Here is a 55,794-nt window from a genome sequence, read left to right as displayed (position 1 = left end):
CTTGCCCGACCCCGAAGGCCCCACCACCACCACTTTTTGGCCTGGCAACACCTGCATGTTCACGTCTTTGAGGACGTGGTGCTGGCCGTACCATTTGTTCAGGTTTTGAATCTCGATGATGGGTTCACTGCTCACGGGCACCTCTTTTCCAGCAGTCAGCTTCTGGGCACTCAGATTTTGGGCAGACAGGTCTGCTGTGCTCATCGGCGCTCACCGGCCCCCCAGCGCTTTTCGACGCGGCTCGACAGGAAACTCAGGACCATCGTCATCGCCAGGTACACCAGCGCAATCCCCAGATACATCTCGAACGGTTTGTAGCTGCGGGCGGCCACGATCTGTCCAGCACGGGTCAGCTCAACCAGAGCGATAGAGGAGAGAAGCGAGGTGTTCTTCAGGAGGTTGAGGGATTCGTTGACCAGCGGAGGCAGTACCCGGCGGAAGGCCTGCGGCAGCACGATATAGCGCATGGTGTCACGCGGCGAAAAGCCCAGCGACAGCGACGCTTCGGTCTGTCCACGCGGCACACCCTGAATCCCCGAACGCATGATCTCGGCCACATACGCCGCCGAGTTCAGCGAGAACGCCAGCACCCCAGCGGGAAAGGGATCAAGATTGATCCCCGTCACCTGCGGCAAGCCGAAGTAAATCAGGAAAATCTGCACCAGCAGTGGCGTGCCGCGAATCAGCTCGATATACGCCGTTGCCAGCCAGGACAGCGGCTTTATTGGCGACAGCCGCGCCAGCGCCAGCAGGGTGCCCAGGACAATCCCAGCCACCAGGGCGATGACCGTGACTTGGATGGTAAGAACAGCCCCCTTAAGCAAAAAAGGAAGGCTGTCTACGATCAGCTGGAAATCCATTAAAAAGAGCTTACTGCGCCTGGTCGCTGAACCACTTGGTGTGCAGTTTTTCCAGTTCGCCGTTTTGCTGCAAGGTAGCCAGGGCGGCGTTCAGCTCAGCCACCAGGTCAGTGCACTCCAGCTGGGTCGCCAGAGCCTTGCTGGCACCGTCCATTTCGCCCGCCAGCTTGATGTCGCTATGCACCTTGATGTAGTTGTTGCCCACCGGAGCGTCCACAATCATCGAGTCAATCTGGCCCGACTTGAGGGCGGCCAGCGCTTCGCTGAAGAGGTTGAAGGTGCGGACATCCGCTCCCTCAATTTCGGCAGCCATGTCGGCCTGGACAGTGCCCAGCTGGACACCTACCGTCTTGCCATTGAGGCTTTCAGGGCCATTCAGGTCGCTGTCCACACCCACCACAATCACGTTCTTGGTCTTTTCGTAGGGGTCCGTAAACGACACCGACTTGGCCCGCTCCTCAGTGATAGACAGGCCCGCCGCAATCAGGTCAGCGCGGCCTGCGACCAACGAAGGAATCAGACCCTCAAAGCCCTGGCCGGTGAACTCGGCCTTGACACCTATCTCCTCGGCCATCGCGTTGACCATATCTACGTCAAAGCCCACAATCTGGTTTTGCTCATTGGTGGATTCGTAGGGCGGGTAATCAGGGCTGGTGATCACACGCAGGCCATCTTTGCGGATGCGGTCCATGCAGGCCCCACCCGACGCAGCGTTACCCGCCGTAGCCGTGGTGGTCGTTTGCGTTTCCGAGGTCGTGGTGGTTTTGGTTTCTTGCTTGGAGGTACAAGCACTCAGGGTCAGGCCGCCCAGCAGCATCAGGGGAAAAACGGCTTTCATAGTCATAGTGATCCTCCGGGGGGGATGGTCGCCGCCTGAGCAGCCACCGATTCGCTGCGAGAATATTAAGCCCTGGCAGGATAGTTATGCAAGGCACTTCGGGCGAGACTCCAAGATAGCCCAGAGGCTTATACAGCGTCAAAATTGCCTTGAATGGACCCCAGCAAGAGAGTGACAGGCAGACAAGAGCCACGGCAGAGCGGCTGAATAGGGCGGATAACTATCCAACAGAGCCGGTGCGGCACGAGGGGAGCATTTTTGTGAGACTGAGAGCCCTACACTGCGGGCCGTGGAACTGCTGCCTCTGCCTTTTATTCTCTTCAGCGCCCTGCTGTTCGGGCTGCTGGTCGGCTCTTTTACCAATGTGCTGATTTGGCGGCTGCCACGCGGCGAAAGCATTTCCTTTCCGCCCAGCCACTGCCCCCACTGCGACCACGCCCTGGCCCCGAAAGACCTGGTGCCGGTGCTGTCGTGGCTCTCGCTGGGCGGCAAGTGCCGCTATTGCCGCGCCCCCATCAAGCGGCGCTACCCCGTGGTCGAGGTGATCTCGGGCGTGGCCTACGCCTTAATCGCCTACTTCTACCCGCCCGCCGCGTACGGCCTGGGCACGCTGGGGCTGATGCTGTTTTTCACCATCCTGCTGGCGGGCAGCGCGATTGACCTGGACACCTACACCATTCCCGACGAGCTGACCCTGCCCGGTGTGAGTCTGGGGCTGGGCTTCGCGGCACTGGCCGGCAGTGGACTAGCGAACGGCGGTCTGCCCAACTTCGCCGAAGCGTTGGCAGGCGCACTGACCGGGGCGGGCCTGCTGATGACCATTGACCTGATCGGCTCGTGGGTGCTGCGGCGTTTCCGTGAGCGGCAGTATCCCGACACGCCGATTGGGCACCAGCAGATTGCGCTGGCGCTGCTGGTCTCGGCCTGGGCTGGGCCGCTATGGGGCCTGGGCGCGGCGCTGCTCTCGGCGATGGTGAATGCCGGGGCGCGGCGCGTGGTGCGCGTGCCCGAGCTGCTCACACTGGGCGGGGCACTGCTGAGCCTGGCGCTGGGCGTGAACTTTGGGCGCGACCCGCTCGCCATGGTCAGTGGTGCCCTGCAAGGTGCGGGCGCAGCCGCCCTGATTGCTGGGCTGTACTGGTGGATTCAGTACGGCTTTGTTCAGAAGCAAGCCGGAGCCACTGAAGCCGAGGAAGACGCGCCCTTTGACCCCAGCGCGATGGGCTTCGGGGACGTGAAGCTGGCCGGGGCCATCGGTGCTTTCCTGGGGGTAAGCGGCGTGCTGGTCAGCATCGGCGCGGCGATTTTTGCTGGGGCGATTCTGGGCGTGATTCAGATGGCGATGAAGGCCGAAAACCGCCTCAAGTTCGGCCCCTATCTGGCGATTGGCGCCGTGGTCGCCATGCTGTGGGGGGACAGCGTGGTGGAGTGGTACAAAGGCCTGCTGGGGATGTAGAGAACTTTAAGGGCCAGCACGCTTACCGCTTATACCCTTAGACTTTTCAGCCATCCCGCCGCAGCGGCTCTACCAGCACGTCCACCCCAAGCGCCTCCGCCAACACCCAGAACTCGCGGTCATGGGCGGGGTTGGTCCAGGCGGGCGACTGCACCAGCATCAGTGCGGTGACTGCGTCAGGCGCGGGAAGGTCAGCCGAGCGGGTCAGCGTCACACGCTCCAGCACGGGCGCAGGCAGCAGCGGCGCGAGTTCGGTGTGGGTACGGCTGAGGTCGTAGCCTTCAGCCACGGGGAGTCCGGCGTGCCACAGCGGATAGCGGCACTCGTACCGACTTGCCAGCCCCGCCGACAGCGCCAGCCCCGCCCAGTTGCCAGGACGTAGGCGGGCCGCGTCACCGCTGAAGCTGGTCAGGTCGTGGTGGCTGTCTATGTTCAGCACCTCGGCTCCCGCATAGCGCTCCAACACGGGCCAAATATCGGCGTGCGAAAGGGTCACGAAGGCGGGAAGGCCCGCGTATTGCTGCAGGTCCTGCCAGCCGTCATACAGCGGAAAATCGGCGGCCAGCGCTGCCCAGCCGGAGCCGGGGCCGCTGCGCTTCTGTGCCCGCTCCTGCCAGGCGGCGAGGCGGTCATGCTCGCGGTCACGGGTGCCCCAAATCGGCGCATCGAACACCAGTTCACGGGTGCCCGAATAGGCGTCCCAGTCTATGGAGAGGAGCATTACACCCCACCCCACTGGCACTCCACATGCGCGGGCTGGCGCACGAAACCTAACGCGTCGTTCAGCGCGAGCATCGGGACATTGTTGCTGGCGTTGTTCGTCCAGATTTCGCGGATGCCTTCCGCTTGGGCCTGCACCATGCCTCGCAGCTTGAGCGCCAGCCCCAGGCCCCGCCGCCGATACGCCCGCCGCGTTGCCGTGAGGCCCACATTGAGTCGCTTTGGATTGGCACTGTCGCGCCACAGTTCCGAGAGCGCGACCACTTCGCCAGCGTCCGTCACAGCCAGCCACACGCCTGTGGGCGAAAACTTGGGCTGTGAGCGGTATTTGAGGAACTCCGCAAAGGTGGCTTCGCTAGGCGGCGCGGTGCGCGGGACGTCCAGCCGCGCTTCGCGGTAACAGTCAAAATACGCCTGCCAAGCGGCATCCTCACCGATTTCCGCCTTCAGGTCAGCAAAGGTCAGCGCCCGCACGCCCTCGGGGAGCTGCATTTCGGCTTGCCAGCGCTGCGGGTCAAAGTCTTGCAGCCGCAGCACACTGTCAAAAAAGCGCATGACTTGGCGAAATCCCCGGCGTTGCAGCATCGCCAGCGCCTGCATTTCGGTTTCCTTGGCGCCTGCCAGCACTTCCCGTGCGCCGCGCTCCTGCCCGTGTTGCCAGACTGCGGCAAAGAGCGCCCCACCAATGCCCCGCCCTCGGAACTCGGGCAAGACCATCAGCTCCAGGTGATAGCGGTCAGGATGAAACATCCAAGGCGCTTGCCACAGCCGCGCCGTGCCGACGATTTCTCCGTCTTCCTCCGCTACCCAGTCGTGAAGGTGTGGCTGGAGGGGACTGCCCCGCAATTGCGCCAGAAAATGCTCAGTCTCTTCCAGGGACTTGGCGTGGTGAGGATAGACCGCGTTGTAAATGGCGAGCGTGGCGGTGAGGTCGGCGGGCGTGGCAGGGCGGAGGGTGGTCATTCCTGACCGTCCAGCCGCAGCTCATAGCGCGTGCGCGTCGCTGTGCGCCTGAATCCCAGCGCCTCATTCATCCGCAGCATGGCTTTGTTGGGCGAGTCGTTGAAGGTCTTGATTTCGCCGCCGCCCGCCGCCGCCAGTGAGCGCATCGCCGCCACCTTGAGCGCCTTGGCGATGCCGCGTCCACGGTACTCGCGCAGCACCCCCGTTATGCCGATGTAGGCGTACCCGCCCGCTGGATTCCAGCCGATGGTGCTGTAGCCAATGTAGGGACCGGTGAGCGGGTCGCTCCGGCCAGGGTCAATTGCCACGAACGACAGCTCAGGCCGGAGCGTGGGGTCGTCCAGCTCTTCTCTGACCCACTGCTCGAAGGTTCGTCGGGTCAGGGTGAGACCCATCGGCACGTCCTGAAAGAGAATCCAGTCCAGTTCATAGAGCCAGCGGTTGCGCTCCGGGTCGCCAACGAGTTCGGCCAGAGATTTCAGCGCGATGCCGCCCGCCGCCACACGCTCCAGCAGGGGGCCAAAGGCGTGCAGGTCAACGTCCCGCGTGTGTAGGCTGGATTCGTAGCGCTCCCAGGCCGGCACGAAGCCCCGCGCGGTCAGGAAGCGCACGCCCGGCGCGTCGTGGGGCAGGTCGCTGAGCATGGTGCGGATTTCCCGTGCGCCCCGCGCCTGCACCCACCGCAGCAGTTCGTCATACAGCGCCGCGCCGATGCCCTGGCCCCTGAAGTCAGGATGCACGTTCAGGTGGCCCCAATAGCGCCACTCCTCATGCGAGAAGGTGTCGTGGCCGATACTGCCTGCGGCCACCACACACCCGCCCTGCTCGGCCAGCACTTCGGTGTCGAACAGATTCTGGTCGCGGTGGGTGTGGTAGTGCAGCACCTGCTCCGCCGTCACCGGCCAGCTGGGGTCGGCGGCGCTGCGAACCCTGGCAATAGCTTCGGCATCAGCCGGATAGACAGGGTCGCGCAGGGTAAAGGCAGAGGTAGGCATGGTAGGCATGCGGCCATGCTGACAGAGGGCCAGCCGCTGGAGCATGCGCCAGATGGCGTAGTGGGTGCGTCAAAAGGCCCCCACCGCAGGAGGGCAGGGGCCAGAATCGAGCAGTATGGCTGCGGGCTTCAGGCAGGCTTGGGCGCGTCTATCTCGCGGCCCTCACCGCGCTCCTCGCTCGCCACGTCGGGTTCGATGGTGGGCAGGTCTTCGCCGTTCAGGGCGCGGGTAAAGCGGTCCATGTCCAGCGCATTCTCGCTGCGGGCCACCACCGCAGTCGCCACGGCGTTGCCGATGAAATTGGTCAGCGCCCGCGCTTCGGACATGAAGCGGTCAATCCCCAGAATCAGCGCCAGGCCCTCCACAGGCACATGGCCTACTGCGCCCAGCGTGGCCGCCAGCGTGATAAAGCCGCTGCCCGTCACCCCGGCTGCGCCTTTGGAGGTCAGCAGCAACACGGCTAGCAGCCCCAGTTGCTCGGTCAGGCCCATCGGCGTGTTGGTGGCCTGCGCGATAAAGACAGCGGCCATGGTGAGGTAGATGGAAGTACCGTCTAGGTTGAACGAATACCCAGTGGGCACCACCAGGCCCACCACGCTTTTTTCAGCGCCAGCGTGTTCCATCTTCATCATCAGGCGGGGCAGAGCCGATTCACTGGATGACGTTCCCAGCACGATCAGCAGCTCTTCTTTGATGTAGCGAATCAGTTTGACCACGCTGAACCCGAAAAACCGGGCAATCAAGCCCAGCACCCCAAAAATGAAGATCAGGCAGGTGAGGTAGAAGCTGCCCATCAAGAAGCCCAGCTGTTGCAGGCTGCCCAGGCCGTACTTGCCGATGGTGAACGCCATCGCTCCAAAAGCCCCGATGGGCGCGAGCCGCATCACAAAGCCCAGGATGATGAAAATGGTCTGGTTAACCATGTCAATGCCGTGCAGAATCTGGTCGCCCAGTCGGCCCAGGCGCAGCAGTGCAAAGCCGAACAGCAGCGCCACCAGAAGCACCTGGAGCAGGTCGCCCGTGATAAAAGGGCTGAACAGGGTATCGGGAATCACATGCAGCAGGTAATCGGTCACGCTCTGCTCTCCGGCGGCCTCCTTGTACTTCTCAATGCCGGAGCTGTCGAGGTCTGCTGGATTCACATTCATTCCGCGTCCCGGTTGCAAGACGTTGACCACCACCAGGCCGATAATCAGCGCCAGGGTGCTGACCAGCTCGAAATAGATCAGGGCTTTGCCGCCCACGCGGCCTACCTTTTTGGTGTCGCGCATGTGCGCCACACCGCTGACCACTGTGGCGAAGATGATCGGCGCGATGATCATCTTGATCAGCTTGACGAAGCCGTCGCCAAGCGGCTTGAGGCTTTCGCCAAAGCTGGGAAACAGGAACCCGACCAGAATGCCGAGCACGATGGCGATGATGACCTGTATATACAGGCTATGGAAGATTTTGGGCATACAGTGTCCTTCAGTGAGGGGCAGGGTCCACTTGCGCTGAACCGGGGAAACGTAAGAGCGGCTGGCGAATTCTAGACGGGGCTCTGGTTATCAAGGCAGAGCCCTGCCAGAGGCAAAAGCTCGCGTCGGTTCTGGGAAGACAGGTCGGATGCCTGGCCGCCACCGCCAACTTTGAGGAGCACTAAGCATACGCTCCTCATTCGCAAAAGTGAATAACAATTCAGATGCAGGTGTCAAAGATACAGGGCGGCCAGAGACGGCGACACGGGCCACAGAACATAGGAGACACAGATAGGAATACGGTGCGCTCCTGCCAGGTGGCCTATGCTGAGCCGCATGACTGCCGACCCTATCCCTTCCCATAGCCCCCGCCTGAAACTGCTGCTGATCGTGCCGCATCCCGACGACGAGGTGTACGGCGCAGGCGGCACCATCATGGAGTTTGAAGACGCTGGCCACAGCTGCGGCCTGGTCACCCTGACGCGGGGCAATGCCGGACGCACCCTGGGCCTGTGTGACACCCCCGAACAGCTGGCCGAGATGCGCGAGGTGGAGCTGGCCGCCTGCTTGGACGTGCTGGGCCTGACCGTACATGAGCAGCACAGCTTTCCTGACAAGGCACTCCGCGAACATGATTTTGAGGCGCTGGTGCAGGTATCCCGTGAAGCGCTGGAGCGCTACCAGCCCGAAATCCTGCTGACTTTTCCGCCCAACGGCTCCAACGGCCACCCCGATCACCAGACCACCCACCGCGCTGTAAAAGCAGCCTGGGACAGCCTGGAAGGGCCAAAGCCGGAGCTGTGGTACTACGCTGGCACCTCGGCTCCCGAAGACGACAGCCTGCTGCCTGCTTGGCTCCCAGCCAACCTGAAGCGCGACGTGACGCCCTACATCACCCGCAAGCTGAAAGCCATCGGCTGCCACCGCACGCAGGCGCTCAGCAGCGTGGACTTTCTGCGCAAGTTCCCTGAACGCATCACCGAAGAAACCTTTTATGTGGTGGGGGCACAGGACTGACTTCTACCCCTGACAGCCTTTCACCCCTTTTTTGGTAGGCTAGGGGTATGGACCGCTATGGAGAAGCGCTGCGGCGGCGGCGCGAGCACGCCGGGTACCGCTCACAGAGCGACCTGGCCCGCGCTGTGCGGGCGCTGCACACGGCGGGCGACCTGCCAGCAGGCCTGAAACCCTTTAGCCAGCAGTGGCTGTCGCGCCTCGAAGAAGACACCGAGGGTCATATTCTGCTAAGTGCGCGGGCGCAGCAGCTGCGGGCGCTGGCCTACATGCTGGGTTGGTCCGGTACCGAGTTTGAAGCCGCAGTGGGCGTGCCGGTGGGCACTGTTCCGGGTCAGGGCGAGGCCGAACCAGGCGGAGCCGCAGCGCAGGGCTGGAAGGTGAGTGGAGAGCAGCGGCCTGTCCCCACCGCCTTGCTCGAAGCCGCCGAAGTGTTCGGGGTCCGGCCTGAATTTGCCGAGCTGCGCGAAGAACGCTGGCTGCACTTTCTAACCAGTCTGCATCACCGCCGCACCCCTCAGACGGCGGGCGAGTGGCTGGCTCTGTTTTTGGACCTGCGCGAACGCTTTGACCCACCGCCCCCCGGCGCGGAGGCCCCATGGACGCCCTGATTTCCGATTACCTGCGGTATCTGGAGCGCCGTCACCGGCAGGTCGGCTACCCCAGCGACATGGACGCGCTCGCTGGGCGCTTGGGTATTGAGGTGCTGCGCGGCGAATACAGCGTGGCCAGCCGCCAGCAGGTGCAGGTGAGCCGCGCAGGCACGGCAGCCACCCGGCGGGCCGACACAGCGCACGAACTGGTCCATGCGCTCAGCGAACAAGGCCAGTACACCGGAGCCATCCGGCGCGAACATGCCAGCGTCAGCGACCTGGACGAACACCTGGAGCTGCTGACCGAACACGGAGCCGACCTGCTGCTGATGCCCGACGCCCTGGTGGCTGACGTGCTGGCGCGGCACGGCGAAACTGCCGCTGCCGTAGCGAAGCTGGCCGAAGAGGCCGAGGTCTCGCTCCAGCAGGCGCTGCGGCGCTTTGTCTTCCTGAATCCGGCGCAGAAGCGGGTGGGGTATCTGCTCCAGGGAGACTACATCTGGTACGCTCTCGCCACCTGCTGGGCACGCGAATGGGTGGGCTCACGGCTTCAGGAGCAGCGCTTCCGCGAAGCAGGCGGCACTTTCTGCGCTTCGTCGTATGGGCGCACCGGGCAGATTGCGGTCTACTGCGAAGTTTAGACTCGGCATTCTGCTCTTGACTAAATTGGGGGTATCTACTATAGTTTTAGTAGGTAAGAACTGAGCGAGGCTTCCACAGTCCCGCAGCTTGCCCTACAGGCCCTGAAGGGAAGCGGGGCCTGCCGCGCCTCTTTTTTTCGCCAGAGTCCTCACATGCCAGCGTCCTCACACTGCGCTTTGCAGCGGCGTGTGACGTAGCCCCGCGCTGCGCCATCGCCCAGGCGGAGCACTCCTGAAGGGGGGAGATCACCCATGCCGCCAGTCCACCACCTCCAAGCCCTCTGGGCCAATCCCAGCCTGATGACCACCCTCGACCCACCGGCGCTGGCCAGTGCGCTGGCTGTGTCGCTACTGATTGCTGCCCTGTTTGGCCTCAGGGCCCGCCAGGGACTGCCCCCAGCCGCCCGGCCCCACTGGAGCGCCACCCTGACCGACGCCCTGCTGGGCGGCCTGCTCGGAGGGCTGAGCGCTTTTGCCCTGGCCAGTGCGCTGCCCGCGCTCAACGACGCTCCCGGCGTGCTGGTCAGCGCGGCGCTGGGCGGGAGCCTGGGCCTGAGCCTGGCCGAATTCCTGCGCACCCGTGGCCTGGACCTGCTGCTGGGCTGGGTGCTGCGCCGGGAACCTGAGCTGAAGGCCCCAGACTTAAATCCCCTAGACCTGAACCTTCCAAGCACGAAGCCGCCAGAGGTGAAGGGGGCAGATGAGCGCCACCCCTGAGAGTCTGCCGCCGCGTCTGCGCTCCCCAGTGACTCAGCTCTCCACCGCCCCGGTTCGGCTGCGCCGCAAAATGCCCAGCGTGTCCCGCGCCGCGTTCAAGATGGGTGTACCGGGGCCGAAGATACCCACCACACCAGCGTCATACAGCGCCTGATAGTCCTGCTGCGGAATCACGCCGCCCGCAATCACCAGAATGTCGCCTGCGCCCTCAGCCTTTAGCGCCGCGATCAGCTGCGGAATCAGCGTCTTGTGGCCCGCGGCCTGACTGCTCACGCCCACGATATGGACGTCGTTTTCTACGGCCTGCCGCGCCGCTTCTTCGGGGGTCTGGAACAGCGGCGAGACATCTACGTCAAAGCCCAGGTCGGCAAAGCCAGTGGCAATCACTTTCGCGCCCCGGTCATGCCCGTCCTGGCCCATCTTGGCGACCAAGATACGGGGGCGGCGACCTTCGGCTTCGGCAAAAGCGTCAATCTCGGCTTGCAGAGCGGCGAATTCGTCTACCCCCTCGTAGCCCTGCGCGTACACACCGCTGAGGGTCTGCACTTCGGCCTGGTGACGGCCCCAGACATCTTCCAGGGCGCTCGACACTTCACCCAGCGTGGCCCGCGCCCGCATTGCTTCTACGCTCAGGGCTAACAGGTTGCCTTCGCCCGTGCGGGCAGCTTCGCGCAGGGCGTCCAGGGTTTGCTCCACTTCAGCGCTGTCACGGCTGGCCTTGAGACTTTGCAAGCGGGCAATCTGCGACTCGCGCACGGCGGCGTTGTCGATGTCCAGGACGTCATAGGCGCTGTCGTCCTGCGCCAGCCGGTACTTGTTCACGCCCACAATCACGTCCTGCCCACGGTCAATGCGGGCCTGTTTGCGGGCCGCCGATTCCTCAATTCGCAGCTTGGGAATGCCCTGCTCAATCGCTTTCGCCATGCCGCCCAGCTCCTCTACCTCACGCATCAGCTCACGGGCTTTGTCGGCCAGATCGTGCGTCAGGCGCTCCATCAGGTAACTGCCGCCCCAGGGGTCCACCACGTCGGTCACGCCGGTCTCTTCCTGAATGATGAGCTGCGTGTTGCGGGCAATCCGGGCGCTGAAGTCGGTGGGCAGGCCAATCGCTTCATCAAAGGCGTTGGTGTGCAGGCTCTGGGTGCCGCCGAACACCGCTGCCATCGCCTCAATCGCCGTGCGGACCACATTGTTGTAGGGGTCCTGCTCGGTCAGCGACCAGCCGGAAGTCTGGCAGTGGGTGCGCAGCATCCGGCTCTGGGGGTTCCCCGGCGCAAACTGCCCCATCAGTTCGTCCCACAGCAGCCGGGCAGCCCGCAGCTTGGCGACCTCGGTATAAAAGTTCATGCCGATGGCAAAGAAAAAGCTCAGGCGCGGCGCGAAAGCGTCCACGTCCAGCCCGCTCGCCAGGGCTGCCTTGACATATTCCAGCCCGTCGCTGAGGGTGTAGGCCAGTTCCAGCGCGGCGTTGGCCCCGGCCTCTTGCAGGTGGTAGCCGCTGATAGAAATGGAGTTGAAGCGCGGCATCTCCGCAGCGGTGTAGGCGATGATGTCGGCAATGATCCGCATGGACGGCTCAGGCGGATAGATATAGGTGTTGCGCACCATGAATTCTTTGAGGATGTCGTTCTGGATGGTGCCCGAGAGCTTGGCCCTATCTACGCCCTGCTCCTCGCCCGCCACGATAAACCCGGCCAGCACCGGCAGCACCGCGCCGTTCATCGTCATGCTGACCGACATTTCATCCAGCGGAATGCCGTCGAACAGCACTTTCATGTCCTCTACCGAGTCAATCGCCACACCCGCCTTGCCCACGTCGCCCACCACGCGGGGGTGGTCCGAGTCATACCCCCGGTGGGTGGCGAGGTCAAACGCGACGCTGAGGCCCTTTTGCCCGGCAGCCAGGTTGCGGCGGTAAAAGGCGTTGGACTCCTCAGCAGTGGAAAATCCTGCATACTGCCGGATGGTCCAGGGCCGCGCTGCGTACATGGTGGCGCGGGGCCCCCGGGTAAACGGCGAAAAGCCCGGCAGCGTATCGGTTTCGATGTCCTGCACGTCGGCGGCGGTGTACAGGGGCTTGAGGGTCAGCCCCTCAGGAGTCTGCTTGTTCAGCGTCTCGGGGCCAGCGCCGCGCAGGTCTTTGGTGGCCAGCGCCGCCCAGGCCAGCAGATCGGGGCGCTCGGGTGCAGAGTCAGTCATGGTCTAGCTCCTTTGAGTGGCGCAGCGGCTGCTGCGCGGGGAAGGGCACGGATGGGTTCTTCATCATAAGCCAGCTCTCTGAAGTGGGTCACAGCTGCCACAGCGGCCCAAGTTCTTTAGCCAGCAGAAGTGTGCTCGCCCCCCTAACCCGGCAGGCAGACGAAACTCTCCGTCTCCTTTTGGATATTTTATGCTAGGCAAAGAGTAAAAATACTTGTATACTTGAAATCCACCTGCCGCCATTTCCAGGCAGATCAAAATGATCTAGGGCTTATTGCCCGTCCTGGCCGTGCTGCGCCGACCAACCGTGCGCTTTTACACTGGCCTTCGGCTGAATAGTTATACTTCCCCGGTTTCAGCTGTGCTTGCCCAGCTGGCCGCCGTCCTTACCCCATAGCCCTGACCTCAACGTTCTTTCTGGAGTTTTTACAGGAGGCCCGTATGACCCACCATTCTCCGTCCCTGTTGCCAGATCTGCCCCGGCGGACCCAGGCCCAGACACATGGCCTGTACTGCGCCCGTGAGCACGACGCCTGCGGAGTAGGACTTGTGGCCCACGTGCGCGGCCAGCAGTCACACGACATCGTGACTCAGGCGCTCAAGATTCTGGAAAACCTGGACCACCGTGGCGCGGTCGGTGCTGACCCACTCATGGGAGACGGCGCAGGCATCCTGATTCAGATTCCCGATGCGCTGTACCGCGCAGAATTGGCCGAACAGGGCATAGAGCTGCCTGCCGAGGGCGACTATGGCGTAGGCATGGTCTTTTTGCCCAAGGAGATCGCAGCCCGCCGCGCCTGCGAGCAGGAGATGGAACGTGCCATTGCCGCCGAGGGCCAGGTGCTGCTGGGCTGGCGTGACGTGCCGGTCAGCCGCGAGATGCCGATGAGTCCAGCTGTGCGCGAAAAGGAACCTGTCATCCGGCAGGTCTTTGTTGGAGCTGGGCCCGACACCCTGGTCCCTGACGCGCTGGAGCGCAAGCTGTACGTGATTCGCCGCCGTGCCAGCAACGCCATCATGAATCTGAACTTCCGGCACGGCCAGGAATACTATGTGCCTTCCATGTCGTGCCGCACAGTGATCTATAAGGGTCTGCTGCTGGCAGGGCAGGTGGGCGAGTACTACCTGGACCTTCAGCGTCCTGAACTGGTCTCGGCCCTGGCCATCGTGCACCAGCGGTTTTCGACCAATACTTTCCCTGAGTGGCGGCTGGCACACCCCTACCGCATGGTGGCCCACAACGGCGAAATCAACACGGTCAAGGGCAACTTCAACTGGATGCGTGCCCGCGAAAGCGTGCTGCACAGTCCCGTCTTTGGTGACGACCTCGCCAAGCTGTTTCCGATTTCGTTTGAGGGCGAATCCGACACCGCCACCTTCGACAACGTGCTGGAGCTGCTGACCCTCAGCGGCTATCCCATGGCTCAGGCCGCCATGATGATGATTCCCGAGGCGTGGGAGGGCGACCACACCATCAGCGATGAGCGCCGCGCCTTTTATGAGTACCACGCGGCCATGCTGGAACCCTGGGACGGCCCCGCCGCGATGGTCTTTACCAATGGCCGGCAGGTGGGAGCCATGCTGGACCGCAATGGCCTGCGCCCAGCCCGCTACCTGGAAACCACGGGCGGCCTGGTGGTGCTGGCCTCCGAAACTGGCGTGCTGCCGATTCCAGACAGCGAAATCGTACGCAAGTGGCGGTTGCAGCCGGGCCGGATGTTCCTGATTGACTTTGAACAGGGCCGCATCATCGAAGACGACGAGCTGAAATCACAGTTCGCGCTGGCCAAACCCTACCGCCAGTGGGTGGAGAACACCCGCTTCCGCCTGGATGACTCGGACGTGACCGGCGAGGTGGACGACTTCGACGAGCCGCTGATTCGCCGTCAGCAGGCTTTTGGCTACACGCAAGAAGAACTGAAGTTCCTGATGGGGCCTATGGCCGAGCGGGGCGAAGAGGGCATCGGCAGCATGGGCAACGACTCACCACTGGCCGTGCTGTCCGGGCGCGACAAGCCTCTGTACTCGTACTTCAAGCAGCTGTTCGCGCAGGTGACCAACCCGCCGATTGACCCTATCCGCGAGTCGGTGGTCATGAGCCTGCTGTCCTACGTGGGGCCGCGCCCGGGCCTGCTGGACATCAACACCGTCAATCCGCCGATGTGCCTAGAAGTCAGCCAGCCGATTCTAGACTTTGACGACATGGCGCGGCTGCGCTCTATCGAGGGCCACACACGCGGCAAATTCCGCGCCTTTGACCTGGACATCACCTACCCGGCGGCGTGGGGCTCGCGGGGGATCGAGGCCAAGCTGGCAACAGTGAATGCCTGGGCCGCCGACGCCGTGCAGAGCGGCCACAACATCATCATCCTGACCGATAAGCGGGTGGGCAAGGACCGCGCCCCGATTCCGGCGCTGCTGGCCCTGAGCAGCGTCCATAGCCACCTGGTTGCCCGTGGCCTGCGGATGAAGGTCGGCCTGGTCGTGGAAACCGGCGACGCCCGCGAGGTTCACCATTTTGCTGCGCTGGCGGGCTATGGGGCCGAGGCGATTCATCCTTATCTGGCGCTGGAGACGGTGTCGGCGCTGGCCCAGGGCCTGGAAGTGGTGCCGGGTCTGGACGGGGTCGGCGGCCTGAGCGCGCAGGCGGCCATCCAGAACTATGTCAAGGCCATTGGCAAGGGCCTGAGCAAAATCATGTCCAAGATGGGTGTCAGCACGTTCCGGTCCTACTGCGGGGCGGGACTGTTCGAGGCGCTGGGGCTCAAGCAGGAGTTCGTGGACAAGTACTTCTACGGCACAGCCAGCCGGGTGGGCGGCATTGGGCTGGAAGAAGTGGCCGAAGAAGCGCTGCGGATTCACGCCCGCGCCTTCCGCGACGAGCAGGAACTGGAGCATCTGCTGGACCCCGGCGGCGAGTACGCCTGGCGGGTGCGCGGCGAAGCGCACCTGTGGAGTCCATCGGCGGTGGCCCATTTGCAGCGCAGCGTGCGCAGCGGTGAGTACAGCAGCTACCGCGAATACGCCCAGGAAATCAACGACCAGAGCCGGCACCTGATGACGCTGCGCGGCCTGTTTGAGCTTCGCAGTGACCGTGAAGCCATCCCGCTGGAGGAGGTGGAACCGGCCAGCGAGATTGTCAGGCGCTTTGCCACCGGGGCCATGAGCCTGGGCAGCATCTCGACCGAGGCGCACGCGGCGCTGGCGGTGGCCATGAACCGCATCGGGGGCATGAGCAACACCGGCGAGGGCGGCGAAGACCCGGCCCGCTACCTGGCGGAGATGCGCGGCGAGGTGCTGGGCGAGGGCCAGACGCTGGCCAGCGTGGTGGGCGCAGCGCAGGTGGAAAGTGACTATCCCTTGCAGGCCGGAGACTCGCTGCGCTCCAAAATCAAGCAAATCGCTTCCGGGCGCTTTGGCGTCACAGCAGGCTATCTGGTCAGTGCCGACCAGATTCAGCTCAAGATGGCCCAGGGAGCCAAGCCCGGCGAGGGCGGGCAGCTGCCCGGCGGCAAGGTCAGCGAATACATCGGGTATCTGCGGCACAGCGTGCCGGGCGTGGGCCTGATTTCGCCGCCTCCGCACCACGACATTTACTCGATTGAAGACCTCGCGCAGCTGATTCACGACATGAAAAATGTCAATCCACGCGCCGACATTTCGGTCAAGCTGGTGTCTGAAGTGGGCGTGGGCACCGTGGCGGCGGGGGTCGCCAAAGCCAAGGCCGACCACATCGTGGTTTCGGGCTATGACGGCGGCACGGGAGCCTCGCCGCTGAGCAGCATCAAGCACACCGGCACCCCGTGGGAGCTGGGCCTGGCCGAAACCCAGCAGACGCTGGTGCTCAACGGCCTGCGTGACCGCGTGCGCCTGCAAACCGACGGACAGATGAAAACGGGCCGTGACGTGGTGATTGCGGCGCTGCTGGGTGCCGATGAGTACGGTTTCGCCACCGCGCCGCTGGTGGCCGAGGGCTGCATCATGATGCGCAAGTGCCACCTGAACACCTGTCCGGTGGGCGTGGCCACCCAGGACCCGGTGCTTAGAAAGCGCTTTACCGGCAAGCCCGAGCATGTGGTGAATTACTTCTTCTTCGTAGCTGAGGAAGTGCGCTCGCTGCTGGCCGAGTTGGGGTACGCCCGGCTGGACGACCTGATTGGGCGCAGTGACCTGCTGGACGTGCGGGCCGGAATAGACCACTGGAAAGCGCAGGGCCTGGATTTCAGCCGCGTGTTCTACCGCGCTGAGGGCTTGCCCGGCCAGCAAGGCCGTCACTGTGAGCAGCAGGATCACGGCCTGGGCGGCGCGCTGGACTGGGAACTGATTCGCAAGTGCGAACCAGCGATCACGCGCGGCGAGCCGGTGCGCTTCTCACAGTCGGTCCGCAACGTGAACCGCAGCGTGGGCATCATGCTTTCCGGCGAGGTGGTGCGCTGCAATCCGCACGGGCTGCCAGACGGCACCATTCATGTGCAGCTGGAAGGCACCGGCGGCCAGAGCTTTGGCGGGTTCCTGCCTGCGGGCGTGACCTTTGACCTGGTTGGCGACGCCAACGACTTCGTGGGCAAGGGCCTAAGCGGCGGGCGCATCGTCGTGCGGCCACCGCTGGGACTGCGCGGCCCTTCGGGGCAGAACATCATCGTGGGCAACACGGTGCTGTATGGAGCCACCAGTGGTGAGGCGTACTTCCGTGGCGTGGCGGGCGAGCGTTTCGCGGTGCGGCTGAGCGGCGCTTCTGCGGTGGTCGAAGGCGTGGGCGACCACGGCTGCGAGTACATGACCGGCGGCACCGTGGTGGTCTTGGGCCGCACCGGGCGCAACTTCGCAGCGGGGATGAGCGGCGGCGTGGCCTACGTCTACGACGAGGACGGCAGCTTTGCGGAGCGCTGCAATCTCAGCATGGTGTCGCTCATCCCCGTCAGCAGTGCCGAGGAGCAGCTGCGCAGCGCCCCAGCGCACACCCTGCACGCAGCCCAGCCTGACGAAACCCTGCTGCGGCGCTTGCTGGAGCAGCACCACCGCCTGACCGGCTCACCTGCGGCCATGGCCCTGCTGAGCAACTGGGCACAGGCACGCGGGCACTTTGTGCGGGTGATGCCGCATGAGTACGCCCGCGCCCTGAGCGAGCGTCCTGCGCCGACCAGCAGCGAGACTTCTGCCCGTGCGGGCACAGTGCAGAGCGCGGATACCGTCAGCATGCAAAGCGGGCCTGCCGAGCGCGGCGGCCAGGGCACATTGGTCAAATAACCCACTTGCCGCTCCATCCCACTTCAGGAGACACCCCATGAGCAAAATCACCGGATTTTTAGAGCAGGGCCGCATTTCCGAGCAGTACGCTCCGGCCCAGGAGCGCGTTGCTTATAGCGGCGAGTTCGTGCGTCCGCTGGACGCGGCGCAGGCGAAGTTGCAGGCGGTGCGCTGCATGGACTGCGGGATTCCCTTTTGCAGCGGGGGTTGCCCCGTCCACAACATCATTCCCGACTTCAATAATCTGGTGTACCAAAGCGACTGGCGCAGTGCACTGGAGAACCTGCACAGCACCAACAATTTCCCGGAGTTCACGGGCCGGGCCTGCCCCGCGCCCTGCGAGGCCGCCTGCGTGCTGGACATTTCGGACGACCCGGTGGGCATCAAATCCATCGAGCTGGCAATTATCGAGCGCGGCTGGCAAGAAGGCTGGGTGCGCCCTGAGCCACCCGCCGAGCTGAGCGGCCACTCGGTGGCGGTGGTGGGCAGCGGTCCGGCTGGTTTGGCCGCCGCGCAGCAGCTGGCCCGCGCAGGCCACCGCGTCACGGTGTTCGAGAAGAATGACCGCATCGGTGGACTGCTGCGCTACGGCATCCCCGATTTCAAGCTGGAAAAGCGTCATATTGATCGCCGCGTGGCGCAGATGGAAGCCGAGGGGGTGACTTTCCGCACCGGCACCCTGGTCGGGAAGTGGGAAGACAGTCAGGGGGTGGTGAATCTCAGTCAGGAGGTGGTCACACCTGCCGAGCTGCAGGCACAATTTGGAGCCGTGCTGCTGGCTGGCGGCGCTGAAGCGCCCAGAGAACTGGACCTGCCGGGCCGCGACCTGGCCGGCATTCACCACGCGATGGAGTTCCTGACCGCCCACAACCGCAGCGTGGCCGGCGACGCCGTGGCCGGAGCCCCCACGGCGCGGGGCAAGCAGGTGGTGGTAATTGGTGGGGGAGACACCGGCAGCGACTGTATCGGTACCAGTCACCGTCAGGGCGCAGCGGGCGTGACCCAGTTCATCCGCCGCCCAGACCTGCCCGGCTCGGACCGGCTGCTCACCTGGCCCGACATGCCGCTCACCGCCGCCTACAGCAGCAGCCATGAGGAAGGCGGCGAGCGGGCTTTTGCTACCGTTCCCAAAGAGTTCGTAGGTGAAAGAGGCCGGGTCACGGGCGTACGCACCGTTCAGGCCGACTTTCACGCCGGCCAGCTGACCGAACTGCCCGGCACCGAGCGGGTCTATCCGGCGGACCTGGTGCTGCTGGCCATCGGCTTTGAGCGGCCTGTGTTCCACCTACTGGAATCTTTCGGCGTAGAGCAAGACGGGCGCGGCCATGCCCTGGCCAGCGACAGAGACCAGGGCGGCTACGCCACCAGCATGCCGGGAGTCTTTGCCGCTGGCGACGTGCGGCGCGGCGCTTCTCTGATTGTGTGGGCCATTCGTGAGGGTCGGCAGGCAGCGCGCGCCATTGACCAGTTCCTGATGGGGCAAAGTCGGCTGCCGCGCTAACATTCTCCTGTGACCAGCACTCCCATGTCCGGCACTGCCGCCTCCCACAAGCCCGTCATTCTCTCGCCCAGTCTGCTGGCCTGCGACTTTGCGCGGCTGGGCGAGGAACTCGCCACGCTGGAAGCGGCTGGCGTGCCCTGGGCGCATGTGGATGTGATGGACGGGCAGTTCGTGCCCAACATTTCCTTTGGGCTGCCCATCCTGGCAGCGGCGCGGCGCGTCAGCGGACTGTACATGGATGTTCACCTGATGATTGAGCAGCCGGAGCGCTACCTGCACGACTTTGCCGAAGCAGGCGCGGACGGGCTGACCGTGCAGGTCGAAAGCACCCGTCACATTCACCGCGCCGTGGGCATGGTGCGCGAACTGGGCAAGCGGGCAGGCGTGACCCTCAACCCTGGCACGCCGCTGGACGCCATCCGGCCCGTGCTGGCCGACGTGGACTTGGTGCTGGTCATGAGTGTGAACCCCGGCTTTGGCGGGCAGCGGTTCATTCCGGCGAGCGTGGAGCGGGTGCGCGAGGTGCGCCGCATGCTGGACGACCTCGGCTCGGAGGCCGAGTTGCAGGTGGACGGCGGCGTGACGGCCCAGAATGCCCGCGCCCTGGTAGAAGCGGGAGCCACCAATCTGGTCGCAGGCAGCGCCATTTTCGGGGCAGACGGTGGCTCCGCAGCAGGCATTCAGGCCTTCCGGGACGCCCTCGCATGAGCCGCCGCCTCAGCGTCAGCCTCCTGCCCGGTCTGCACCCGCCGGAGCAGCGGGGCGGTACAGCGTTGGTCATTGACGTGCTGCGGGCCACCACCACAGCCACCACCTTCCTAGAGCGCGGCGCAGACGCGGTGATGTTTGCGCCCAGCATTGAGGCGGCGCATGCCCTGCGGGCCTCCCTCGGCACGGGCACACTGCTGGCCGGTGAACGCGGCGGCCTCCGAATAGACGGCTTTGACCTGGGCAACAGCCCCCTGGACGCGGCAGCGCGGGAGTGGGGAGGACACACCCTGGTCATGAACACCACCAACGGCACTGACGCCGCTCACACGGCCGTGCAGGCGGCCCAGCATGTCCTGCTGGCCTGCTTGCGGAATGCCCCCGCTGCTGCGGCCCGCGCCCAGGCACTGGCCCAGGGCGGTGACATCACTGTCGTGTGTGCGGGCACCGACGGGCAGGTCAGCCTGGATGACTGCTATACGGCGGGCGTGGTGGTCCGCGAACTGCTTGGTCCAGCAGGCGAAACGGACTTCATGCTCAACGACTCGGCCCAGATGGTGCTGGCCCTGACTGCCCGCTGGCCCGGTCCCCAGGCGGCCCTACAGGCCAGTGCACACGGTCAGCGACTGCTGGGCATGGGCGACATAGACCTGGCTTTTGCTGACCTGGCCCTGGACGTGACTTTCTGCGCCGAACTGGGTGTCAGCGACTGCGTGCCGGAACTGCGTGGCCGCGAGGCGGAGGGTCTGGTGTTCCGCTAAACGCCTGACCGGCCATCACCCTTGCGGCCTGGCCCCATTCCTAGCGGGCTCCATCTACACTAAGCTCCATGACCGAGCTGCCTGCTGATCTCCACCTGCCCGAAGTGACCGACCCGCAGACTGTCCCCTGGCAGGACATTCCCAGCCCCGCCTTCGTGCTGGATGAAACTCGTCTGCGCCGCAACCTCGCCTTGATTTCCTACGTGCAGGAGAAAAGTGGCGCACAGATTATCGTGGCGTTCAAAGGCTTTTCGATGTGGAGCACCTTTCCTATCCTGCGCGAGTACGGCATCACTGGAGCCACCGCCAGCAGCCTGAATGAAGTGATTCTGGCCGATGAGGAAATGCAGGGCGAGGTTCACGCCTACGCCCCAGCCTACTCGGATGAGGACTTTCCTGAAATCCTGCGCCGCTCGGACCACATCGTGTTCAACTCGCTGGCGCAGTGGGAGCGCTTCCGCCCCCAGGTGGAAGCTGCCCGCGCTGAAGGCCGCACCATCCACGCCGGTATCCGCGTCAACCCCGAATACGCCGAAGTCGAGACCGACCTCTACAACCCCGCTGGCCCCTTTTCGCGCCTGGGCGTGACCCGCCGCGAGTTCCCGGACACCTTGCCCCCCGGCATTGACGGCCTGCACTTCCACACGCTGTGCGAAAAGGACTCGGACACGCTGGAGCGCACGCTGGAGGTGCTCGAAGAAAAGTTTGGCGAGTTTCTGGCTTCCGACCAAATCAAATGGGTCAACTTCGGCGGTGGCCACCTGATGACCCGTGAGGGCTACGACCTTGAGCGCCTGATTCGGGTGGTCCGGGCGTTCCGCGAGAAATGGAACGTACACGTGATTCTGGAACCTGGCAGCGCCTTTGGCTGGCAGACCGGCTGGCTGGTATCCAGCGTGCTGGACGTGGTTCACAACGTCAAAGACGCGGTGCTGCTGGACGTCTCGGTGTCGGCCCATATGCCCGACGTGCTGGAAATGCCCTACCGTCCCCGCATCCTGGGCGCTGGCGACCCGCCCACCGAGGAGCACCGCGAAGCCGCTGCCGAGGCACAGGGACACCGCTACTTGATTGGCGGCACCACCTGCTTGGCCGGGGACGTGGTCGGCGAGTATGTGTTTCCCCACGCACTGAACATCGGAGACCGCGTCGTGTTCGACGACATGATTCACTACACCATGGTCAAGACGACCTTCTTCAACGGCGTCAAGCACCCGGATATCGGCATCCTGCACGCCGATGGCCGCTACGAGCGCGTGAAGGTGTTCGGCTACGAGGAGTTCAAGGCCAAGTTGAGCTGAGGGCCGAGAACGCTGAGGCTCCTCTGCTCTGAGGCTTGTGCTCTCCTGATACCCTCGTCTGACCCTCTACACTGCTCCTATGTCCGAACCCAGCTTCCGTGAACGCATCTTGGCGCTGGTGGCCCGCATCCCACCGGGCCGGGTCATGACCTACGGTCAGCTGGCGCTGCTGGCTGGACAGCCGGGTGCGGCGCGGCAGGCAGGCTATGTCATGAACAGCCTGGTGGACCGCGAACATGGCCTGCCCTGGCAGCGGGTGGTCAATGCTCAGGGCCGCATCAGCACCGGCAAAATCGGCCTGGGCGAGTTGCAACAGGCCTTACTGCAAGCCGAGGGAGTCGCGTTTGATGCCAGCGGACGGCTGGACTTGCAAGCCCTCCAGTGGTGGCCACCCGAAGCGCAGGATGCCCCACCTACCCCGCTCCTTCTGCCGGACTGAAAGGGCAAAGTGGCCCTCCCGGACCGCCGGGCATGCGCGCTATTCTGTGGCACATGACGACTCTCAAAGCACGTATGACTCAGGGCAATGTGATGCCCTGGCTCACCGGCATTCTTCTCGGCCTGGTTCTGGGGGTCGCGCTGCTGATCGTGACCAATGCAGGCGCTCCCAAAGCCAATGACCCAGTGGCCGAAGGGGTGGCCGTGACCACCGACGCCAGCGCCAACGAAGCGGCCCAGAAAGGGAACACGCCTGCCACGGCTGGAGTCAGCCAGGGCAGCCAGGGCGGCGTCTCCGACAGCTCCACGAACGGTAGCCAGGAAACAGCGGCCACTGTGGGCGACCCAGCCACCACCACTGGCGGTGAAGGTGAGCAGGAGCAGGGCGCAGTCGCCGCTGCGGCCTCGGCAAGTGCCAGCACCGCGAGCGAGGCAAGCAGCGCCGCTGCGGACAGTACCGCTGCCGCTGGTGACGCCGCTGCTGGTCAGACCCTGTTTGCCGGCACCTGTGGCGGGTGCCACGGGGCTCAGGGTCAGGGGGCACTTGGCCCAGCCATGACCGCGAACGCCAACACCTGGGACCTGGCGGGCTTTACGCAGGCGCTGCGTGAGGGCAAGACCCCCGATGGCCGCGAACTGGCCCCCACCATGCCCCGCTTCAGCGAAGGTCAGCTGAAGGAGCAGGACATCGCCAATATCCACGCCTGGGTCAAGAGCCTCTAAAGTCCTGAGCGCAGGACCTGAGACCAGCTGTTCAAGCGGCTTCTCGGCACTCCAGCCATCAGTGCAGCGCCCCTAAGTTTCCTGGGGCCTGCGCTACAATCACGGGGCAAGCCCACAATTCAGCCTGCTCAGACTTGTTCACGGAAAGGAAGTTCAACCATGCTCGTTACCGGTAAAGACATTCTGGTCCCCGCCCGCGAGGGCAAATACGGCGTCCCCGCCTTCAACACCAACAACATGGAGATCACCCAGGCGATCATCCACACCGCCGAGAAGCTTGAAGCACCCGTGATGGTGCAGATGTCCGAAGGGGCCATCAAGTACGGCGGCCAGGACCTGGCCAACATCGTGATTGACATGGCCCGCCGCGCCACCATTCCCGTCGCGCTGCACCTGGACCACGGCTCCAGCTACGAGTCGGCCCTCAAGGCCATCAGCATGGGCTTTACCAGCGTGATGATTGACGCCTCGCATCACGACTTTGAAGAAAACGTGCGCGAAACCAAGCGCGTGGTAGAAGCCGCGCACGCCATGGGCATCAGCGTGGAAGCCGAACTGGGCCGCCTGGGCGGAATTGAGGAGCACGTCGTCGTAGACGAAAAAGACGCCTTCCTGACCGACCCCGAAGAAGCCGTCAAGTTCATCGACGAAACCGGCGTGGACTACCTCGCCATCGCCATCGGCACCAGCCACGGCGCGTACAAGGGCAAAGGCCGCCCCTACATTGACCACGACCGCATCGAGAAAATCGCGGGCCTGACCACCATTCCTCTGGTGGCCCACGGCTCCAGCGGCGTGCCGCAGACCATCACCGACCGTTTCCGCGCGGCAGGCGGCGAGATTGGCGAAGCCGCTGGCATTGCCGACGAAGACCTGACCCGCGCCGTGCAGCACGGTATCGCCAAGGTCAACGTGGACACCGACCTGCGCCTGGCCGCCAGCGTGGGCGTGCGTGAAGCTTTCCAGGCCAACCCCAAAGAGTTCGACCCCCGCAAGTGGATGGGACCAGCCCGCGACGTGATGAGCGAAATCGTGGCCCACAAGCTGCAAGTGCTGGGCGCGGCAGGCAAGGCCAGCATGAAGGCGCTGAAGTAAGACCTTTTCTGCCGAATTGACGCTTTAGCGTAGGACCGTAAGCTGGCTATCAACGCAGCTTGCGGCCCTACACTTTTTTGGCCGCTGCACAATCATCACTGCATTACCATAGGGCTATGCCTGAGACACAGCCCATTACGCCGTCTCACCGCTTGCAACTGCGCTGGGCGGCGGGCATTCTGGTCATTCAGTTGTTGCTACAAAGCTATTTGCTTTGGAGCCGTCTGCAAAGCGGTTTTGCTGGGCCAAGTGACGAGGCATTCGTAGTTGCTTTGGCCGTGGGCTGGGGACTCTGCCTGGGACTCCTTATTCATGCCGTGTGGCGAGGCCCGCTGAGCCGCCTGCACACATTCGCGCTCTACGCGGTGCCTACGCTGCTGCTGGGGCTGCCTGCGGCGATGTATGTGTCCAGTCAGGGGTCTACCACCGCCGACCCGGAATACGTTGAATTTGCCACTCGCTATGTCCGCTTCGAGTCGAGAAGCTGGCTGTTTTACCCGCTGAGCTGCTCACAGGTCAAGGCCCTTGATATTCCTGACCTGAACCGGATTTTCGCCGAGCGAACCGCCGAGGAGGTCGATTGCTTCGGCCTCAACTATGACGGCGCACTGCTGGCGCAGACGGTGCCTACCTTGCTGGCCGATATGGGCGGTCAACAGGTGACCGTGAGCGACGCCGTACCGCATGGCTCCTGGCTGGTCAGCGAAGCTACCGCCGAAATGCCGCTGTACCCGAGCCGACCCAAGCCAACAGTCCCTGCGCGGTTCGTCTTCGCCGGTCTACCGCTGGTCAATCACACCGCGCCCTTTTCAGCGGCTGAAAGAGCCTTGCTAAACCAAGACATTGCCAGTGCCGTAGTGATATACGGAGACGTGCAGGCTCTACACGAGAGGCTGACACCATGAGCCGCACCCCCCCGCCCGCAGGCTTCCGCTTTCGCCCGCGCTCCCGGCCTTACCGCGCCATGCTCTGGACTTTAGGAGTGATGCAAGTGTGGGTGGTGCTCGGCCTGGGCTGGCTGTGGTGGAGCTGGCAGCAGGACTCTTTTACCAATCCGCTATTCATGCTGGTCCCCGCGTTGCTGATGCCCACGCTGCTTTCACTCAGCCTACACGCCACCTGGGGCGGCAAACCGGGCGAAGTCCCCGCACCGCTGCAACTGCGGCAGTGGCCTGAGCTACGCAACTTGCCCGAGCTGCCCCCGCTGAGGCCCGCGCAACTGCTGGCGGTCTATACTCTGCCTGCGCTGCTGCTTTTCGCCGTCTTTTACGCCAGCGGCGTGGGCAGTGCGTGGTCTTCTCTCCAGCGGCTGAACAACCCTGAACGTCTGACGGCCTTTTGGTCCAGCAGCGGCTGGGTTCAGGTGAGCTGTGCCGAAATGCCGCTGGCTGGCAAGACTGAGCAGAGCCTCTGCTACGCCAGGCTGCAAGGTTCAGGCGGGGCGCTGTTTGAGTTTCAGCTAAAGGAATGGCTGCAAGCACGGTACACGACTTTCGGTACAGAGAGAGGGGACTTTCAGCGGCAGGAACATCCGCTGCCAGACATCAACACGGTGTACGGCGGCGGCCTTCTGTCGGGCGCGGCAGAGTTGGTTGTACCAAATGAAAGTATTTTCGGCAGGAAAGATTACCCCTACCACCTCCGCTTCCTGGCGCGGGACGAGCGGGCCAGGGGCGAACCGCTCCCCCCTGGTGTGCCGCAGCCTGAAGCCGACTGGATGCAGCGTCAACCGTTTGCGGGAATCATCATGCTGACGCCGCAGCAGTGACCTAAACGCGCATCAGCCGCGCTTCCAGCATCCGTCCGAAGGCGGGCAGGCCCTCGCTGGCAGCGGGGTTGCCTTCGCCCTCCAGCACCACCAGGCCGCGTGGACCGTCCACATGCAGCGGCAGCAGCGCCAGCCGCCCGGTCTTGTAGGCTCCGAGGTCCAGATACACCTGCCCCTCCTGCTGCACGGCCACCCGTACCGGCGTGTGCCCATGCACCGAGTAAGTCACACCTGGCGGCAGCTGATAGGGGCCGTCAGCAGGCCGCAGCCAAAGCACCGCCGACATCGGATTGGGGTAGTCGCGGTGGGCTTTGGGCGGGCTGGCGTGGGTCACCATGACGCTGGGGCTGGACGGCGGCGCTGTGTGAATCTCGCCCTGCCCATCCACAAACACCATGCGGGGCAGGTCGGTCAGGTACTCGCGCAGCAACTCGGGGAACTGTTCTAGCGTCAGGCTTCCCAGTTCCCGCCGCACCGTCTCGCCCCCCGCCCGCATCCACCACTGGAGACCCTGCATGGCGAGGCGAAATTCTTCGGGGTGACCACTCTCCACAAAGCGCTGAAAATGCTGCGGGCCATCCAGGGCCATGCGCTCGTGGTTGCCCATCAACAGCGTGGCGCGGCCCTGGGCCCGCAGTTCCAGCAACCGGGTCACGCAGCGCAGCGACTGTGGCCCACGGTCAATCGCGTCCCCCAGGTTCAGCAGATGCCAGTTCGGCCAGTGCGTCTCAGCGTAGCGAATGGCCGCATCCAGCAGGTCGGCGCGGCCATGCAGGTCGGGAACCACAAACACGGTGCGGGGTTCAGACATTGCCGCAGTCTACTTCGCTTAACCTGATCGGCTTACTCTGGCTCTATGAGGGCTTTTGCATGAGACGTTCTTCCCGCCTGACCCGCCGGCAGTGGCTTCAGCGCAGTGCCCTGGGCGTGCTGGGGCTGGGCGGGCTACTCGGGGGCAGCGCTGTGGCGGGTGCCTATGGCCTGAGCGTGACCCGTCAGCGCCAGACGCTGCCTGAACTGCGTGAGCCTCTGCGGCTGGTCTTCCTGACCGACCTGCACTACGGCCTGTATATCGAAGCGGGCAGTGTGCGCCGCTGGATAGATACCGCCTTGGCCGAGCGGCCCGATCTGATTCTGTTGGGCGGCGACTTTGTGGATATCCGCCCTGGTGAGCGGCCTACGCCTCTGCTCAAGCAGCTGTCCCGCTTGCAGGCACCACTGGGAGTGTATGGCGTGTGGGGCAATCACGATTACGGCAGTTTTGGCCGCTACGACTCACGGTGGCGCGGCGAAGGGCAGCCGGGCTGGGAGGAACATAGGCACGCGCTCGCTGCGGAGCTGGGGGAAGCAGGTGTCCGCCTGCTCCGCAATCAGACCGCGCAGCCCAGGAGTGACCTTCATCTGGTCGGCACGGATGACTGGCAGTGGGGGGAACGCCCCGACCTCAGCGCCCTGCTGGCTGGAGCTGGGGCGCGGGCCACCTTGCTGCTCACCCACAATCCCGACATCCTCCCCACTTTCCCGCAGCCCATCGGCCTCACGCTGGCGGGACACACCCACGGCGGCCAGGTGCGGCTGCCGGGCGTGGGTGCCCTGGTGGTGCCCAGCGCCTACGGCACCCGCTACGCGATGGGCTGGCACCAGGGAGAATACGGCAGCCCGGCCTATGTCAGCCGGGGCCTGGGCGTTTCGGGTCTGCCAGTGCGGACCTTTTGCCCCCCAGAGGTGACAGTGATGGACCTGCTGCCGGGCCAGGCCTGAGTCAGCACTCGGCCAGAATCTTGGCGTATAGATCGCGGTAGGCCTGCGCCGAAGCGTTCCAGCTGAAATCCAGCGCCATGCCTTCGCGCACCCGGCGCTCCCAATCGGCTTTGTCGCGGCGGGCCTGTAGCGCCTCACCGCAGGCCTCCAGCAGCGCCTGCGAAGTGGCTGGCCCAAACGTAAAGCCGATGCTGGGGGGGACAGTGTCCTTGAGCCCTCCTGTCTCACGCACCACTGGCAGGGTGCCGTAGCGCAGCGCAATCATCTGCGACAGGCCACACGGCTCAAAGCGGCTGGGCATGGCAAAAGCGTCAGCCCCAGCGTAGATGCGGTGGGCCAGCGCTTCGTTGAGCCCACCCACAAAGGCCACGCGTGGGTGCAGATTCCAGCCCTGAAATGCCGCTTCCAGCAAGGGGTCACCGCCCCCCAGAATCACCACGTTCCAGCTTCTCACCAGTTCCGGCAGGGCCATCAGCAGCAAGTCCATGCCCTTCTGGTCGGCCAGGCGGCTCACTGTACCGAGCACCGGGGCTCGGTCAAAGCCAAACTCCTCGCGCAGCCTACGGCGGTTGCTGCTCTTACCGCGCAGGCCCGAATAGTTCATCACGTACCCGTCCCGCCGGGGGTTCCAGCGGTCCAGGTCCAGCCCATTCAGGATGCCGCGCAGCCGCCCTTCGGCGTCCAGACGTTGCAGCACGCCCTCTAACCCCTCGCCGTACTGGGGGGTGGTAATTTCGTGCGCGTAGGTCGGGCTGACCGTAGTGACCCGGTCTGCAAACACCAGCCCAGCTTTGAGCAGGTTCAGGTCGCCGTGAAACTCCGCGAAGTCCGGCTGAAAGGTCCAGTCGGGGAGCGCAGTCCAGCCTGCCGCTTCGTGCAGGTTCCAGCGGCCCTGGTATTGCAGATTATGGACCGTAAGCACTGTAGGCCAGTCACTCAGCTTCGCGTGTGCTACGGCCAACCCTGCTTGCCAGTCGTGGCCGTGCAGCAGCCGGGGCTGAACATTCAGCCACTGCAAGGCTGGAAGCACCGCCCGCCCAAAGGCGCTGAACCGCTGCACATCGTCCGGGTGATAAAGACCGGGCCGCGCGAATTCTTCCATCCCCAGGAACAGATACTCCACACCGCCCCGGCGCTCATGCCCCAGCCGGACCTCGCCCACACCCCCGACATGCACGGAGCCCAGGGGCTGCACCGCCCCAGCGTCAGCCAGGTCCTGGTACCAGGGGGACACCACCATCACCGCGTCCCCAGCCGCCGCCTGCGCCGCAGGAAGTGCCCCCAACACGTCGGCCAGGCCGCCAGTGCGGGAAAAGGGAAAGACCTCGGAGGCCACATGGACGGTAGGAGCAGCCGGTGCAGAGAAGGTCATGCGGCAAGTGTACTGTTCCGGCCTGGAGGTCAAGGGCCCGTGGTGGCCGCAGTGCCCCCAACATTGACTTCTGAGCGGGGCCACTGCTAAACTTCTGAAGCTTGCCAGAGGGGCCTTTAGCTCAATGGTTAGAGCAGTCGGCTCATAACCGATTGGTTACCGGTTCAAGTCCGGTAGGGCCCACCACATCCAACGGGCCACGGCGCATCAGCGCACAGATGGGCGGTTAGCTCAGCGGTAGAGCACTCGCTTCACACGCGAGGGGTCACGTGTTCAAATCACGTATCGCCCACCACAGTGCAGAACTCACAGCCTTCGCAGCAGCGAGGGCTGTCTGCTTTTGTGGGCCACTTGCTATGCTGGCCCCACTGCTTCCGGCAGCAACTGTGCCGGCCCCCAGGAGGTGTGCGCTATTTCTCAGGAAATCTGGTCGGATGTACTGGCTTATGTCCGCAACAACATTTCGGAAGTGGAGTACCACACCTGGTTTGCTCCGGTCAAAACTCTAGGCGTCCGCGAAGGCTCGCTGGTGCTGGGTGTCCGCAATTCATTCGCGCAGGAGTGGTTCCGCAAGCACTACCTGCAGCTGCTGGAAGACGCGCTGCGCAGCCTGGGTGCCGAGAATCCGCAAGTGAGCTTTGAAGTGCTGCCCGCCGTGCAGGAAGCCATGATCATGCCTGAAACGTCAGCTCCGGCCCCGGCGCCCAAAGTCGCGTCTCCACCTCGGCCAGCACGTAGCGGCCCCGACCCAGAACTGAGCAAAATCCTGAATCCCAAGTACACCTTCGAGAATTTTGTGGTGGGGCCGAACAACAACCTCGCTCACGCCGCTGCGCTGGCCGTGGCCGAGTCGCCGGGCAAGGCCTACAACCCCCTGTTTATCTACGGTGATGTGGGCCTGGGCAAAACTCACTTGATGCACGCCGTCGGGCACTACCTGGCCGAGAAGTACCCCGAGAAGCGCATCGCCTACGTGTCTACTGAGTCGTTTACGAATGAGCTGATTAACTCCATCCGTGACGACAAGACCACACAGTTCCGTGACCGCTACCGCTCTGTGGACCTGCTGCTGGTGGACGACATTCAGTTTCTGGCCCGCAAGGAGCGTACCCAAGAAGAGTTTTTTCACACCTTCAACGCGCTCTACGAGAATCACAAGCAGATTATTCTCAGCTCGGACCGGCCCCCCAAGGACATCCAGACGCTTGAAGGGCGGCTGCGCAGCCGCTTTGAGTGGGGCCTGATCACCGACATTCAGTCGCCCGAATTCGAGACGCGGGTGGCCATTCTCAAGATGAATGCTGAGCAGGCCAACATCAACATTCCGCAGGATGTTCTGGAACTGATTGCCCGGCAGGTGACCACCAACATCCGTGAGCTGGAAGGGGCCCTGATGCGTGTGGTCGCCTTTTCTAGCCTGAATAATGTGCCCTTTAGCCGGGCGGTGGCGTCCAAAGCTCTGTCCAATGTCTTCGCGCCCCAAGAACTTCAGGTAGAAATGCCCGAAGTGGTACGCGCCGCTGCCCAACTGTTTGAAGTGACCACCGAGCAGATTCGTGGTACTGGCCGGGCACGCGACGTTGTGGTCCCCCGTCAGATTGCGATGTACCTGATTCGGGAGCTGACGCCTCATTCTCTGCCTGAGATCGGCCAATATTTTGGCCGCGACCATTCCACGGTTATGCACGCGATCAATAAGGTCAGTGATAGCGTCAAGAAGGATGAAGAAATGGCAGCTCAGGTCAGCCGGTTGCGCCGCCACCTGGAAGGGTTGCATGAAACGGATGGAGAGGGTTCATCCTAACGGCTCTGAGGAGTGATGCTCAGCTTCCTCTATGGAAACACAGACAGCGTTTTATCTCTTCGAGCAACCAGTGAGGATTTTCTAGGTTTCCTTGTATACCCAAAAGGGGACTCGCTTAAAGGCGTAGTAAATGCGCTCACCCGAGTGGATCTCCTGTAGTTAGATCAGCTGAGGGGGAGCAGTCCCAGTGCGCTGAGCCGTTTCTTCGATATCCACAGCTGGGATTCAAACCGCTGCCAGGGAGAGATGCAGGACGCCCAGTGGCGCATTTTGCTGGCAGACGTGCTGGACTTCATCAAGAAGTGCTTTCAGTCTATGGGCTCGCGAATTCTTTGTGGTGCCGTCTCAGATGCTGGATAGGGATCACATCCCAGTTTAAAGAAAAATGCGCTGGGCTCCTGGAATCCTCCTTCACAGAAGGCAAGCATCTTGCGACCTGCCAGGGACTGGACTATTGCTTCTGACGGTGTTCCGGGGCTTCACGCTGGTCGTACCGCATCGCTCAGAAGAGATGATCTTGAAGCAAGCGGCACGCCTGGCCCTGCACCCTCTTCAGCCAAAAGATTCCAAAAGCCGTTCCAAAGTAATGTGAAAACTTTCCCTTCCTGTGGATAACCCTGTGGATAACCCTGTGGATAACCCAGAAATTCCTGTGGATAAATCTGTGGATAACTTGAGCATCTTTTGGCCTGTGGATAACCGGGGAAGTTATCCACAGGTTATCCACAGGCTAGTGGCACTTATCCACATTTTTGTCCACAGGCCATATGCCGTTGTAGACACTGCCGAGGCCGCTTTTCCACAGTTTCCACAGGCCCTACTACTATTACTACTAGTATTTTTACTTTAAAGAACAACAGAGATAGAGAGGGTGGGCAAAGCCTGATAGGTCAAGCCAGACTGGAAGAAAGCCTATAGGGAGAAGTGGTGGTGGAAGACCGCCCTAAGCGGGAACACTCCGGTAAACTGAAAGCAATGAAAGCCACCGTAACCAAGAAGGTCCTGAGTGAAGGTCTAGGTCTGCTCGAGAGGGTGGTTCCCAGCCGCAGCTCCAATCCGCTGTTGACTTCGCTCAAAATCGATGCTGCTGAGCAGGGTCTGCACTTGAGCGGCACCAATCTGGAAGTGGATCTGGCCAGCTTCGCCCCTGCAGAAGTCCAAGACCCACAAGCATTCGTGGTGCCTGCGCATCTGCTGTCGCAAATTGTGCGGACCTTGGGCGGCGAATTGGTTGAGCTCGAACTGAATGGCGATGAGCTGTCGGTGCGCTCGGGCGGATCGGATTTCAAGATCCAGACCGGAGACGTTAGCGCTTTTCCAGAGCTGAACTTCCCGAGTCAGGTTGACGCCACTGTTGACGCAGCTGACTTGGCCCGCGCCCTGAACAGTGTGCGGTACGCCGCCAGCAGCGAAGCCTTTCAGGCGGTGTTCCGTGGCGTGAAATTGGAAAAGCGCGAGAATGGAGCCCGCGTAGTCGCCTCTGACGGCTACCGCGTGGCGCTGCACGACTTTGCTTTGGAAGGCGAAGTGCGGGAGCTCATCATGCCCGCCCGCAGTGTGGATGAGTTGGTCCGAATGCTGCGTGACGGCGAGGCGAAACTGAGCTATGGCGAAGGCCAACTGAGCGTGACGACGGACCGAGTGAAGATGAACCTGAAGCTGCTGGACGGCGAATTCCCAGACTATGAGCGCGTGATTCCTTCCGAAACCAAACTGCAGGTGAAGCTGCCTTCAGCTGCCCTGAAGGAGTCGGTGGGCCGTGTGGCCGTCCTGGCCGACAAGAACGCCAATAACCGTGTGGAGTTTCTGGTCACTGAGGGGCAGCTGCAGCTGAACGCCGAAGGCGACTATGGCCGCGCGCACGACACGCTGAGCGTGGAACAGAGCGGTACTGAGCCTGCCATCAGCTTGGCTTTCAACGCCAAATATGTGCAGGACGCGCTGGGGCCCATTGAGGGGGAAGCGGAGATACTGTTTGCCGAGTCCACCAAGCCGGCCATCTTCCGTCCTGCCTCTGGGGGCGGCTATATGGCCGTGCTGGTAGCTCTGCGGGTCTGACCCGTGCTTGAGCCCTGCCTGGCCTGCCAGGGGCCTTGTGAAGCCAGCAAGGGCTATTGCAGGACTCAAGCTGAAGGCAGTTGAAAGCTGAAGCGCTGTATCCGGGCCTACTCCGCCAGGGCGCCCTATAGTGAGTGCAGTTTCTAGAGTGAATCTAAAGTGAATACAGTTCCGCCAAACCTGAATCCTCTTCTACCGGTCCATTCCCCCTTTTCATCCCAAGGAGCTCAAACCCATGAACATCGAAAAAGTTATTGGACGTGAAGTGCTGGACTCGCGCGGCAATCCCACCGTTGAAGCCGAAGTGCACCTGAGCTGCGGGGCCAAGGGCCGCGCCATCGTGCCCAGTGGAGCCAGCACGGGCTCGCATGAAGCGCTGGAGCTGCGTGACGGCGGTGAGCGCTACTTGGGCAAAGGGGTGCAGAATTCCGTCAAGAACGTCAATGAGGCGCTGGGCCCGGCGGTGACTGGCCTGGACGCTGACCAGCAAGCTGAGATTGACGCGGCCATGCTGGCGCTGGACGGCACCCCCAATAAGAGCAAGATGGGTGGCAACGCCATTCTCGCCGTGAGCTTGGCGACAGCCCGCGCCGCTGCTGACGCCCTGGGCGTACCGCTGTACCGCTACCTGGGTGGCTCGAATGCCAAAACTCTGCCAGTACCGATGATGAACGTGATCAACGGTGGTGCCCACGCTGACAACAGTGTGGATTTTCAGGAATTCATGGTGATGCCTGTCGGCGCTCCCAACTTCCGTGAAGCGCTGCGCTACGGTGCCGAGACATTTCACTCGCTCAAAAAGGTGCTGTCGGCCCGTGGTTACAACACCAATGTGGGTGATGAAGGCGGCTTCGCTCCTGACCTGAAGTCCAACGAAGAAGCGCTGGAAGTGCTGCTGGAAGCCATCGAGAAGGCCGGTTATGAGCCAGGAAAAGACATCAAGATTGCGCTAGACCCGGCCGTCACCGAAATCTTCAAGGACGGCCAGTATCACCTGGAAAGCGAAGGCAAGACCCTGAGCACCGCTGACATGATCGACTTCTGGGAAGACTGGATCAGCCGTTATCCCATTGTCAGCATCGAAGACGCGCTGGCTGAAGACGACTGGGAAGGCTGGGAACAGCTCACCCAGCGTATCGGCAGCCGGGTGCAGCTGGTGGGCGATGACCTGTTCGTGACCAACCCTGAGCGGTTGCAGCAAGGTATTGACCGGGGTGTCGCCAACTCGATTCTGGTGAAAGTGAACCAGATTGGCTCGCTGACCGAGAGCATGGACGCCATTGAGTTGGCCAAGCGCAACCGCTACACCACCGTGATCAGCCACCGCTCGGGTGAGTCGGAAGATGCGTTTATCGCAGACCTGGCTGTGGCAACCAACGCCGGTCAGATCAAGACCGGCTCGGCCAGCCGCTCGGACCGCATTGCCAAGTACAACCAACTGCTTCGGATTGAGCACGAACTGGGAGACCGCGCTGTGTACCTGGGCAACCAGGCATTTAACCAGAAGGGCTAACCCGCAGGAATACGGGAACCCCTTTTTTAGTCTTCCGGGACACTTGTTCAGCGTGTATTGAGGCACGCTGGGCAGGTGCCCTTTGGCCTGTGTTCCCCAAGCCGCTAAGCTGCGCCCTTTTCACCACACTGTGAGGTCCTGTGCCATCTGCGTCAGTACTCGCCGGCTTACACTGCCCTGAAGCCGGGCTGTTAGGCTAGCTGGGTGTCTGCAAAGAGCACACGAATCACAGAGGACACCAAATCACAGCAGGACGATAAACCGAGAAGATTTTTTGTAAGGAGTTGACGATGAAACACGCTTTTGGAAGAGCCACCAAGATTGTGGCGACGATGGGCCCAGCCAGCCGCAACCCGCAGACCCTGCGGCGCATGATTGACGCTGGCATGAACGTGGCCCGCATTAATTTCAGCCACGGAGACCGGGAAGATCACCGGGCGACCGTGGAGCTGATCCGGGAAATTGCCGCCGAGAAGGGCCGCGCCGTGGGTATCTTGCAGGACTTGCAGGGGCCCAAGATTCGGGTGGCCCGCTTTGAGGATGAAGCCGGCATCTTGCTGGAACCGGGCGACCTGTTCAGCATCACCATGGACGATGCCCCCGGCAACCGCGAGCGCGTAGGCACCACTTACAAGCAGCTGGCGCAGGACGTGAGCCCCGGGATGACCCTGCTGCTCGACGACGGCAACTTGGTCTTGCAGGTCCTGAATGTGACGGCCAGTGAAGTGCAGACCCGTGTGCTGGTTGGGGGGCCGCTGAAGAACAACAAGGGAATCAACGTGCCCGAGGCTGACCTGTCGGTGCCAGCTCTGAGCGAAAAAGATGTGCAGGACTTGGAATTTGGGGCCGAGCTGGGTGTGGACTGGGTGGCGCTGAGCTTTGTGCGTTCGCGTGACGATCTGCTGCTGGCCCGGCACTACCTGACGCGCGCGGGCAGCCGGGCCAAGCTGATGGCCAAGATTGAAAAGCCGCAGGCCGTGGAGCGCTTCGCCGATATCCTGGGAGAAGTGGACGGGGTGATGGTGGCCCGCGGCGACTTGGGTGTGGAAATGCGGCCTGAGCAGGTGCCAACCATCCAAAAAGACCTGATTCGGCAGTGCCGTGAGGCAGGCAAGCCGGTCATCACGGCCACCCAGATGCTGGAGAGCATGATCAACGCGCCCCGGCCCACCCGCGCCGAAGCCAGTGACGTAGCGAACGCCATCTATGACGGCACCGACGCCGTGATGCTGAGTGCTGAGTCGGCGGTGGGGCAGTACCCAGTTGAGGCAGTCGCCATGATGGACCGCATCGCCCGCGAGGTGGAGCAGAGCGAACAGTATCAGGCGCTTCAGCAGCTTTCGGCCCCGATTGCCGAGTCGCAGGACGCGATTGCCATGTCGGCCTGCTCTATCGGGGCACGGCTGGAAGCAGCGGCCATCGTCGCCTTTACGTCATCGGGTGGGTCGTCGGGCCGGATTGCTAAGTACCGCCCGCCGCTCTCTATCCTGGCGCTGACCCCTTATGAGCATGTCCGCAACCAGCAGACGCTGCTGTGGGGCGTGGTGCCGGTCCTCAGCGACGACCCCCAGGACTCGGACGACATGGTCCGCATCGCTGCCGATGTGCTGAGCCGCACTGGGCTGGCGGAGTCGGGAGACCGATTTGTGATTACAGCTGGGGTTCCCTTTGGTGTACGTGGCACCACCAACATGCTACGCGTCGAAAAACTGCACTAAGCGTTCGCCAAAAACTTATCCACAGAATCAGAGTTATCCACATTACCTATGTGGATAACTCTTTTCTTATTTGGGGTCACTCTGATCACCCTGAGTCTTTAAAATTCGCTTCAGAGATATGGACAAATTTAGACCATTTTCAAGCGTTTAAATTTATCTTTGCCTTTTTGAAGAATCAAGCCTTCTGGGCTTTGAAGTTCAGCCTGGGCTACCCAGCCCTGGGGATCGGTGTAAGCTTCGCCAGCCACCTTGAGGCCCCGGTTCTGCATCAGCTTGCGGGCGGCTCCGTTGCTGGGTTCCAGACCGGCCAGCACTATCAGCCGCGCCATGCTGACCCGACCTTCATCGTTCAGCTCACTTACCTCTACGGTCACTTCAGGGAGGTCATCGGGCACGCCGCCTTTCGCCACGCTGCGGAAGCGCTCCTCAGCAGCGTCCGGGTCGGCATCGGGGGTCAGCCAGGCCAGGACGGCGCGGGCCAGCTGGCGGTGGGCTTCGACTGGATGCCCGGCCAGCAGTTCCGTGATGCGCTCCTGCGGCAAGTCGGTGAGCAGGGTGAAGTAGTTCGCCAGCAAAGGGTCCGGCACCTTCATCAGCCCGGCAAAAATGGCGTGCGGCTCGTCGCTGAGGCCCACGTAGTTGTCCAGGCTCTTGGACATTTTCTCGGTGCCGTCCAGGCCCACCAGCAGTGGCAGGGTCATCACCACCTGCGGCTCCTGGCCGTAGTCACGCTGGAGGGCGCGGCCCACCAGATTGTTGAACAGCTGGTCGGTGCCGCCCAGCTCCACGTCCGCTTCCAGCGCCACCGAGTCGTAGCCCTGGGTGAGCGGGTACAGCAGCTCATGCATGGAAATGGGCGTGCCAGCCGCGAGGCGCTTGCTGAAATCGTCGCGCTCCAGAATGCGGGCCACGGTGTACTTGGCGGTGAGGGCAACGATGTCCTTGTAGCCGAGCTGCTCCAGCCACTCGCCGTTGGAGCGGATTTCTAGCACTTCGGGTTCCGAGCGCAGAATCAGGCGGCACTGCTCCAGGTAGCTTTGAGCATTGGCGCGGGCTTCTTCAATGGTGAGCGGCGGGCGGGTCTTGCTTTTGCCAGTGGGGTCGCCAATGGTCGCCGTGAAGTCGCCAATCAGCATGATGACTTTGTGGCCGAGGTCCTGAAATTGCCGCATTTTGCGGAGAATCACGGCGTGGCCGAGGTGCAAATCCGGGCGGGTGGGGTCGGCCCCCAGCTTGACGCGCAGCGGCTGGCCGGTGTCCAGGCTGCGCTGAAGTTTCTGGCGCAGGTCGTCTTCTGACACCAGATCGGCCACGCCGCGCTTGAGAATGGCGAGCTGTTCGTCTACCGGCATATGGGGGCGAAGTTCAGTCATGGGAGGGGTCCTTCCTTTCGGGGCTAAGGGGGCTAAAAAAGGAGCGGCGCAACCGAAGTCACGCCGCTTTGAGGGTGGAATGCCGAGGAGCGCCCCACCCTAGCGGCGGGGAGAATAGCTCTGGTTCGGCGCTGTCATGTCACGCAATTTAGCACGCCCGCTATGCTGGGCGGATGCTCACCATGTCGCAGCTCCGCGCCCACCTGCCGCGCCCAGGCCGCCTGGAGTGGATTGGCCTGCGTACGGCTCGCCGCCAGCCGGTGCTCAGTGTGGCTGAGGCCGAGATTCACCCGCTGGTGGGTGTGGTGGGCGACCACGGCAAGCTGGCCCCGCCCCGGCTGCGGGCGCTGGTGGGGGAGACGCCTGGCGGCGCGCCGGAGCCTGCGCCCTCGCCGGTGCGGGCCGAGCGCGGCAAGCGCCAAGTGACGCTGATTCAGGCCGAGCATCTGCCTGTGATTGCGGCGCTGGCCGGGCTGGCCAGCGTCAGTCCCGATCTGCTGCGGCGTAACCTGCTGGTTTCGGGCCTGCCACTGCTGGCGCTCAAAGACCGGCGCTTCTGGGTGGGCAGTGTGCTCCTGGAAGGCACCGGCGAGTGCCACCCCTGCTCACGGATGGAGGAGAATCTGGGACCGGGCGGCTACAACGCGGTGCGCGGCCACGGCGGAATCACCGCGCGGGTGATTGGCGGCGGCGTGGTGAGGGTGGGGGACGTGGTGCGGCCCTGGGAAGCGGAGGACGCGTGAGAGCATTACAGAGCACCTCCCCGTTATCATGACCTGATGCAAGCCCGTCCTCCTACGTCCTCCTCAGGGACTCCTGAGCTCACCTCTCCACGTGGTGGCAGCCGCTTCTTCGGCTTTACCCGCCTCATTGTGGAATTGGGCGTGCTGAGCTCGGCGGCGTTCAGCCTTTCGCTGTTCGTGGCTGCCATTGCACAGGCCTATACCGCCATACGGCACGCTCTAGAGCACCTGGGCGAAGAAGGAACGGCCAAGCATCTGATGATTGCGGCTGTTGAGCAGGCCGACTTGCTGCTGGTGGCCATGGCCCTGCTGATCATCAGCTTTGGGATGCAGGCCCTGTTCGTGGGACGCGTTGCCAACGTGCCTGCGTGGCTCCATATTCGTAGCTTTGACGACCTCAAGCAGAAGCTGCTGGGCATCGTCGTGGTGGCGCTGGCAGTCAACTTTTTTAGTGTGGCGCTAGAGTGGAAAGGCGGCGACGAGATTTTGGTCTATGGCCTGGCGCTGGCGGCGGTGATGGCCGCAATTGGTGGCTACAGCGTGATTCTCTCCAGGCAGGGCGTCTCAGAACACCCATGACCTTTCAGCCCCGGTTGGACGCCCGCCTGGAAATGGTGCTCTCGCTGATTCGTGCGGAGGTCCACGCCGATATTGGCACCGACCATGCAGGGTTGCCCATCCGGCTGGTGCAAACGGGACGTGTGCGGCGCTGTATCGGCGTAGAACTCAACGCCGCGCCACTGGAGCTGGCCCACCGGCAAGTGGCGCGGGCCGGATTGGGAGGCCAAATAGAACTGCGCCAGGGCGACGGCCTCGCGCCGCTGGGGCCAGGTGAGGTGGACAGTGTCAGCATGACGGGGCTAGGGGCAGGCACGATTGCGGGCGTGCTGGAGCGTGGGCGGCAGGGAGGGCAGTTGCCGGGCCGCGCCGTGGTGCAGTGCAACGATTCACCGCTGGCCCTGCGGTCTTGGGCGCGGGAAGCGGGCTACTGGCTGGAGGCCGAAACGCTGGTGGATGGCTACTGGCCTTACCCGGTCCTGGCATTCACCCGTGCCGCTGGCCCCGACCCCGCTTATGATGACCTGCCGCTGGACGCCGCTCTGCGCTTTGGTCCTCAGCTGCTGCGGGAGCATCACCCCCTGCTGCGCCGTGTGCTGGCCGATGCCTACGGGCGTTACGCTCCGGCGGCGGCTCCTGGCCGCTCTGCCCAGCGCGAGCTGGACGCAGTGCTGGAGGCGTTGGCGTATCTGGGATGGACGGTGGCTGACTTGAGCAGCGCAGAGCAATAAAAAACCCGCTCACTTGGAGCGGTTATTTCTCTACTCTAGCCCGGTATACAGTATTCGTCAAGGTGAATCAGGGGAATCCGCTGGGGCGTCACCTCTGCGGCAGTGTTCAGGACTAGGCTGTACCTATGCTCGCGCTGCTCTTTGTGGGTCTGCTTCTCCTGCCCCTGCTGCTGATGGCGGCCCTGCTGGGCCTGGCCTGGGGCGCGCTGGCGCAACGGTTCTGGCCGCGAAAGCGCTGGCCGGCGGTGCTTGTACTGCTCTTGGCCCTGATCCTGCCCGCTGGGGTGGCCCTGGACTGGTCGGCGCAGGTAAAGAGCGCCATTGCTCTGGATGCACCCCACAACTCTGCTTCTGCCGTCGCTGCGGCTCAGGTTGTGGCGGGGCAGTTCGCCTGGGCGGTGAAGTTGGCCGTTGCGGCAGGGCTGGGCCTGACGGCGGCGCTGTTGCTGGGGCGCGGGCGCTGGGGCGGACACGGGTGGGGCCGCTGGTTGGCTCCCCTGGGGCCACTGGTCATGGCCGGGCTGCTCTGGCGCACGCTGCCGCTACGAAACGGTATTCAGCTTAGCGATTTTCAGCCGGATATGGCGCAAAGCGTCGTGATAACCGGCGTGCTGTGCCTGTACGGCAGTGTGAGTCTGGGGGCCTTTGTTTACCTTACAGCGCCGCGTCCCTGGTGGCTGGAGGATGAGCTGCCCTCGCCGCCCGTAGCCGATACATCTGGGCAATAAAAAACCCGCTCACTTGGAGCGGTTATGTTCATTACTTTAGCGTGGTATGCGGTATTCGTCAACCCTATACACTCGGCCTATGACTTTTTCCCTGACCACGACTTATGGCGCGGTGCAGCCGCTGGACTGGCTGGTGCTTGCCCCGCATCCCGATGACGCCGAAATCGGCGCGGGCGGCACGCTGATTCGGGTGGGCGATGCTGGGCAGCGAACCGGCGTGCTGGAACTGACACGCGGTGAAATGGGCACGCTGGGCACGCCAGAGGGGCGCATGGCCGAATGTGCCGTTGCCGCTGCCCATCTGGGCCTGAGCTGGCGCGGCACATTGGGGCTGCCCGATGGCGCCCTGCGCGACGACTCTGCCCAAGCTGCTGCGCTGGCTGCCGCCCTGCGCCTGCTGCGCCCCCGCGTGCTGGTGATGCCCCACCCATCCGACCGCCACCCGGACCACTACGGGGCGTATGCGCTGGGCAAGCGGGCACTTCATCTGGCGGGGCTGCGCCGGGCTGAACTGGACGGCGAACCTCAACGCCCCAGCCGCGTGCTGCTGTTTCAGGGCAACGCCGACCTTCAGCCCGCGCTGCTGGTGGACGTCGCCGTCAGCCTGCCGCGCTGGGAAGCCGCCATTCGCGCCCACGAGTCACAGTTCAGCGGCGAGGCGGTCAGCGAGACAGTCACCCCCGAGGTGGTGGAGCGCCGCCTGGCCCGCCTGGGTTACTGGGGCACCCTGGCCCGCGTGCGCTACGCCGAGGCTTTTGGGGTAGAGGGGGAATTGCTGCTGGCTCCGGAGATGCTCTAGCGGGGGTCTAAGAGTCAAAAGGTCGAAGGGTCTAAGAGCTACTGCGCTGTCTCTCTTAGACCCTCAGACGCTTGGACCCTTGGATTTTTAGCTCAGTCCGAAAGTCCTTAGCTCACACTTACTTCTTAGCCTTACTTCTCGACCAGGTACGCCCGCTCAATCACGTCGGCGTCGCCGGGCATGCCGGGCTGAATGCGCTTGAGCTTGTCCAGCACGTCCAGGCCCTCCACCACTTTGCCGAATACGGTGTGGCGGCCGTCCAGGTGCGGGGTGTCGGTAAAGGTGATGAAGAACTGAGAGCCGTTGGTGCCGGGTCCGGCGTTCGCCATGCTCAGCACGCCCTTGCCGCTATGGCGGTGGGGATTGCCTGCAAATTCGTCCTCGAAGCGGTAGCCGGGGCCGCCCATGCCGGTGCCGGTGGGGTCGCCGGTCTGGGCCATAAAGCCGTCAATCACGCGGTGAAACTTGATACCGTCGTAGTAGTGGTGGCGCAGCAGGTACGCAAAGGAGTTGACCGTCATCGGCGCTTCGTCGGGGTACAGCTCCATAACGATGCGGCCTTTGCTCGTCTCGAACACAGCCTGATAAGCCTTACCGGGTTCGGTGGCAGAACCGAGTTCGGGAGCGGCGTCAAACTGGGTGACGCGCTCGCTGCTGAGTTCGGGCGACAGCTGGTAGCCACTGGGAATGTAGTTGTCCATACCCCGTATTGTGACGCATAGCGGCGAGTCCGCAAGTGGGGAAAAGCTCAGGGCAGCTTGAGGGACGTGCCCGCCACAGGAGCGCTACCCTGGGCCCTATGACCTCCCACGCTTCACCCCTGCCCGACGCTCTGCGCCAACAGCTGAGGGCCTGGCGTCGGCACCTGCACCAGCACCCCGAAATCAGCTTTCAGGAGCACCAGACGGCGGCCTTTATCCGCGCCGAGCTGGAGCGCATGCCGGGGCTGGAGGTCAGCCAGCTCACGCCCACCAGTGTGCTGGCGGCGCTGCGGGGCGAGGCAGGACCGGGGCGCACCGTGCTGCTGCGTGCCGACATAGATGCGCTGCCGATAGAAGAAGAAAACACCTTCGAGTTCCGCTCGCAAAATGCCGGGGCCATGCACGCCTGCGGCCACGACGGGCACGCGGCCATCTTGATGGGGGCTGCGCAGCTGCTGAGCGAGGCCCGCGCCGAGCTGAGCGGTGAGGTGCGGTTCATCTTCCAGCACGCCGAGGAAACCCCGCCCGGCGGCGCAGAAGAACTGGTGTTTAGCACGCCACTGATGGACGGGGTGGATATAAGTCTGGGGCTACACCTGCTCAGCTTCTATCCGGCGGGGGTGGTGGCCGTGCGTCCGGGCATGTTCATGGCCTCGCCGGACTCGTTTCAGCTGACCATTCGGGGCCGGGGCGGGCACGGCGGTATGCCTGAGCAGGCGGTGGACCCGGTGGCTATTGGGGCGCAGGTGGTGACCAACTTGCAGCATGTGGTGAGCCGCGCCATTTCGCCGTTCGAGCCGCTGGTGGTGTCGGTCACGCAGTTTCATGCGGGCACTGCCGACAACATCATTCCCGATACGGCGCGCCTGGCCGCTACCGTGCGCGTGTTCAGCCCCGAAATGCGCGAGCGTGCGCCGCAGGTGCTGGAACGTGTGATTGCGGGCATCTGCGCCGCGCATGGGGCCGAGTACGAGTTCGAGTACCTGTACGCTTACCGCCCGGTGGTGAACACCGACTGGGTGGCGGCGGAGCTGAGCGAAGTGGCCCGCGCCGTGGTGGGCGAAGACCGGGTGATTCAGGCGGGTATGTGGGCTGCAGGCGAGGATTTCAGCGCTTACCTGCAAAAATCGCCGGGCTGCTTTTTCGCGGTGGGCAGCGGATCGCCGCAGGCCAACAGCGAGTGGCCGCATCACCATCCCCGCTTCACGCTGGACGAATCGGCGCTGGACACGGGCGTGCAGATGATGGTCGCGGCGGCGCGGTACTTTACGGCACGTGACCCTCAATAGCGGCTACAGCTACCGCGAGCGCGTGCGCCCACAGGCGGTGGGCCTGAGTGTGCTGGACTACTACGCCCGCTTTTATTCCCACTCAGACCGTACTACCTGGGCGGCGCGGCTGGCGGCGGGTGAGGTGGAGCTCAATGGCGTGCAGGCCGTGGGCGACGAGTCTTTGTGCCCTGGTGACCGGCTGACCTGGCACCGCCCACCCTGGGCCGAGGAGGCGGTGCCATTGCACTTTGGCCTGCTGTACCAGGACGCACACCTGCTGGCGGTCCACAAGCCTTCGGGGCTGCCCACCTTGCCTGCGGGCGGCTTTCTGGACCATACCTTGCTGGCGCTGCTGCGTGAGCGCTGGCCGACTGCCACGCCTTTGCACCGGCTGGGGCGCGGCACGTCAGGACTGGTGCTGTGCAGTCTGACGCGGGCGGCGGGTTCACGGCTCACCGCCGACTGGCGCGGGGGGCGCATTGCCAAGCGCTACCGGGCGCTCTCGACTGGCGTGGCCGCGCAGGACGAATACGACATCACTGCTCCGATTGGACTGACCGAGCACCCCCGGCTAGGGCAGATTTACGCAGCCACGCCCCAGGGCAAGCCGTCACGCAGCCGGGCGCGGGTGCTGGAGCGCCGCCCCGAAAGCACGCTGCTCAGCGTAGATATAGAAACTGGCAGGCCACACCAAATCCGCATTCATCTGGCGTCGGTGGGGCTGCCGCTGTGGGGTGATCCCCTGTATCTGGCCGGTGGACGGGCGCGGCCAGACGCTTTGCCCGGCGACCTGGGCTACTGGCTGCACGCCGAGCGGCTGGAGTTCCAGCATCCGCTGACCGGTGAGCGCCTCAGCCTGTGCGCTCCGGTGCCGCCAGAGTTGCAGCTCGGTTTCTGTCTCTCCAGCGTTCCTGCGCCTGCTAATTCGTCTGGCTGAGGCGGGCCAGCAGTTCTTCGCGGCGCAGGTGCAGCTCGAACGCCGAGTCTTCGATAAAGTCGCCTGCGCCCCACTCGCTGCGGCGCTCCACCTCGACCACGTTCACAGCAATTTCACCGCGTTCGGCGGCGGCTGGGTCGCTGGCCGGGCGAATATCCAGCAGCAGGCGGCCTGCTCCGGCGGCGCGGAGCTCTTCCCAGAGGGTGCCCAGGTCGCTGGGGGTCATGCGGGCAAATTCGGTGCCGGGTTCGTCGCGGACTTGCAGGGCGGTGTTGAGCCGTTCCAGCGCCACGGCAGCCAGCAGCTGCGCCTCGGCATGGCCGTGCCCGTAGCCTTCCAGCTGCTGAGCGATAGAATCGGCCAAAACGCGCTGGAGTCGCTCCATCACGCCAGCCGCTGCCCCGGATTCCATAGCTACGTATTCCATACGGTGAATTATGTCATATACAGAATCAACAAATCAGTTTTGGCATCCATTTCCGCTACCGCTGCCCAGTGACGCCGGACAGTGCCAGTGGCAGGGCGGTTATGTGGGGTGTGGCCCACAGACGGCGGCTGTGCTGCTGGGCTGGTGGGGCACGCAGCTGGGCCTGCAATTGCCGGAGCGTGACGCCCTGGCAGCCGCACTGGCTCCACAGTTGGGCGCTTGGGTGGTGCCGTTCTCGGGTCGGCAGCGGGCGGTGCAGCCCTGGTCCTGGTTGCTGGGCCTAGGCCGCGTGCTGGAGCATGAAGGTGTGCCGCTGCAGGCGCGGGGGCACTGGGGTCATCAGCCGCAGACACAGCCCCGGCTGGCCCACAACTGGGCGCGCAGCATTCCCACGGTGGGCTTTGAGTTCAGTGGGCGCACCCAGCACTACGGCCTGCTGAGTGCGTATGCCCAGACTTCACAAGGTCTGGAAGGGCAGTTGGTGGCTCCGCTGGTCGGCAAACCTACCCTGCACCTGCAGCCGCGTCTGGGGCTGGGTGGGGTCTTCTGGCTGGAGCCCCGTTAGCTGGGCGTCAGTCGGGGCGCAGCACGGTGCGCAGGCCCCGGTGGTCACTCCCACCCGCGTCCAGCACCTCGGCCTGCACAGGCTGGAGCCCGCGCGCGAACACATGGTCTATGCGCAGCACTGGCACCTGCGCCGGAAAGCTGTACCCAAAGCCCTGCCCAGCCGCGTCCCAGGCATTCACGAACTGGCCGCTCAGGGCGCGGTACACCCGGCCACGCGGCGGCGTATTGAAGTCGCCTGCCACCACCACCTGTGGCATCTGCGCCGTCTCGCGCAGCAGGATATCCAGCTGCGCCCCCCGGCGGTTGCGGGTGGGAATTACCTGCCCTTTGAGTACGCCGCTCACCAGCACAGTAGAAAAATGCACGTTGACCACGTTCAGTTTTCCCTGAGGAGTCTGCACCGCCGTGACCAGAAAGCGGCGGGTGGTTTCCGGTAAGAGCACTTCGCGGCTGCCCAGTATCGGCAGTCGGCTGAGGGTGACCAGCTCACCGCCCGCGCCGGTCTGCGCCGCCTGATAGCCGGGCAGCTGACGCAACAGTTCGGGCGTGAATTCGGCGTCCCAGCCGTTGGTTTCCTGCAAAGTCACGATGTCGGCGTCCTGCGCACGGATTTGAGCCGCCAGAGCCTCGGCGCTGCCCTGCGTGCCCCGCGCAATGTTGTAGGTGAGGAGGGTCAGGTCGCCCGTCTGCGGAGGCTGTGGCAGATGCAGGGTCAGTCCGGCGTATCCCAATCCCGCCAGGGCCGCCAGCAGCACCGGCAGCCGCGCCGCTCGCTGGAATAAGGTCGCCACGGTCAGCAGCGGCCAGAGCGCCAGCAAAAACGCCGGTGGCGCGTAGGCCAGGAGCAGGGTGGGCACGGTGCGCTCGCCCACCCACTCGCCCAGGCCCCAGACCAGCAAGACCGTAGCCAGGTAAGCCCAGGCCAGCCGCGAAAGCCAGGAGGGCTGCCTTCTCTCCATCAACCAGTGACCATCAACCTTTTTGCATGTCCAGATACATCAGGTACTGCGGGGCACCGCCCAGCATGTTCTGGCCGCCGTCTACTGGCAGAATCACGCCGGTCACGTAGCTGGCAGCGTCGCTCACCAGCCACAGCGCGGCGTTGGCGATGTCCTGCGGCACTCCGAAGCGGCCCAGCGGCACCAGACGCTGAAACTGCGCCCGCGTGCGCTCATTGGGGGCCAGCCGGGCCAGGCCCTCGGTGCCGTCAATCGGGCCGGGAATAATCGCGTTCACGCGAATGCCCCGCAGGCCCCACTCGGCGGCCAGGGTCTGGGTCAGGGCGTCCACGCCCGCTTTGGCCGCCACCACATGCGCCTGCATCGGCACAGGCACGCCATAAGCGCTGATGCTCAGCACGTTGCCGCTGGGGGCCTTCAGGTGAGGCGCAGCGGCCTTGACCGAGTTGTAGGTGCCCAGCAGGTCAATGTCCACCACACTCTTAAAGCCGTTGGCGCTGATGCTGTCTACCGGGGCCGGGAAGTTGCCGGCTGCCCCGCAGAGCAGGATGTCCAGCGGGCCGAATTCCTGCACGGCCTGCGTCACCGCTGCTTCGAGCGCTGCCATATCACGCACGTCGGCGGTCACAGCCTGCGCCTCGCCGCCCATGTCCCGCACGGTCTGGGCAGCGGCCTCGGCTTTTTCGGGGTTGCGGCCCAGCAGGGTGACGCGGGCACCGTGCGCGGCGAAGCTTTGTGCCACGCCCAGGCCGATGCCGGACGTGCCGCCCGTAATCAGGGCGTGCTTGCCGGCCAGCAAGTCGGAGCGAAAAGTGGACTCGGGCGTACCTGGCTGTGTCATACCCCTGAGTGTAGAGCCTTATTCAGCGCGGCCTCGCCTGAGCGGCCAGGGCTGCCGCGTTCCACTCGCCCGCTTGCCGCAAGCCCTCTTCCAGCTGCAGCGCGTCCCGCAGCACCTGCTTGGTGCCCTTCAGGGCGTGCGGCTCCAATTCGGCCAGCTGTCCAGCTAGGGCTTCCACACTGGCGAACAGCGTGGCGGGAGTTTCCAGCACGCCGGTGACCAGGCCCCAGCGCTCAGCCGTGCGGGCGTCAATCGGTGCGCCGGTGAGGGCCAGATGCGCCGTGCGGCCCCGCCCAATGATGTCTGGCAGGCGCTGCAAGCCGCCCAGGTCGGCCACCAGACCCAGCCGCACTTCTGGCAGGCTGAACTGGGCATCTGCGCTGCACAGCCGCAGATCACACGCTGCAATCAGCTCCAGCCCCGCGCCGATGCAGTGGCCGTGAACCGCAGCAATGACCGGAATATCCAGCGCGGCGACAGCATTCAGAGCGTCCTGCATCGGCTGCACGGCCCCCCAGAAGTCGCCGCTCTGCTGGATGGCCGGCAGCGTGGCCTGCACATCCAGCCCGGCGCTGAAGATGTCCTGACCCCGGATCACCAGCACGCGTGCGCTGCCCAATTCGGCCAGCGCCTGCGGCAGTTCGGTCCAGAAAGCAGGGGGCATAGAGCCCTTCTTGGCAGTGAGGGTCAGGGTGGCGGCCTGACCGCTGCGGCTGAGTTCTACGGTGGACATGGCTCCAGTCTAGAGCTCGTGCCCCTATCCTGCACCCGTGAAGCTGCTCTTGCTCCGGCACGGCCAGTCGGCCAACAACCCTCTGGAGGGAACGGCCAACTATGCCCGCCAGCGTCATCCGGACCCGCCGCTGACTGCACTGGGACAGCGGCAAGCGCAGGGCGTGGCCGCCGCGCTTGCTAGGGGCTTCGCTGGTGAGCCGGTGACGCGGCTCTGTTCCAGCCTGACCCTACGTGCCGTGCAAACAGCTGCTCCGGTGGCTGCGGCACTGGGGTTGCCCGTTCAGGGGATGACGCTAGCCTACGAGTGCGGCGGTCTGACCACAGGCCCAGCAGGTCACTTTGCGCCCGTAGGGGGCCGGGAATACGCGGCTTTGCGGGCCGAGTGTCCGGGGCTGCTCTGGCCTGCCGAGTTGCAGGGGCAGGGCTGGGACGGAGGAGCTGAACCCTGGGAGCCAGCTGTCTTCGCTCGCCGCGCAGCACAGGTGACTGGCCTCCTTCGCAGCACCGCTCATGAAGGCGGTGACGGCGTCACAGTACTGGTGACCCATCATGACTTCGCTCAGTTCCTGTTGGCCGAGCTGCTAGGTCTGCCTCAGCCGTCCCTGACAGACCCGACCTTCCGGCTTTGCAACGCTTCGCTCAGCTTGTTGGAGGTGCGGCCTGCGGGTGCCGCCCTTCACTGGCTGAACCGTGTAGGCCATTTGCCCGCAGCAGAGCGGACCTACTGACCGCTGTCTGCCCAGGCCACCCGCCACACCCGGCCTGCACCGTCGTCGGTGACCAATAGAGCGCCATCTGATGCTACGGCCACATCCACCGGGCGGCCCTGCACCGCTCCGCCACTCAGAAAGCCGGTCAGAAAGTCCCCCACCTCGCCGGTTTGCGGGTTCACGGTCACGACTTTGTAGCCGCTTTTCTCGCTGCGGTTCCAGCTGCCGTGCAGCCCGGCAAACATCAGCTCCCGGTACTCGGCTGGGAAAGCCGCACCCGTATAAAAGCCCATGCCCAGCGGCGCGGAGTGTGCGGTGGTCAGCGCAAAGGCGGGCGTAGCGCTCTGGCACACTGAGGCGTCCTTCCCCCCAAAATCCTGGTCCCAGACCTGCGGCTGCCCTGGCTTGACCGTGTAGCAGTAGGGCCACCCATAAAAGCCTCCATCGGTCAGGCGGTAAAAGCCTTCGGGCGGCAGGTCATCGCCAAGTTGGTCGCGTCCATTGTTGGTGGCCCACAGTGCGCCGCTGTGCCACTCCAGGCCCACGGCATTGCGCAGGCCAGTGGCGTAGGGGCGGCCACCTTTGCCGTCTGCGTCATACACCCACACGGCGGCGCGGCGTTCATCCTGCTCCTCGCACACGTTGCAGGTGCTGCCGGTAGACACAAACAGCTGGCCCTCTGGGCTGAACTTGATCGTGCGGGTCCAGTGGCCGCCGTTTGGGGGCAGGTCAATGATCTTCTCCGGCCCGCCCTGCGCCTGCGTTTGTCCCGGCTGGTAAGGCAGGCGCACCACGCCGTCCGTGTTGGCGATGTACAGATGGTTACCGTAAAAGGCCAGGCCGTGTGGCTTATTCAGCCCACTAGCAAAGGTCAGGGTGCTGTCTGCCACGCCATCAGCATTGCGGTCAGGCAGCACATAGACCGTGCCAGCGTCCGGGTCGCTCACGAACACGTCGCCGCCCGGCGCCACCGCCAGCAGGCGCGGTTTCTGGAAGTTTTCGGCGTAGAGCGTGACCTGGAAGCCCTGCGGCGCTGTGGGGACAAAGCCGCTGGGCTGGTTGGTGCCTGTTTCACTGACTGCACGCTGAGAAACAGGAGCCGTCTGGGTCACGGAAGCCGCAGCGCCTGCGGTCTGCTCCTGCGCCGCTCCGGTCTGCTGGCCCGACTGTTGGACCGGGGCAGCGCAGGCCGAGGTAAGCAGGCAGGCCAGTGTGAGCGTCCATTTGTTCATATCTCACTGTGCCCTGCCCTGGCCGCCACTGGAAAAGAAGCAGCTTTATCTGTGCGCCAGTCACCTCTTACGGAAATGGTTGTTACGCAGGGTGACCCTGCACAGTTATTGCCCGCCCAGCACCACTGGCTGCGCTTCGAAGATGCGGCTCGGCTGCACCAACTCGTCTTGCACGGCAATCAGCCCGATTTCACGGGTGCCGGTGCGGTGGGTGTGTTCCAGCAGTGCGTACAGAGCGCTCATGCTCAGGCTGAGGGCCTGGGCCACACTGCCCGTGCGCAGGTACTGCCCATAAAACAGCGCCCCAATGGCATCGCCCGTGCCGTTGCGGGGCGGGTCCAGCGGCAGCAGTGGTGTGCGGCAAATCCAGGTGCCGCTGTCCGACATCGCCAGAGTCTCGATGCTGTCCTCGGGCGCGTCTTCACGGATTAGGCTGGTGACCACCACGGTACGTGGCCCGCCTTCACGCAGTCGGCTGCGCAGTTCTGCGGCGGCACTCAGCGCATCTTCCAGCGTGGTGACCTTGCGGCCCGTCAGCAGCTCCAGCTCGAAGTGGTTGGGCACCACGATGTCGGCGGCGGGGATGGCCTGGGCAGCAATTTGCTCTGGCAGTTCTGGATTCACAAACACCCCGCGCCCAAAGTCACCCATCACCGGGTCGCAGCAGTAGAGTGCCTGCGGATTGGCCGCCCGCACGCGGTTCACGGCACTGACCACCGCTTCCACCGTACCGGCGGAACCCATGTAGCCGCTGAGCACGCCGCTGCATTCCGGCAGCACGCCGCGCGCCTCAATCCCGTCAATCAGCTCTGCGATGTCTTCCGGCGGAAAGACTTTGCCGGTCCATGCTCCATACCCGGTGTGGTTGGAAAACTGCACGGTCTGAATGGCCCAGACTTCAAAGCCCAGGCGCTGCAGAGGAAAGGCAGCGGCGGCGTTGCCCACATGCCCGTAGGCCACCCACGACTGAATAGACAGGATGTTCTTGGGGGCTGTGCCCAGAGAAAGAGAAGACAGGCGCTCACTTTGCGGCGTGGTCATTCCCAGAGCATAACGCTGGGGCGCGCAAGGCCGCTTCGGCTAAGGTTTTTTGAGTAGCGGATAGGGGTTGATGGCTCCCTGCGCCGTATAGATACCGTAGTGCAGGTGTGGTGGCGTACCCGCCGCGTTGCCGCTGTCTCCCACATAGCCCACGGTGTCCCCCTGCTCAACCCAGTCGCCTTCTTGCAGGTCCGGGTAGCGCTCCAGGTGGGCGTAGTAGTGCCGCTGCCCTGCGGGGCCCAGCACCATCACGGTGCGGCCCCCCAGCCGGTTCTCGCCCACGTTCACGACCACGCCGGGGCCGGTGGACCGAATCGGCGTATTTCGGTTCGCAAAGATGTCTATGCCTTCGTGCTTGCGTCCCCCGGAGCGGGCCCCGCCCCAGGTGTCGGTCAGCACGGCACCGGGCAAGGGATTGGGCAGACTGTTCTCTACCGGAGCCGGCATCCTTGCCAGTTCCAGGTACTGTCGGCTGCGCTGAATGTGGGGCCAGAAAAAGGCGGTCAGCCCGCCCAGGACGGCCAGCAGGAGGAGCAGAGGAACAAGGGAGGACAGGGAGCGGCGCACGCCCACCAGTATGGCCTGGCGCGGTTAGACAGCCGTAACACTGCCAGCAGGAGCCATAAAAAAACCCGCTCGCCTTGCTAGAAGGTTCCGAGCGGTTATGTTCATTACTCTAGCGCGGTATGCACGATTCGTCAAGGCTATGCGGCGCTGTGGCTCCTAACTGAGATTAAGACAACTGGGAAAGCGGGTATGCCCAACACATCAGCTCGCCGTCTGAGCTGTCTAGGCGGCGACCTGTCAGCCTGAAGCCGTTCTTCTCCAGCACCCGGATACTGGGCTGGTTGTCCGGCACAGTTTCGGCCAGGACCGTCTGCACGTCGGGCCAACCGCGCAAGTGTTCCAGCAAAGCCCCGACGGCTTCGGTGGCGTACCCCTGACCGCGCCCGGCTTCGGTCAGCCCGTAGCCGATTTCCACCCGGCCCAGCTCGGGCGCATGCTTGGTGCCCAGCAGCCCAATGGACTGACCGCTGGCCCGCTCGACCACCGCGAAGGAACCCTGCACGGCGTCTTCTTCGCCCAGGTTCAGCAGGTGGATGGGGAAAATAATGGCCGCCTCCCCGGCCCAGCCCTGAGTGAACGTAAAGTCCTGTACCTGGAAATCTCCGCCACCCAGGGTCTGCATCAGCATCTCCCGTGACAGCGGAAGCAGGCGGAGGCGGGGCGTTTCCAAAACGTCTTTCACACGCCAGAAGATAAAGGATGGCTGGAACTCATCTGCTATCCCCCAGCATTCACTGCCTGCGATTCACTCTTCGCGGTACGTCTTTTCGATGGGCATACCGACGGCATTGCCCCACTCGGTCCAGCTGCCGTCATAGTTGCGGACTTTGGGATAACCCAGCAGCTCGCGCAGCACGAACCAGCTGTGGCTGGAGCGCTCAGCAATGCGGCAATAGGCAATCACGTCTTTGTCGGCGGTCACGCCCTCGCCCTCATATAGGGCCCGGAGCTCATCGGCACTCTTGAAGGTGCCGTCTTCATTGGTGGCCTTGGCCCAGGGAATGTTCCTCGCCCCAGGAATGTGACCGCCGCGCAGCACGCCTTCCTGCGGGTAGTTGGGCATGTGGGTCACCTTGCCGCTGAATTCGTCGGGGCTGCGTACGTCCACCATTGCCCCCTGACCACTCTGGACAGCTTCGAGGTGAGCTTTGACTTCGTCACGGTAGGCCCGCAGCGATTCGTCACGGGTCAGGGCCGGGTAGGTGGTAGGGACGGGGCTGGGCACTTCTTCAGTCAGTTCGCGGCCCTCGGCAGCCCACTTCTGGCGGCCCCCGTTCATCAACTTGAGGCCCTGCACGCCGCTGTAGGTCAGGAACCAGTAGGCGTAGGCAGCCCACCAGTTGCTTTTGTCACCGTAGAGCACCACTGTGTCGTCCTCGCGGATGCCCAGGCGGCCCAGCAGCTCGCTCACCTTGTCGGCGGTCACGAAGTCGCGCTCGGTGTCGTGCCACAGGTCACGCTGCCAGTCCAGCTTCACCGCACCGGGAATGTGGCCCATGTCGTACAGCAGGATGTCTTCATCCACCTCAATCAGGCGCACATTCTCGTCGTTCAGGTGCTCGGCCACCCACTCGGTGCTGACCAGTACGTCCTTGGCATAGTCACTCATGCCATTCAGCATAGCGGCCAGCCTGCCCAGAACCGAGGATGGCTGCCCCTCTTTGGTCTTCACCCTTGCGTTAGATTGGCAGCATGACCGACGCCCAGAGTGCCATGCCGCCCAAGCTGCAAAGCATCGTGTCCATGTTCAAGGCCATGCCGAAGGCCATGCGGCTTCAGGCCCTGCTGGACTATGCCAAGAAATTGCCCGAGCCCCCGCAGCACTATCTGGACCACCCCGAGTTTATGAAGCCGGTGCCCGAATGCACCAGCCCCTTTTTTCTGATTACTGAGCGCGAAGGCGACGCTGTTCACATGCACTTCAAGGTTCCGCCCGAAGCGCCGACGGTGCGCGGGTATGCGGGTATTCTCAAAGAAGCGCTGGACGGCGAAAGCCCCGAAACCATCCTCAATGTGCCGGATCAGTTCTATATGGATATGGGCCTCAGCGAACTAATTACTCCCATGCGGATGCGCGGGATGGGAGCCATCCTGATGCGGCTCAAAGGAGAGCTTCAAGGCGGTGCAGCAGCTCCTCAGGAGAGCTGAACATCGCGGCGGAATGCTGATGCCTGGACGCGTCGGCTTACTCGCTGTGGGCTGCCAGCAGCTCCCTTAAGGCCAGGCCCCGGTGGCTGAGGGGGCGCTTTTCTTCCACGCTCATTTCACCAAAGGTGCGTTCCTCGCCGTCGGGTACGAACAGTGGATCGTACCCAAAGCCCTGGCTGCCGCGTGGGCCTTCGAGCAGGGTGCCGCTCACTTTGCCCTCGTAGCACTCCATATCACCGTCGGGGTAGGCCAAAATCACTACACTGCGGAAATGAGCTCGGCGGTTCTTCTGGCCGCGCAGCTTCTCTAGCAGATGGGTGTTGCGCTCGGTATCGCTGGCGCAGTTGCCGAAGCGGGCGCTATACACCCCGGGTTGTCCGCCGAGCGCGTCCACTTCCAGGCCAGAGTCGTCGGCCAAAGCGGGCAAACCCAGCCGCGCCGCGATGGTGCAAGCCTTCAGGGCGGCGTTTTCTTCATAAGTGCTGCCCGTCTCCTCAGGCATGCTCACGTTACTGGGGAGGGGTTCCAGCTCCCAGCCAAGGCCTGCCAGTGCTTCGGCGATTTCACGCACTTTGCCGGGGTTGCCCGTTGCCACCACGACCCGCTTGAGGTCGTGTGTAGCGTCGTGAGGCAAATAGGATTCCTGTGTCATGGGTCCAGTTTAGGCGCTCTGTCAGCCGCTGAGCAGGTCCGGATGGGGGACACGTGGAGGGGCGGGTAGAGAGGTCAGTATTGCCCGGCAATAGCTCTGACCCAGTCGTCCTGCACGGCCCGCAGCTCCAGGATGGGCGCAGTTTCTGGGCCATTCATCAGCACGGCAAAAGCCAGCGGGTGTCCGCTTTGGCCGACCACGTAACCTGCCAGAGAGCTCACGCCGGGCAGGGTGCCGGTCTTGGCCCGCACGTCCAGGTCACTACCGACCAAGCGCCCGTTCAGGGTGCCGCCCCGGCCATACTTGCTGCCGCCTACCCCAGCATGTGCCAGCGCTTCGGCATAAGGATTGGCATTCTTCTCAAATACGGCGAGCGGGTCAGGGTAAGGCTGCCGGGTGCCGCCGGTCCGGTACATCACATCCAGCAGGTCTACCAGCGCGCGGGCAGTCAGGCGGTTGTCGCGGCTCAGGCCGCTGCCGTCGTGTAGCTCTATGCCCGAAGTGTCTACCCCCCAGCCCCTCAAAATGTTTGCTGCCCGCTGTCCAGCAGTCTGCAATGTGCCCGTGCCATCTGGCCGCGCTGCAACCGACGCCAAAAGTTCCTCAGCGCGCAAGTTGTCGCTGGGACGTAAGGTGGCCGCCAACATATCAGCAGGACCGGCACTCTGGGTGCTGGCCACGCCTTCTGCCGGGGACTCCGCGCTAGGAACGATAGGGGCGGCCAGCGCCGGGTCAGTCACGCGGATACCTGCATCTTCCAGAGCACGGATCAGGGCGGTGTGCAGCTCAGTGCGAAAGGCTGCTGGGCTGGACGGGCGTCTTTCTAGCCATTCCTGCGGCATAAAGGCAGCCATTGGCGTCTCAATGACGGCATCTTGCCAGCTGACTGGGTCCAGAATTCCGTCAGCAAGCTGCACCTGTCCCACTTCACGGATGCCGCTGGCCGCTGCTTCTGTGGCCAGCTCGGTCAAGGAATTGCTGGAGCCTGTGATAGAGAGCGTCGGATCAACAGAGCCGCGCAGGGTCAGTGCTGAAACCTGAGCTTTTCCCCATTCGGCTGCGGGCACGGTCAGCTCGGTGCTCCACCAGCCTTTCATGCCGCCGAGGTCGCCCAGTACGGCGGCAGCGGTGACCAGCTTGGTGGTGCTCGCCGGAATCATAGGTGTGTGTGGATTCAGGCTTTCTCGCACTTCACCCGTCACCAGGTCCTGCACCAAGAGCGTGACGCTGACCTGCTTCGGTAGATCACCCAGGACAGCTTGACTCTGTTCTGAAGGCGCAGGCTCACGCCGCAGGGCAACGGTCTGTTCCTGCCCCACAGCGTCTTGAATAGAGTCAGCTTTGATCTGCTGCGCTTGGCTGCCGAGTCCTCCTGCCAGCAAGGCTGCCCCCCCGAGCAAGAGCAGGACCGTTCGCGCTGGGGTGACGCGGGAAATCCGAGTGAACAAAGAGGATACAGCCAACATCTGCCTGCCAGGATAACGTGCTGGCCGGTATTTGGCTGGCTTAGTGGGAGAGCGCTGGAAAAGGGGTTGACACTTTTGGGGTGGGGATGTAATCTATTCCTCGCCCTTGAGAGAGGGCGCAGGCGAAAAAAGCGAAAAGCGAGTCCTCGCCGCGATGCATGACAACTCTGACAATGATGATGACAGGAACGTCTGACAGGACGTGGTGAGCGGCCCTCCCCCGAGTGGCTCCAGACTCACGAAGGTGACTGCGCAAGCAGAAACCAACTTAAAGCCAAGCACTTGATTGCTTGGGATCAATATTTGTTCAACTCATCTTCGGATGTTTGAAACAATCTCATGGAGAGTTTGATCCTGGCTCAGGGTGAACGCTGGCGGCGTGCTTAA

General features: G+C 63.7%; 54 protein-coding genes and 2 tRNA genes (1 of these 56 only partly in view). 32 read left to right on the top strand and 24 right to left on the bottom strand.

What is annotated here, in order from left to right; translation table 11 throughout:
* The 3 genes from IE158_RS02020 to IE158_RS02010 all read right to left on the bottom strand — a co-directional run.
* Positions 1–135 carry the start of an amino acid ABC transporter ATP-binding protein gene (locus IE158_RS02020; protein ID WP_308430666.1) on the bottom strand. The gene continues 606 nt to the left of window position 1, outside the view, so 135 of the gene's 741 nt are visible here — the first part of the coding sequence; it begins with the start codon at positions 133–135; its stop codon lies beyond the left edge, outside the window.
* 65 nt (positions 136–200) lie between these two features.
* Entirely contained in the window at positions 201–860 is a 660-nt protein-coding gene (locus IE158_RS02015; RefSeq protein WP_189642004.1) for an amino acid ABC transporter permease, read from the bottom strand.
* A gap of 10 nt (positions 861–870) precedes the next feature.
* Positions 871–1,704: a basic amino acid ABC transporter substrate-binding protein gene (locus IE158_RS02010; protein ID WP_189642003.1), complete on the bottom strand. Its 834-nt coding sequence runs from the start codon at positions 1,702–1,704 to the stop codon at positions 871–873.
* Between the two features lie 283 nt (positions 1,705–1,987).
* Between IE158_RS02010 and IE158_RS02005 the strand changes: the two genes are divergently transcribed.
* Positions 1,988–3,154, top strand: a complete 1,167-nt coding sequence (locus tag IE158_RS02005; RefSeq protein ID WP_189642002.1) for a prepilin peptidase — start codon at positions 1,988–1,990, stop codon at positions 3,152–3,154.
* Between the two features lie 46 nt (positions 3,155–3,200).
* Here the strand turns inward: IE158_RS02005 and IE158_RS02000 are convergent, their stop codons facing one another.
* From IE158_RS02000 to IE158_RS01985, 4 genes are all read right to left on the bottom strand, one after another.
* Positions 3,201–3,875 carry an arginase gene (locus IE158_RS02000; protein ID WP_189642001.1) on the bottom strand — a complete coding sequence of 225 codons (675 nt, stop codon included), beginning with the start codon at positions 3,873–3,875 and terminating at the stop codon, positions 3,201–3,203.
* Positions 3,875–4,837 (bottom strand): GNAT family N-acetyltransferase, encoded by a 963-nt coding sequence (locus IE158_RS01995; RefSeq protein ID WP_189642000.1) that lies wholly within the window; start codon positions 4,835–4,837, stop codon positions 3,875–3,877. The genes IE158_RS02000 and IE158_RS01995 overlap by 1 nt, the downstream gene beginning before the upstream one ends.
* Positions 4,834–5,841: a GNAT family N-acetyltransferase gene (locus IE158_RS01990; protein WP_229838838.1), complete on the bottom strand. Its 1,008-nt coding sequence runs from the start codon at positions 5,839–5,841 to the stop codon at positions 4,834–4,836. The genes IE158_RS01995 and IE158_RS01990 overlap by 4 nt, the downstream gene beginning before the upstream one ends.
* Positions 5,842–5,960: 119 nt before the next feature.
* Positions 5,961–7,289, bottom strand: a complete 1,329-nt coding sequence (locus IE158_RS01985; RefSeq protein WP_189641999.1) for a dicarboxylate/amino acid:cation symporter — start codon at positions 7,287–7,289, stop codon at positions 5,961–5,963.
* Between the two features lie 336 nt (positions 7,290–7,625).
* Between IE158_RS01985 and IE158_RS01980 the strand changes: the two genes are divergently transcribed.
* The 4 genes from IE158_RS01980 (at position 7,626) to IE158_RS01965 (ending at position 10,254) form a co-directional block, all read left to right on the top strand.
* Entirely contained in the window at positions 7,626–8,306 is a 681-nt protein-coding gene (locus tag IE158_RS01980; protein ID WP_229838837.1) for a PIG-L deacetylase family protein, read from the top strand.
* A 47-nt stretch (positions 8,307–8,353) separates the two neighbouring features.
* Complete coding sequence (locus tag IE158_RS01975; RefSeq protein WP_189641997.1) at positions 8,354–8,914, top strand: helix-turn-helix domain-containing protein; 561 nt, start codon at positions 8,354–8,356, stop codon at positions 8,912–8,914.
* Entirely contained in the window at positions 8,902–9,537 is a 636-nt protein-coding gene (locus IE158_RS01970; protein ID WP_189641996.1) for an ImmA/IrrE family metallo-endopeptidase, read from the top strand. Before IE158_RS01975 ends, IE158_RS01970 begins: the two co-directional genes overlap by 13 nt.
* Positions 9,538–9,789: 252 nt before the next feature.
* A complete protein-coding gene (locus IE158_RS01965; RefSeq protein ID WP_189641995.1) occupies positions 9,790–10,254 on the top strand; it encodes a hypothetical protein in 465 nt (154 codons plus the stop codon).
* 33 nt (positions 10,255–10,287) lie between these two features.
* On the opposite strand, the gene scpA is transcribed toward IE158_RS01965, so the two are convergent.
* Complete coding sequence (scpA, locus tag IE158_RS01960; protein ID WP_189641994.1) at positions 10,288–12,453, bottom strand: methylmalonyl-CoA mutase; 2,166 nt, start codon at positions 12,451–12,453, stop codon at positions 10,288–10,290.
* Positions 12,454–12,894: 441 nt separating this feature from the next.
* Between scpA and IE158_RS01955 the strand changes: the two genes are divergently transcribed.
* From IE158_RS01955 to IE158_RS01910, 10 genes are all read left to right on the top strand, one after another.
* Positions 12,895–17,700: a glutamate synthase-related protein gene (locus IE158_RS01955; RefSeq protein WP_229838836.1), complete on the top strand. Its 4,806-nt coding sequence runs from the start codon at positions 12,895–12,897 to the stop codon at positions 17,698–17,700.
* 37 nt (positions 17,701–17,737) lie between these two features.
* Positions 17,738–19,201 (top strand): glutamate synthase subunit beta, encoded by a 1,464-nt coding sequence (locus IE158_RS01950; RefSeq protein ID WP_189641993.1) that lies wholly within the window; start codon positions 17,738–17,740, stop codon positions 19,199–19,201.
* 24 nt (positions 19,202–19,225) lie between these two features.
* Positions 19,226–19,909 carry a ribulose-phosphate 3-epimerase gene (rpe, locus tag IE158_RS01945; protein ID WP_189642085.1) on the top strand — a complete coding sequence of 228 codons (684 nt, stop codon included), beginning with the start codon at positions 19,226–19,228 and terminating at the stop codon, positions 19,907–19,909.
* Positions 19,906–20,670, top strand: coding sequence for a 2-phosphosulfolactate phosphatase (locus IE158_RS01940; RefSeq protein WP_189641992.1), 765 nt, complete (start codon positions 19,906–19,908; stop codon positions 20,668–20,670). The genes rpe and IE158_RS01940 overlap by 4 nt, the downstream gene beginning before the upstream one ends.
* 68 nt (positions 20,671–20,738) lie before the next feature.
* Positions 20,739–21,971, top strand: a complete 1,233-nt coding sequence (gene nspC / locus IE158_RS01935) for a carboxynorspermidine decarboxylase (RefSeq protein ID WP_189641991.1) — start codon at positions 20,739–20,741, stop codon at positions 21,969–21,971.
* Positions 21,972–22,050: 79 nt separating this feature from the next.
* A complete protein-coding gene (locus IE158_RS01930) occupies positions 22,051–22,410 on the top strand; it encodes an MGMT family protein (RefSeq protein WP_189641990.1) in 360 nt (119 codons plus the stop codon).
* 53 nt (positions 22,411–22,463) lie between these two features.
* On the top strand, positions 22,464–23,132 hold the full coding sequence (locus tag IE158_RS01925; protein WP_189641989.1) for a c-type cytochrome: 669 nt from the start codon (positions 22,464–22,466) through the stop codon (positions 23,130–23,132).
* 159 nt (positions 23,133–23,291) lie between these two features.
* Positions 23,292–24,227 (top strand): class II fructose-1,6-bisphosphate aldolase, encoded by a 936-nt coding sequence (gene fba, locus IE158_RS01920; protein WP_189641988.1) that lies wholly within the window; start codon positions 23,292–23,294, stop codon positions 24,225–24,227.
* A 116-nt stretch (positions 24,228–24,343) separates the two neighbouring features.
* Complete coding sequence (locus tag IE158_RS01915) at positions 24,344–25,132, top strand: hypothetical protein (protein WP_189641987.1); 789 nt, start codon at positions 24,344–24,346, stop codon at positions 25,130–25,132.
* A complete protein-coding gene (locus IE158_RS01910; RefSeq protein WP_189641986.1) occupies positions 25,129–25,995 on the top strand; it encodes a hypothetical protein in 867 nt (288 codons plus the stop codon). Before IE158_RS01915 ends, IE158_RS01910 begins: the two co-directional genes overlap by 4 nt.
* Position 25,996: 1 nt before the next feature.
* Here IE158_RS01910 and IE158_RS01905 read toward each other — a convergent pair whose 3' ends face one another.
* On the bottom strand, positions 25,997–26,806 hold the full coding sequence (locus IE158_RS01905; protein ID WP_189641985.1) for a metallophosphoesterase: 810 nt from the start codon (positions 26,804–26,806) through the stop codon (positions 25,997–25,999).
* 59 nt (positions 26,807–26,865) lie between these two features.
* On the opposite strand from IE158_RS01905, the gene IE158_RS01900 reads away from it, so the two are divergent.
* Entirely contained in the window at positions 26,866–27,756 is an 891-nt protein-coding gene (locus IE158_RS01900; protein WP_189641984.1) for a metallophosphoesterase, read from the top strand.
* A gap of 1 nt (position 27,757) precedes the next feature.
* On the opposite strand, the gene IE158_RS01895 is transcribed toward IE158_RS01900, so the two are convergent.
* The gene (locus tag IE158_RS01895) at positions 27,758–29,128 is read right to left on the bottom strand and encodes a glycogen synthase (RefSeq protein ID WP_189641983.1); all 1,371 of its coding nucleotides are present in this window, start codon (positions 29,126–29,128) and stop codon (positions 27,758–27,760) included.
* A 110-nt stretch (positions 29,129–29,238) separates the two neighbouring features.
* Between IE158_RS01895 and IE158_RS01890 the strand changes: the two genes are divergently transcribed.
* The 3 genes from IE158_RS01890 (at position 29,239) to dnaA (ending at position 30,932) form a co-directional block, all read left to right on the top strand.
* Positions 29,239–29,314 (top strand) — tRNA-Ile (locus IE158_RS01890).
* Positions 29,315–29,348: 34 nt separating this feature from the next.
* A tRNA-Val gene (locus IE158_RS01885) sits at positions 29,349–29,423 on the top strand.
* Between the two features lie 117 nt (positions 29,424–29,540).
* Positions 29,541–30,932, top strand: a complete 1,392-nt coding sequence (gene dnaA, locus IE158_RS01880; RefSeq protein WP_189642084.1) for a chromosomal replication initiator protein DnaA — start codon at positions 29,541–29,543, stop codon at positions 30,930–30,932.
* 479 nt (positions 30,933–31,411) lie between these two features.
* On the opposite strand, the gene IE158_RS01875 is transcribed toward dnaA, so the two are convergent.
* Positions 31,412–31,648 (bottom strand): hypothetical protein, encoded by a 237-nt coding sequence (locus IE158_RS01875; RefSeq protein WP_189641982.1) that lies wholly within the window; start codon positions 31,646–31,648, stop codon positions 31,412–31,414.
* A 259-nt stretch (positions 31,649–31,907) separates the two neighbouring features.
* Between IE158_RS01875 and dnaN the strand changes: the two genes are divergently transcribed.
* From dnaN to pyk, 3 genes are all read left to right on the top strand, one after another.
* The gene (gene dnaN, locus IE158_RS01870; protein ID WP_189641981.1) at positions 31,908–32,990 is read left to right on the top strand and encodes a DNA polymerase III subunit beta; all 1,083 of its coding nucleotides are present in this window, start codon (positions 31,908–31,910) and stop codon (positions 32,988–32,990) included.
* A gap of 235 nt (positions 32,991–33,225) precedes the next feature.
* Positions 33,226–34,503 carry a phosphopyruvate hydratase gene (gene eno / locus IE158_RS01865; RefSeq protein ID WP_189641980.1) on the top strand — a complete coding sequence of 426 codons (1,278 nt, stop codon included), beginning with the start codon at positions 33,226–33,228 and terminating at the stop codon, positions 34,501–34,503.
* Positions 34,504–34,793: 290 nt separating this feature from the next.
* Positions 34,794–36,221, top strand: coding sequence for a pyruvate kinase (gene pyk / locus IE158_RS01860; protein ID WP_189641979.1), 1,428 nt, complete (start codon positions 34,794–34,796; stop codon positions 36,219–36,221).
* 128 nt (positions 36,222–36,349) lie between these two features.
* On the opposite strand, the gene tyrS is transcribed toward pyk, so the two are convergent.
* On the bottom strand, positions 36,350–37,594 hold the full coding sequence (tyrS, locus tag IE158_RS01855; protein ID WP_189641978.1) for a tyrosine--tRNA ligase: 1,245 nt from the start codon (positions 37,592–37,594) through the stop codon (positions 36,350–36,352).
* Between the two features lie 173 nt (positions 37,595–37,767).
* On the opposite strand from tyrS, the gene IE158_RS01850 reads away from it, so the two are divergent.
* The 5 genes from IE158_RS01850 to IE158_RS01830 all read left to right on the top strand — a co-directional run bounded on the left by IE158_RS01850 (position 37,768) and on the right by IE158_RS01830 (position 41,153).
* Positions 37,768–38,337: an MOSC domain-containing protein gene (locus tag IE158_RS01850; RefSeq protein ID WP_189641977.1), complete on the top strand. Its 570-nt coding sequence runs from the start codon at positions 37,768–37,770 to the stop codon at positions 38,335–38,337.
* A 36-nt stretch (positions 38,338–38,373) separates the two neighbouring features.
* On the top strand, positions 38,374–38,916 hold the full coding sequence (locus tag IE158_RS01845; protein WP_189641976.1) for a YqhA family protein: 543 nt from the start codon (positions 38,374–38,376) through the stop codon (positions 38,914–38,916).
* Positions 38,913–39,626: a tRNA (adenine(22)-N(1))-methyltransferase TrmK gene (locus IE158_RS01840; protein WP_189641975.1), complete on the top strand. Its 714-nt coding sequence runs from the start codon at positions 38,913–38,915 to the stop codon at positions 39,624–39,626. Before IE158_RS01845 ends, IE158_RS01840 begins: the two co-directional genes overlap by 4 nt.
* A gap of 125 nt (positions 39,627–39,751) precedes the next feature.
* Positions 39,752–40,354: a hypothetical protein gene (locus tag IE158_RS01835; RefSeq protein ID WP_189641974.1), complete on the top strand. Its 603-nt coding sequence runs from the start codon at positions 39,752–39,754 to the stop codon at positions 40,352–40,354.
* Between the two features lie 79 nt (positions 40,355–40,433).
* Entirely contained in the window at positions 40,434–41,153 is a 720-nt protein-coding gene (locus IE158_RS01830) for a PIG-L family deacetylase (RefSeq protein ID WP_189641973.1), read from the top strand.
* Between the two features lie 131 nt (positions 41,154–41,284).
* Here the strand turns inward: IE158_RS01830 and IE158_RS01825 are convergent, their stop codons facing one another.
* Positions 41,285–41,854: a peptidylprolyl isomerase gene (locus IE158_RS01825; RefSeq protein ID WP_189641972.1), complete on the bottom strand. Its 570-nt coding sequence runs from the start codon at positions 41,852–41,854 to the stop codon at positions 41,285–41,287.
* A gap of 98 nt (positions 41,855–41,952) precedes the next feature.
* On the opposite strand from IE158_RS01825, the gene IE158_RS01820 reads away from it, so the two are divergent.
* Both IE158_RS01820 and IE158_RS01815 read left to right on the top strand, forming a co-directional pair.
* Positions 41,953–43,143 (top strand): amidohydrolase, encoded by a 1,191-nt coding sequence (locus IE158_RS01820; protein ID WP_189641971.1) that lies wholly within the window; start codon positions 41,953–41,955, stop codon positions 43,141–43,143.
* On the top strand, positions 43,130–44,062 hold the full coding sequence (locus IE158_RS01815) for an RluA family pseudouridine synthase (protein ID WP_189641970.1): 933 nt from the start codon (positions 43,130–43,132) through the stop codon (positions 44,060–44,062). Before IE158_RS01820 ends, IE158_RS01815 begins: the two co-directional genes overlap by 14 nt.
* Here IE158_RS01815 and IE158_RS01810 read toward each other — a convergent pair.
* A complete protein-coding gene (locus IE158_RS01810; RefSeq protein WP_189641969.1) occupies positions 44,046–44,489 on the bottom strand; it encodes a hypothetical protein in 444 nt (147 codons plus the stop codon). The two genes, IE158_RS01815 and IE158_RS01810, sit on opposite strands and share 17 nt — an antisense overlap.
* A 10-nt stretch (positions 44,490–44,499) precedes the next feature.
* On the opposite strand from IE158_RS01810, the gene IE158_RS01805 reads away from it, so the two are divergent.
* Positions 44,500–45,054 carry a hypothetical protein gene (locus IE158_RS01805; protein ID WP_189641968.1) on the top strand — a complete coding sequence of 185 codons (555 nt, stop codon included), beginning with the start codon at positions 44,500–44,502 and terminating at the stop codon, positions 45,052–45,054.
* A 7-nt stretch (positions 45,055–45,061) separates the two neighbouring features.
* Here the strand turns inward: IE158_RS01805 and IE158_RS01800 are convergent, their stop codons facing one another.
* The 3 genes from IE158_RS01800 to IE158_RS01790 are packed head-to-tail and all read right to left on the bottom strand — an operon-like array spanning position 45,062 to position 47,589.
* Positions 45,062–46,015 (bottom strand): endonuclease/exonuclease/phosphatase family protein, encoded by a 954-nt coding sequence (locus tag IE158_RS01800; protein WP_189641967.1) that lies wholly within the window; start codon positions 46,013–46,015, stop codon positions 45,062–45,064.
* Positions 46,016–46,028: 13 nt separating this feature from the next.
* The gene (locus tag IE158_RS01795; protein WP_189641966.1) at positions 46,029–46,856 is read right to left on the bottom strand and encodes an SDR family oxidoreductase; all 828 of its coding nucleotides are present in this window, start codon (positions 46,854–46,856) and stop codon (positions 46,029–46,031) included.
* Positions 46,857–46,878: 22 nt separating this feature from the next.
* Entirely contained in the window at positions 46,879–47,589 is a 711-nt protein-coding gene (locus IE158_RS01790) for an enoyl-CoA hydratase-related protein (protein ID WP_189641965.1), read from the bottom strand.
* A gap of 37 nt (positions 47,590–47,626) precedes the next feature.
* Between IE158_RS01790 and IE158_RS01785 the strand changes: the two genes are divergently transcribed.
* Complete coding sequence (locus IE158_RS01785; RefSeq protein WP_189641964.1) at positions 47,627–48,319, top strand: histidine phosphatase family protein; 693 nt, start codon at positions 47,627–47,629, stop codon at positions 48,317–48,319.
* Here IE158_RS01785 and IE158_RS01780 read toward each other — a convergent pair.
* From IE158_RS01780 to IE158_RS01760, 5 genes are all read right to left on the bottom strand, one after another.
* Positions 48,313–49,533, bottom strand: coding sequence for a PQQ-dependent sugar dehydrogenase (locus tag IE158_RS01780; RefSeq protein WP_229838835.1), 1,221 nt, complete (start codon positions 49,531–49,533; stop codon positions 48,313–48,315). The genes IE158_RS01785 and IE158_RS01780 overlap by 7 nt on opposite strands.
* A gap of 105 nt (positions 49,534–49,638) precedes the next feature.
* The gene (gene pdxY, locus IE158_RS01775; protein ID WP_189641963.1) at positions 49,639–50,574 is read right to left on the bottom strand and encodes a pyridoxal kinase PdxY; all 936 of its coding nucleotides are present in this window, start codon (positions 50,572–50,574) and stop codon (positions 49,639–49,641) included.
* A 39-nt stretch (positions 50,575–50,613) separates the two neighbouring features.
* Positions 50,614–51,150: a M23 family metallopeptidase gene (locus tag IE158_RS01770; protein WP_229838846.1), complete on the bottom strand. Its 537-nt coding sequence runs from the start codon at positions 51,148–51,150 to the stop codon at positions 50,614–50,616.
* A gap of 157 nt (positions 51,151–51,307) precedes the next feature.
* Positions 51,308–51,823, bottom strand: a complete 516-nt coding sequence (locus tag IE158_RS01765) for a GNAT family N-acetyltransferase (RefSeq protein ID WP_189641962.1) — start codon at positions 51,821–51,823, stop codon at positions 51,308–51,310.
* 63 nt (positions 51,824–51,886) lie between these two features.
* Positions 51,887–52,750 carry a sulfurtransferase gene (locus IE158_RS01760; protein WP_189641961.1) on the bottom strand — a complete coding sequence of 288 codons (864 nt, stop codon included), beginning with the start codon at positions 52,748–52,750 and terminating at the stop codon, positions 51,887–51,889.
* Between the two features lie 83 nt (positions 52,751–52,833).
* On the opposite strand from IE158_RS01760, the gene IE158_RS01755 reads away from it, so the two are divergent.
* A complete protein-coding gene (locus tag IE158_RS01755) occupies positions 52,834–53,289 on the top strand; it encodes a SufE family protein (RefSeq protein ID WP_189641960.1) in 456 nt (151 codons plus the stop codon).
* Between the two features lie 37 nt (positions 53,290–53,326).
* On the opposite strand, the gene rdgB is transcribed toward IE158_RS01755, so the two are convergent.
* Together rdgB and IE158_RS01745 are read right to left on the bottom strand one after the other, a co-directional pair.
* On the bottom strand, positions 53,327–53,941 hold the full coding sequence (gene rdgB / locus IE158_RS01750; RefSeq protein WP_189641959.1) for an RdgB/HAM1 family non-canonical purine NTP pyrophosphatase: 615 nt from the start codon (positions 53,939–53,941) through the stop codon (positions 53,327–53,329).
* A 74-nt stretch (positions 53,942–54,015) separates the two neighbouring features.
* On the bottom strand, positions 54,016–55,407 hold the full coding sequence (locus IE158_RS01745) for a D-alanyl-D-alanine carboxypeptidase/D-alanyl-D-alanine-endopeptidase (protein ID WP_189641958.1): 1,392 nt from the start codon (positions 55,405–55,407) through the stop codon (positions 54,016–54,018).
* Between the last annotated feature and the right edge of the window lie 387 nt (positions 55,408–55,794).

The organism is Deinococcus piscis, assembly GCF_014653275.1.
GTDB lineage: Bacteria > Deinococcota > Deinococci > Deinococcales > Deinococcaceae > Deinococcus > Deinococcus piscis.
Note: the sequence above shows the minus strand (reverse complement) of the source record. Positions and strands in the feature narration are given on the sequence as shown.

Excerpts from the sequence above, each read along its gene's own strand:
- IE158_RS02015 (WP_189642004.1), bottom strand. The coding sequence starts at position 860 with ATGGATTTCCAGCTGATCGTAGACAGCCTTCCTTTTTTGCTTAAGGGG.
- IE158_RS02010 (WP_189642003.1), bottom strand. The coding sequence starts at position 1,704 with ATGACTATGAAAGCCGTTTTTCCCCTGATGCTGCTGGGCGGCCTGACC.
- IE158_RS02000 (WP_189642001.1), bottom strand. The coding sequence starts at position 3,875 with ATGCTCCTCTCCATAGACTGGGACGCCTATTCGGGCACCCGTGAACTG.
- IE158_RS01995 (WP_189642000.1), bottom strand. The coding sequence starts at position 4,837 with ATGACCACCCTCCGCCCTGCCACGCCCGCCGACCTCACCGCCACGCTC.
- IE158_RS01990 (WP_229838838.1), bottom strand. The coding sequence starts at position 5,841 with ATGCCTACCATGCCTACCTCTGCCTTTACCCTGCGCGACCCTGTCTAT.
- IE158_RS01985 (WP_189641999.1), bottom strand. The coding sequence starts at position 7,289 with ATGCCCAAAATCTTCCATAGCCTGTATATACAGGTCATCATCGCCATC.
- IE158_RS01980 (WP_229838837.1), top strand. The coding sequence starts at position 7,626 with ATGACTGCCGACCCTATCCCTTCCCATAGCCCCCGCCTGAAACTGCTG.
- IE158_RS01975 (WP_189641997.1), top strand. The coding sequence starts at position 8,354 with ATGGACCGCTATGGAGAAGCGCTGCGGCGGCGGCGCGAGCACGCCGGG.
- IE158_RS01970 (WP_189641996.1), top strand. The coding sequence starts at position 8,902 with ATGGACGCCCTGATTTCCGATTACCTGCGGTATCTGGAGCGCCGTCAC.
- IE158_RS01965 (WP_189641995.1), top strand. The coding sequence starts at position 9,790 with ATGCCGCCAGTCCACCACCTCCAAGCCCTCTGGGCCAATCCCAGCCTG.
- scpA (WP_189641994.1), bottom strand. The coding sequence starts at position 12,453 with ATGACTGACTCTGCACCCGAGCGCCCCGATCTGCTGGCCTGGGCGGCG.
- IE158_RS01955 (WP_229838836.1), top strand. The coding sequence starts at position 12,895 with ATGACCCACCATTCTCCGTCCCTGTTGCCAGATCTGCCCCGGCGGACC.
- IE158_RS01950 (WP_189641993.1), top strand. The coding sequence starts at position 17,738 with ATGAGCAAAATCACCGGATTTTTAGAGCAGGGCCGCATTTCCGAGCAG.
- rpe (WP_189642085.1), top strand. The coding sequence starts at position 19,226 with ATGTCCGGCACTGCCGCCTCCCACAAGCCCGTCATTCTCTCGCCCAGT.
- IE158_RS01940 (WP_189641992.1), top strand. The coding sequence starts at position 19,906 with ATGAGCCGCCGCCTCAGCGTCAGCCTCCTGCCCGGTCTGCACCCGCCG.
- nspC (WP_189641991.1), top strand. The coding sequence starts at position 20,739 with ATGACCGAGCTGCCTGCTGATCTCCACCTGCCCGAAGTGACCGACCCG.
- IE158_RS01930 (WP_189641990.1), top strand. The coding sequence starts at position 22,051 with ATGTCCGAACCCAGCTTCCGTGAACGCATCTTGGCGCTGGTGGCCCGC.
- IE158_RS01925 (WP_189641989.1), top strand. The coding sequence starts at position 22,464 with ATGACGACTCTCAAAGCACGTATGACTCAGGGCAATGTGATGCCCTGG.
- fba (WP_189641988.1), top strand. The coding sequence starts at position 23,292 with ATGCTCGTTACCGGTAAAGACATTCTGGTCCCCGCCCGCGAGGGCAAA.
- IE158_RS01915 (WP_189641987.1), top strand. The coding sequence starts at position 24,344 with ATGCCTGAGACACAGCCCATTACGCCGTCTCACCGCTTGCAACTGCGC.
- IE158_RS01910 (WP_189641986.1), top strand. The coding sequence starts at position 25,129 with ATGAGCCGCACCCCCCCGCCCGCAGGCTTCCGCTTTCGCCCGCGCTCC.
- IE158_RS01905 (WP_189641985.1), bottom strand. The coding sequence starts at position 26,806 with ATGTCTGAACCCCGCACCGTGTTTGTGGTTCCCGACCTGCATGGCCGC.
- IE158_RS01900 (WP_189641984.1), top strand. The coding sequence starts at position 26,866 with ATGAGACGTTCTTCCCGCCTGACCCGCCGGCAGTGGCTTCAGCGCAGT.
- IE158_RS01895 (WP_189641983.1), bottom strand. The coding sequence starts at position 29,128 with ATGACCTTCTCTGCACCGGCTGCTCCTACCGTCCATGTGGCCTCCGAG.
- dnaN (WP_189641981.1), top strand. The coding sequence starts at position 31,908 with ATGAAAGCCACCGTAACCAAGAAGGTCCTGAGTGAAGGTCTAGGTCTG.
- eno (WP_189641980.1), top strand. The coding sequence starts at position 33,226 with ATGAACATCGAAAAAGTTATTGGACGTGAAGTGCTGGACTCGCGCGGC.
- pyk (WP_189641979.1), top strand. The coding sequence starts at position 34,794 with ATGAAACACGCTTTTGGAAGAGCCACCAAGATTGTGGCGACGATGGGC.
- tyrS (WP_189641978.1), bottom strand. The coding sequence starts at position 37,594 with ATGACTGAACTTCGCCCCCATATGCCGGTAGACGAACAGCTCGCCATT.
- IE158_RS01850 (WP_189641977.1), top strand. The coding sequence starts at position 37,768 with ATGCTCACCATGTCGCAGCTCCGCGCCCACCTGCCGCGCCCAGGCCGC.
- IE158_RS01845 (WP_189641976.1), top strand. The coding sequence starts at position 38,374 with ATGCAAGCCCGTCCTCCTACGTCCTCCTCAGGGACTCCTGAGCTCACC.
- IE158_RS01840 (WP_189641975.1), top strand. The coding sequence starts at position 38,913 with ATGACCTTTCAGCCCCGGTTGGACGCCCGCCTGGAAATGGTGCTCTCG.
- IE158_RS01835 (WP_189641974.1), top strand. The coding sequence starts at position 39,752 with ATGCTCGCGCTGCTCTTTGTGGGTCTGCTTCTCCTGCCCCTGCTGCTG.
- IE158_RS01830 (WP_189641973.1), top strand. The coding sequence starts at position 40,434 with ATGACTTTTTCCCTGACCACGACTTATGGCGCGGTGCAGCCGCTGGAC.
- IE158_RS01825 (WP_189641972.1), bottom strand. The coding sequence starts at position 41,854 with ATGGACAACTACATTCCCAGTGGCTACCAGCTGTCGCCCGAACTCAGC.
- IE158_RS01820 (WP_189641971.1), top strand. The coding sequence starts at position 41,953 with ATGACCTCCCACGCTTCACCCCTGCCCGACGCTCTGCGCCAACAGCTG.
- IE158_RS01810 (WP_189641969.1), bottom strand. The coding sequence starts at position 44,489 with ATGGAATACGTAGCTATGGAATCCGGGGCAGCGGCTGGCGTGATGGAG.
- IE158_RS01805 (WP_189641968.1), top strand. The coding sequence starts at position 44,500 with ATGTCATATACAGAATCAACAAATCAGTTTTGGCATCCATTTCCGCTA.
- IE158_RS01800 (WP_189641967.1), bottom strand. The coding sequence starts at position 46,015 with ATGGAGAGAAGGCAGCCCTCCTGGCTTTCGCGGCTGGCCTGGGCTTAC.
- IE158_RS01795 (WP_189641966.1), bottom strand. The coding sequence starts at position 46,856 with ATGACACAGCCAGGTACGCCCGAGTCCACTTTTCGCTCCGACTTGCTG.
- IE158_RS01790 (WP_189641965.1), bottom strand. The coding sequence starts at position 47,589 with ATGTCCACCGTAGAACTCAGCCGCAGCGGTCAGGCCGCCACCCTGACC.
- IE158_RS01780 (WP_229838835.1), bottom strand. The coding sequence starts at position 49,533 with ATGAACAAATGGACGCTCACACTGGCCTGCCTGCTTACCTCGGCCTGC.
- pdxY (WP_189641963.1), bottom strand. The coding sequence starts at position 50,574 with ATGACCACGCCGCAAAGTGAGCGCCTGTCTTCTCTTTCTCTGGGCACA.
- IE158_RS01760 (WP_189641961.1), bottom strand. The coding sequence starts at position 52,750 with ATGAGTGACTATGCCAAGGACGTACTGGTCAGCACCGAGTGGGTGGCC.
- IE158_RS01755 (WP_189641960.1), top strand. The coding sequence starts at position 52,834 with ATGACCGACGCCCAGAGTGCCATGCCGCCCAAGCTGCAAAGCATCGTG.
- rdgB (WP_189641959.1), bottom strand. The coding sequence starts at position 53,941 with ATGACACAGGAATCCTATTTGCCTCACGACGCTACACACGACCTCAAG.
- IE158_RS01745 (WP_189641958.1), bottom strand. The coding sequence starts at position 55,407 with ATGTTGGCTGTATCCTCTTTGTTCACTCGGATTTCCCGCGTCACCCCA.